This window comes from Pseudomonas sp. DF11 (genome assembly GCF_058148565.1).
The window spans coordinates 740,755-798,425 of the sequence record NZ_JBYVYN010000002.1 but is presented as its reverse complement, the minus strand read 5'-3'; the positions used below and the strand labels follow the sequence as shown (position 1 = coordinate 798,425).

The 57,671-nt window shown below is 60.8% G+C and carries 47 protein-coding genes and 1 tRNA gene (2 of these 48 only partly in view); 29 read left to right on the top strand and 19 right to left on the bottom strand.

Going from position 1 to position 57,671, the window contains the following annotated elements; all coding sequences use genetic code 11:
• The 3 genes in view from trpC to AC30D9_RS10230 are tightly spaced (at most 9 nt apart) and all read right to left on the bottom strand, a layout consistent with a single transcriptional unit that may run on beyond the window.
• Positions 1-195, bottom strand: the 5' portion of a protein-coding gene (gene trpC / locus AC30D9_RS10240) for an indole-3-glycerol phosphate synthase TrpC (RefSeq protein WP_490143982.1). 642 nt of this gene lie to the left of the window's left edge; the window shows 195 of its 837 coding nt (coding positions 1-195); it begins with the start codon at positions 193-195; its stop codon lies off the left edge, out of view.
• Positions 192-1,241: an anthranilate phosphoribosyltransferase gene (gene trpD, locus AC30D9_RS10235; RefSeq protein ID WP_109754959.1), complete on the bottom strand. Its 1,050-nt coding sequence runs from the start codon at positions 1,239-1,241 to the stop codon at positions 192-194. The genes trpC and trpD overlap by 4 nt, the downstream gene beginning before the upstream one ends.
• 9 nt (positions 1,242-1,250) lie before the next feature.
• Positions 1,251-1,844 (bottom strand): aminodeoxychorismate/anthranilate synthase component II, encoded by a 594-nt coding sequence (locus tag AC30D9_RS10230; protein WP_018607190.1) that lies wholly within the window; start codon positions 1,842-1,844, stop codon positions 1,251-1,253.
• A gap of 411 nt (positions 1,845-2,255) precedes the next feature.
• On the opposite strand from AC30D9_RS10230, the gene estP reads away from it, so the two are divergent.
• A complete protein-coding gene (gene estP / locus AC30D9_RS10225) occupies positions 2,256-4,163 on the top strand; it encodes an esterase EstP (RefSeq protein ID WP_490143981.1) in 1,908 nt (635 codons plus the stop codon).
• Between the two features lie 71 nt (positions 4,164-4,234).
• Here estP and trpE read toward each other — a convergent pair whose 3' ends face one another.
• The 10 genes from trpE to AC30D9_RS10175 all read right to left on the bottom strand — a co-directional run bounded on the left by trpE (position 4,235) and on the right by AC30D9_RS10175 (position 16,701).
• The gene (gene trpE / locus AC30D9_RS10220; protein ID WP_134926067.1) at positions 4,235-5,716 is read right to left on the bottom strand and encodes an anthranilate synthase component I; all 1,482 of its coding nucleotides are present in this window, start codon (positions 5,714-5,716) and stop codon (positions 4,235-4,237) included.
• A gap of 70 nt (positions 5,717-5,786) precedes the next feature.
• Positions 5,787-6,605 carry a phosphoglycolate phosphatase gene (locus AC30D9_RS10215; RefSeq protein WP_134926068.1) on the bottom strand — a complete coding sequence of 273 codons (819 nt, stop codon included), beginning with the start codon at positions 6,603-6,605 and terminating at the stop codon, positions 5,787-5,789.
• Entirely contained in the window at positions 6,602-7,276 is a 675-nt protein-coding gene (rpe, locus tag AC30D9_RS10210) for a ribulose-phosphate 3-epimerase (RefSeq protein ID WP_490143980.1), read from the bottom strand. Before rpe ends, AC30D9_RS10215 begins: the two co-directional genes overlap by 4 nt.
• Positions 7,277-7,354: 78 nt before the next feature.
• On the bottom strand, positions 7,355-8,503 hold the full coding sequence (locus tag AC30D9_RS10205) for an iron-containing alcohol dehydrogenase (RefSeq protein WP_490143979.1): 1,149 nt from the start codon (positions 8,501-8,503) through the stop codon (positions 7,355-7,357).
• 203 nt (positions 8,504-8,706) lie between these two features.
• Positions 8,707-9,531, bottom strand: coding sequence for an ABC transporter permease (locus tag AC30D9_RS10200; protein WP_307576223.1), 825 nt, complete (start codon positions 9,529-9,531; stop codon positions 8,707-8,709).
• Between the two features lie 12 nt (positions 9,532-9,543).
• Complete coding sequence (locus tag AC30D9_RS10195) at positions 9,544-10,791, bottom strand: ABC transporter permease (RefSeq protein WP_134926072.1); 1,248 nt, start codon at positions 10,789-10,791, stop codon at positions 9,544-9,546.
• A 199-nt stretch (positions 10,792-10,990) separates the two neighbouring features.
• On the bottom strand, positions 10,991-12,034 hold the full coding sequence (locus tag AC30D9_RS10190) for an ABC transporter substrate-binding protein (protein WP_014340502.1): 1,044 nt from the start codon (positions 12,032-12,034) through the stop codon (positions 10,991-10,993).
• A 49-nt stretch (positions 12,035-12,083) separates the two neighbouring features.
• On the bottom strand, positions 12,084-13,208 hold the full coding sequence (locus AC30D9_RS10185) for an ABC transporter ATP-binding protein (RefSeq protein ID WP_092400941.1): 1,125 nt from the start codon (positions 13,206-13,208) through the stop codon (positions 12,084-12,086).
• 345 nt (positions 13,209-13,553) lie between these two features.
• Positions 13,554-14,183 carry a response regulator gene (locus AC30D9_RS10180; protein WP_109754968.1) on the bottom strand — a complete coding sequence of 210 codons (630 nt, stop codon included), beginning with the start codon at positions 14,181-14,183 and terminating at the stop codon, positions 13,554-13,556.
• 121 nt (positions 14,184-14,304) lie between these two features.
• On the bottom strand, positions 14,305-16,701 hold the full coding sequence (locus AC30D9_RS10175) for a PAS domain-containing sensor histidine kinase (protein WP_307576227.1): 2,397 nt from the start codon (positions 16,699-16,701) through the stop codon (positions 14,305-14,307).
• Between the two features lie 74 nt (positions 16,702-16,775).
• On the opposite strand from AC30D9_RS10175, the gene AC30D9_RS10170 reads away from it, so the two are divergent.
• Complete coding sequence (locus AC30D9_RS10170) at positions 16,776-17,771, top strand: alpha/beta hydrolase family protein (RefSeq protein WP_490143978.1); 996 nt, start codon at positions 16,776-16,778, stop codon at positions 17,769-17,771.
• 75 nt (positions 17,772-17,846) lie between these two features.
• Here the strand turns inward: AC30D9_RS10170 and AC30D9_RS10165 are convergent, their stop codons facing one another.
• From AC30D9_RS10165 to AC30D9_RS10155, 3 genes are read right to left on the bottom strand one after another with little or no spacing between them, the layout of a single operon-like run.
• On the bottom strand, positions 17,847-18,614 hold the full coding sequence (locus AC30D9_RS10165; RefSeq protein WP_134926076.1) for a TerB family tellurite resistance protein: 768 nt from the start codon (positions 18,612-18,614) through the stop codon (positions 17,847-17,849).
• 1 nt (position 18,615) lies between these two features.
• Positions 18,616-19,287: an N-acetylmuramate alpha-1-phosphate uridylyltransferase MurU gene (murU, locus tag AC30D9_RS10160; RefSeq protein WP_134926077.1), complete on the bottom strand. Its 672-nt coding sequence runs from the start codon at positions 19,285-19,287 to the stop codon at positions 18,616-18,618.
• Positions 19,284-20,309: an aminoglycoside phosphotransferase family protein gene (locus AC30D9_RS10155; protein WP_490143977.1), complete on the bottom strand. Its 1,026-nt coding sequence runs from the start codon at positions 20,307-20,309 to the stop codon at positions 19,284-19,286. Before AC30D9_RS10155 ends, murU begins: the two co-directional genes overlap by 4 nt.
• 130 nt (positions 20,310-20,439) lie before the next feature.
• Here AC30D9_RS10155 and AC30D9_RS10150 point away from each other — a divergent pair, with 130 nt between their 5' ends.
• From AC30D9_RS10150 to AC30D9_RS10100, 11 genes are all read left to right on the top strand, one after another.
• Entirely contained in the window at positions 20,440-23,262 is a 2,823-nt protein-coding gene (locus tag AC30D9_RS10150) for an LPS-assembly protein LptD (RefSeq protein ID WP_490143976.1), read from the top strand.
• Complete coding sequence (surA, locus tag AC30D9_RS10145) at positions 23,243-24,559, top strand: peptidylprolyl isomerase SurA (RefSeq protein WP_307576234.1); 1,317 nt, start codon at positions 23,243-23,245, stop codon at positions 24,557-24,559. Before AC30D9_RS10150 ends, surA begins: the two co-directional genes overlap by 20 nt.
• A complete protein-coding gene (gene pdxA, locus AC30D9_RS10140) occupies positions 24,556-25,545 on the top strand; it encodes a 4-hydroxythreonine-4-phosphate dehydrogenase PdxA (protein ID WP_490143975.1) in 990 nt (329 codons plus the stop codon). Before surA ends, pdxA begins: the two co-directional genes overlap by 4 nt.
• Positions 25,542-26,360: a 16S rRNA (adenine(1518)-N(6)/adenine(1519)-N(6))-dimethyltransferase RsmA gene (rsmA, locus tag AC30D9_RS10135; RefSeq protein WP_307576236.1), complete on the top strand. Its 819-nt coding sequence runs from the start codon at positions 25,542-25,544 to the stop codon at positions 26,358-26,360. Before pdxA ends, rsmA begins: the two co-directional genes overlap by 4 nt.
• Before the next feature lie 115 nt (positions 26,361-26,475).
• Positions 26,476-26,856, top strand: coding sequence for a Co2+/Mg2+ efflux protein ApaG (apaG, locus tag AC30D9_RS10130; RefSeq protein ID WP_003206172.1), 381 nt, complete (start codon positions 26,476-26,478; stop codon positions 26,854-26,856).
• Positions 26,856-27,731, top strand: a complete 876-nt coding sequence (locus AC30D9_RS10125; RefSeq protein ID WP_307576239.1) for a symmetrical bis(5'-nucleosyl)-tetraphosphatase — start codon at positions 26,856-26,858, stop codon at positions 27,729-27,731. Before apaG ends, AC30D9_RS10125 begins: the two co-directional genes overlap by 1 nt.
• A 33-nt stretch (positions 27,732-27,764) precedes the next feature.
• Positions 27,765-28,094 carry a thiosulfate sulfurtransferase GlpE gene (glpE, locus tag AC30D9_RS10120; protein ID WP_307576240.1) on the top strand — a complete coding sequence of 110 codons (330 nt, stop codon included), beginning with the start codon at positions 27,765-27,767 and terminating at the stop codon, positions 28,092-28,094.
• Positions 28,095-28,396: 302 nt separating this feature from the next.
• The gene (locus AC30D9_RS10115; protein WP_109754979.1) at positions 28,397-30,319 is read left to right on the top strand and encodes a PrkA family serine protein kinase; all 1,923 of its coding nucleotides are present in this window, start codon (positions 28,397-28,399) and stop codon (positions 30,317-30,319) included.
• 112 nt (positions 30,320-30,431) lie between these two features.
• A complete protein-coding gene (locus tag AC30D9_RS10110) occupies positions 30,432-31,703 on the top strand; it encodes a YeaH/YhbH family protein (RefSeq protein ID WP_025215799.1) in 1,272 nt (423 codons plus the stop codon).
• Positions 31,700-33,265, top strand: a complete 1,566-nt coding sequence (locus tag AC30D9_RS10105; protein ID WP_092255206.1) for a SpoVR family protein — start codon at positions 31,700-31,702, stop codon at positions 33,263-33,265. Before AC30D9_RS10110 ends, AC30D9_RS10105 begins: the two co-directional genes overlap by 4 nt.
• Positions 33,266-33,328: 63 nt before the next feature.
• Positions 33,329-34,555 carry a multifunctional CCA addition/repair protein gene (locus AC30D9_RS10100; RefSeq protein ID WP_134926085.1) on the top strand — a complete coding sequence of 409 codons (1,227 nt, stop codon included), beginning with the start codon at positions 33,329-33,331 and terminating at the stop codon, positions 34,553-34,555.
• Positions 34,556-34,685: 130 nt separating this feature from the next.
• On the opposite strand, the gene folK is transcribed toward AC30D9_RS10100, so the two are convergent.
• Together folK and folB are read right to left on the bottom strand one after the other, a co-directional pair.
• Entirely contained in the window at positions 34,686-35,213 is a 528-nt protein-coding gene (folK, locus tag AC30D9_RS10095; RefSeq protein WP_134926086.1) for a 2-amino-4-hydroxy-6-hydroxymethyldihydropteridine diphosphokinase, read from the bottom strand.
• Positions 35,204-35,557, bottom strand: a complete 354-nt coding sequence (gene folB / locus AC30D9_RS10090; RefSeq protein WP_134926087.1) for a dihydroneopterin aldolase — start codon at positions 35,555-35,557, stop codon at positions 35,204-35,206. The genes folK and folB overlap by 10 nt, the downstream gene beginning before the upstream one ends.
• 74 nt (positions 35,558-35,631) lie before the next feature.
• On the opposite strand from folB, the gene plsY reads away from it, so the two are divergent.
• Positions 35,632-36,201, top strand: a complete 570-nt coding sequence (gene plsY / locus AC30D9_RS10085; RefSeq protein WP_003206189.1) for a glycerol-3-phosphate 1-O-acyltransferase PlsY — start codon at positions 35,632-35,634, stop codon at positions 36,199-36,201.
• Between the two features lie 8 nt (positions 36,202-36,209).
• Here the strand turns inward: plsY and tsaD are convergent, their stop codons facing one another.
• Positions 36,210-37,235, bottom strand: coding sequence for a tRNA (adenosine(37)-N6)-threonylcarbamoyltransferase complex transferase subunit TsaD (tsaD, locus tag AC30D9_RS10080; RefSeq protein ID WP_490143974.1), 1,026 nt, complete (start codon positions 37,233-37,235; stop codon positions 36,210-36,212).
• 199 nt (positions 37,236-37,434) lie between these two features.
• On the opposite strand from tsaD, the gene rpsU reads away from it, so the two are divergent.
• The 15 genes from rpsU to pqqE all read left to right on the top strand — a co-directional run.
• Complete coding sequence (gene rpsU, locus AC30D9_RS10075; protein WP_002551877.1) at positions 37,435-37,650, top strand: 30S ribosomal protein S21; 216 nt, start codon at positions 37,435-37,437, stop codon at positions 37,648-37,650.
• A gap of 479 nt (positions 37,651-38,129) precedes the next feature.
• Complete coding sequence (dnaG, locus tag AC30D9_RS10070) at positions 38,130-40,088, top strand: DNA primase (protein ID WP_109754983.1); 1,959 nt, start codon at positions 38,130-38,132, stop codon at positions 40,086-40,088.
• A 67-nt stretch (positions 40,089-40,155) separates the two neighbouring features.
• On the top strand, positions 40,156-42,003 hold the full coding sequence (rpoD, locus tag AC30D9_RS10065; RefSeq protein WP_116833605.1) for an RNA polymerase sigma factor RpoD: 1,848 nt from the start codon (positions 40,156-40,158) through the stop codon (positions 42,001-42,003).
• A gap of 130 nt (positions 42,004-42,133) precedes the next feature.
• Positions 42,134-45,877: an EAL domain-containing protein gene (locus AC30D9_RS10060; protein WP_490143973.1), complete on the top strand. Its 3,744-nt coding sequence runs from the start codon at positions 42,134-42,136 to the stop codon at positions 45,875-45,877.
• Between the two features lie 15 nt (positions 45,878-45,892).
• Positions 45,893-45,969: transfer RNA gene (locus AC30D9_RS10055), tRNA-Ile, on the top strand.
• A gap of 96 nt (positions 45,970-46,065) precedes the next feature.
• The gene (locus AC30D9_RS10050; RefSeq protein WP_490143972.1) at positions 46,066-48,498 is read left to right on the top strand and encodes a hypothetical protein; all 2,433 of its coding nucleotides are present in this window, start codon (positions 46,066-46,068) and stop codon (positions 48,496-48,498) included.
• Between the two features lie 36 nt (positions 48,499-48,534).
• A complete protein-coding gene (locus AC30D9_RS10045) occupies positions 48,535-48,996 on the top strand; it encodes an Lrp/AsnC family transcriptional regulator (RefSeq protein WP_018607342.1) in 462 nt (153 codons plus the stop codon).
• 271 nt (positions 48,997-49,267) lie between these two features.
• On the top strand, positions 49,268-50,950 hold the full coding sequence (locus AC30D9_RS10040) for a flavin monoamine oxidase family protein (RefSeq protein ID WP_134926089.1): 1,683 nt from the start codon (positions 49,268-49,270) through the stop codon (positions 50,948-50,950).
• Positions 50,951-50,962: 12 nt separating this feature from the next.
• Complete coding sequence (locus AC30D9_RS10035; protein WP_307576260.1) at positions 50,963-51,757, top strand: carbon-nitrogen hydrolase family protein; 795 nt, start codon at positions 50,963-50,965, stop codon at positions 51,755-51,757.
• A 62-nt stretch (positions 51,758-51,819) separates the two neighbouring features.
• Positions 51,820-54,261 (top strand): pyrroloquinoline quinone biosynthesis protein PqqF, encoded by a 2,442-nt coding sequence (gene pqqF / locus AC30D9_RS10030; protein WP_490143971.1) that lies wholly within the window; start codon positions 51,820-51,822, stop codon positions 54,259-54,261.
• A gap of 170 nt (positions 54,262-54,431) precedes the next feature.
• A complete protein-coding gene (gene pqqA / locus AC30D9_RS10025) occupies positions 54,432-54,506 on the top strand; it encodes a pyrroloquinoline quinone precursor peptide PqqA (protein WP_003177660.1) in 75 nt (24 codons plus the stop codon).
• An 80-nt stretch (positions 54,507-54,586) separates the two neighbouring features.
• Positions 54,587-55,498, top strand: coding sequence for a pyrroloquinoline quinone biosynthesis protein PqqB (pqqB, locus tag AC30D9_RS10020; RefSeq protein WP_134926092.1), 912 nt, complete (start codon positions 54,587-54,589; stop codon positions 55,496-55,498).
• 213 nt (positions 55,499-55,711) lie between these two features.
• Positions 55,712-56,464, top strand: a complete 753-nt coding sequence (pqqC, locus tag AC30D9_RS10015; RefSeq protein WP_134926093.1) for a pyrroloquinoline-quinone synthase PqqC — start codon at positions 55,712-55,714, stop codon at positions 56,462-56,464.
• On the top strand, positions 56,461-56,736 hold the full coding sequence (gene pqqD / locus AC30D9_RS10010; protein WP_109754993.1) for a pyrroloquinoline quinone biosynthesis peptide chaperone PqqD: 276 nt from the start codon (positions 56,461-56,463) through the stop codon (positions 56,734-56,736). Before pqqC ends, pqqD begins: the two co-directional genes overlap by 4 nt.
• Positions 56,708-57,671 carry the 5' portion of a pyrroloquinoline quinone biosynthesis protein PqqE gene (gene pqqE / locus AC30D9_RS10005; RefSeq protein WP_134926094.1) on the top strand. It continues 206 nt past the right edge of the window, so 964 of the gene's 1,170 nt are visible here — the first part of the coding sequence; the start codon lies at positions 56,708-56,710; its stop codon lies beyond the right edge, outside the window. Before pqqD ends, pqqE begins: the two co-directional genes overlap by 29 nt.

Below are 57,671 nucleotides of genomic sequence, written 5' to 3'. Positions count from 1 at the left end.
GGCCTTCTTGATTTCGGCAATCACCGCCGGCTGTTTTTTCTTGGCCTGATCGATCAGTGCCTTGGCAAAGCCACGCGGCGCATCCGCCGAACGCGCCAGGTTTTCCAGCTCGGCCAGACTGACGCGAGCGCTGCGCTCAGCCACTTCCTCAGCCTTGCGAACCAGAATTTTTTCCAGAACCGTTGGCACGCTCATCCTTCGTTCTCCACTTTGAATACAGCGGTAAATGCACCCAGCTCTTCGAGTTTTTCCCGGGCCAGGCCAGTGTGCAGTGCATCATGGGCCAGCTCCACGCCTTGCTTGAGGCTGCTGGCATGGTCGGCGGCGTACAACGCAGCGCCGGCATTGAGCACGATCATCTCGGCGGCTTTCTGGCCGTTCTCGGTCTTGCGCCGCCCCAGGGCATCGCGGATCAACTCCAGCGATTGGGCCGGGCCATCGACCGCCAGGCCGTGCAAGCTCTGGCTTTTCATGCCGAGGTCTTCAGGTTCGACCCAATACTCGCTGATCTGATCATTTTTTAGTTCGGCCACGAATGTGGGCGCCGCCAGGCTGAATTCATCCAGGCCATCCTTGGAATGGACCACCAGCACATGCTTGCTGCCCAAGCGTTGCAGGACTTCGGCCAACGGCCGGCACAACGCCTGGCTGAACACCCCAACCACTTGATGCTTCACGCCGGCCGGATTCGTAAGCGGGCCGAGCATGTTGAACAACGTACGCAATCCCAGGTCACGGCGCGGCGCGGCAGCGTGTTTCATGGCGCTGTGATGGGTCTGGGCAAACATGAAACCAATGCCGACATTGTCGATACAACGCGCGACCTGGATCGGCGTCAGGTTCAGGTAGATGCCGGCCGCCTCCAGCAGGTCGGCACTGCCGCTCTTGCCTGAGACTGCGCGGTTGCCGTGCTTGGCAACGGTGCAACCGGCTGCCGCGACCACGAACGCTGACGCGGTGGAAACGTTGAAGATATTGGCGCCGTCACCACCGGTGCCGACCACATCGACCACACCGTCCAGCGTCTTGAGTTCGACCTTGTCCGCCAGCTCGCGCATCACCGACACGGCGCCGACGATTTCATCGATGCTCTCGCTCTTCATGCGCATGGCCATCATGAACGCGCCGATCTGCGCATCCGTGCATTGGCCAGTCATGATTTCTCGCATCACGTCGCGCATCTCGTCGGTGCTCAGATCGAGATGGCCGACGATACGGCTCAGGGCTGTCTTGATATCCATGGAAAGTCCTTAGCGCGTGCCGCCGGTTTGTTTGAGGAAGTTGGCGAACAGTTCGTGCCCCTGTTCGGTGAGAATAGACTCGGGATGAAATTGCACACCCTCGATATTCAATGTCTTGTGGCGCAGCCCCATGATCTCATCGACAGAGCCGTCTTCAAGCTGGGTCCAGGCCGTCAACTCCAGACAGTCAGGCAGCGTTTCGCGCTTGACGATCAGGGAGTGGTAGCGGGTTACGGTAAGCGGATGATTCAACCCCTCGAACACGCCCTTGTCCTCATGGAATACCGGGCTAGTCTTACCGTGCATGACTTGTCGAGCGCGCACGACATCGCCACCGAATGCCTGTCCAATCGACTGATGCCCCAGGCAGACACCCAGGATCGGCAGCTTGCCGGCGAAGTATTTGATGGCGTCGATGGAAATGCCCGCTTCGGTCGGCGTGCACGGGCCGGGGGAAACCACGATGCGCTCGGGCTTGAGGGCTTCGATTTCGGCGATGGTCAGTTCGTCGTTGCGCACGACCTTGACCTCGGAACCCAGCTCGCCGAGGTATTGCACAACGTTGTAGGTAAAAGAGTCGTAGTTATCGATCATCAGCAACATGGCGTAAGCAACCTATTGAATTCACTGACTTTAAATACAGCCTTCAGAGAGTGACCCGCACACTGCTGCGCTTGGCGAGGCGAGTGATGCCCCTGCGAAGCGGCTCTACAAGCGGGTAAAGAAGGCAAATCGGTACAGGTCCGGCGAGGCCGGCGGAGAATATTCAGGCGCGCCAACGCCAGCGGGCGTGTGCCTTGATCATTTGATCCAGAAGTTTGCTGACAATCGACACAGGAAAAGTCTCGTTCATACGTCCCGGCACAGTAGCTTAGCTGGGCGGAGCACGCAATATGACCGATCCCGAAGGGCTTTGAAACAATCGCGATGTTCCGGAGAGATGGCAAAGCGCCGAAAGTTTTTGGTACTGTCGTTTCGTTTTCTAACAAAAATAAGATAAAAACGGATTTTCCCATGATCAAAAAGACGTTGTTCGTACCGATTGCCAGTTGCTTGCTAGCGATGGCCTGCGCCCAGGCAAGCGCCGCTCCCAACCCATATTCCAAGTTCATCGTGTTTGGCGACAGCCTCAACGACGCCGGCCAGTTTGCCGATCCGAATGGTCCGCCCGGCGCGACCGAGCGCTATACCAACCGAACCGGGCCGATCTACACCGACGGCAGCGGTGAAGCCTACTCCGCCAACTCCACCCAGTTGCTTGGTGGGCGCCTGGGTTATTCCGCCGACGAGACCGCCGCCTCCACTTCAGCGGTCCGCGCCAGCGAGGGGCTGGCAGACGGCAACAACTGGGCAGTGGGCGGTTATCGTACCGACCAGATCCTCGAATCGATTACCGGTGTGTCCGACACTGGCGAGCGCAGCCGTCCCGGCTACTTGCAGTCCAATGGCCTGCGCGCCGATCCGAATGCGCTGTACTACCTTTCCGGCGGTGGTAACGATTTCCTTCAAGGCCGGGTGCTGACCCCCGAGCAAGCGAACGCCGCCGCGGACCGCCTGGCCGACAGTGTCCAGGTGCTGCAAACGGCCGGTGCCCGCTATGTGATGGTCTGGCTGTTGCCCGACCTTGGCTTGACCCCGGCCCTCAACGGCGGCCCTTTGCAAGACACCTTTTCGCAATTGGGCAATCAGTTCAACCAACAACTGGTCACGCGCCTGCAAGGCATCGACGCTGAAATCATTCCATTGAACATTCCGCTTCTGCTAAAGGAAAGCTTCGCCGACCCGGCAAGATTCGGCCTCGCCACCGGCGAAAACCTCACCGCAACCTGCTTCACCGGCAATGGCTGCACGGAAAACGCCACCTATGGCATCAACAGCGCCACGCCTGATCCCAGCAAGCTGATCTACAACGACGCAGTCCACCCAACCGAAACCGGGCAAAAACTGATCGCCGACTACGCCTACTCCCTGCTCGCAGCACCATGGGAGCTGACGTTGCTGCCGGAAATGGCCCACTCGACCCTGCGTGCTCACCAGGACGAGTTGCGCAGCCAGTGGCAATCGGACTGGGAGAACTGGCAGGCCGTCGGCCAGTGGCGAGCCATCGTCGCCGGCGGCGGCCAGCATCTGGACATGGACAGCCAGAGCAGCGGCGCCAGCGCCGACGGCAGCGGCTACAGCCTGAACATCGGCGGCAGCTATCGCCTCAGCGACGCCTGGCGCGTGGGTGTCGCCGCCGGTTTCTACCGCCAGGACATGGAGGCAGGCCATAACGATTCGGACTACAAGCTCAACAGTTACCTGGCGACCGCTTTCGCCCAGTTCCAGCAAAACCGCTGGTGGGCCGATGCGGCACTGACCGGCGGCAAGCTCGACTACGACAGCCTGAAGCGCAAGTTCGATCTGGGCGTCAACGAAGCCCAGGAGAAAGGCGACACCGACGGCCATCTATGGGCATTCAGTACTCGTGTGGGCTACGACATCGCGCAGCCGGGCAGCCAATGGCATCTGTCACCGTTTATCAGCGCTGACTATGCGAAGGTGGAAGTCGATGGCTATTCGGAAAGGAGCAACCGCTCCACGGCCCTGACCTTCGATGACCAGACCCGCGACTCCAAACGCCTGGGCATTGGCTTGCAGGGCAAATACAACTTCACCCGCCAGACCCAGGTGTTTGGCGAATATGCCCACGAACGCGAGTACGAAGACGACACGCAGAAGGTCAACATCGCCCTCAACAGCCTGCCAGCCAATGACTTCACGCTGGAAGGCTATACGCCACAGAGCCATCTGAATCGCCTGAGCCTGGGGGTCAGCCACAAGCTGACCAACGACTTGGCGCTGCGGGGCGGTTATACGTTGCGCAAGGACGATGACTCCACCCTGCAGGGGGTGAGTCTGGGAGTCAGCCTGGATTTCTGATCCACAAACTGTGGGAGCGAGTTGCCTGAAACACCTGTGGGGAGCGAACTTGTTCGCTCCCCACAGGTGTTTCAGTCGTTCGAAGTCTGCTCGGCCAGCGCCACGGCGCGGAACATGGCCCGGCGCTTGTTCAGGGTTTCTTCCCACTCCAGCGCCGGCACCGAGTCGGCGACAATGCCACCGCCGGCCTGTACGTGCAGTTCGCCGTTCTTGATGACAGCGGTGCGAATGGCAATGGCGGTGTCCATGTTGCCGTTCCAGGCGAAGTAACCCACGGCCCCGCCGTACACGCCCCGCTTGACCGGCTCCAGTTCGTCGATGATTTCCATCGCGCGGATTTTCGGCGCGCCGGACAAGGTGCCCGCCGGCAGGATCGCCCGCAAGGCGTCCATCGCCGTCAACCCGGCCTTCAATTGGCCGGTGACGTTGGAGACGATGTGCATCACGTTGGAATAGCGCTCGATGACCATCTTCTCGGTGAGTTTCACCGAACCGATTTCCGAGACACGCCCGGTGTCGTTGCGCCCCAGGTCGATCAGCATCAAGTGCTCGGCGATTTCCTTGTCGTCCGACAGCAGGTCCTCTTCCAGCGCCCGGTCGGCCTCTTCGGTGGCGCCACGTGGGCGGGTGCCGGCAATAGGCCGTACCGTGATGAGGTTGTCTTCGACCCGCACCAGCACTTCCGGCGAACTGCCGACGACATGGAAGTCGCCGAAGTTGAAGAAGTACATATAGGGCGTCGGGTTGAAGCAGCGCAGCGCCCGATAGAGATCGATGGGCGCCGCCTTGAAGTCGATGGACATCCGCTGCGATGGCACGACCTGCATGCAGTCACCGGCGAGGATGTACTCCTTGATGGTATCGACGGCCCGCTCGTAATCGTCCTGGGTGAAACTGGAGCGGAACACCGGGTCGGCCGCCGACTGCTTGCTGAAATCCAGGCCGGGACGCGGGGTGATCGGTTGACGAAGCTTTTCCAGCAATGCCTGCAGGCTTTGTTGGCCTTGCTCGTAGGCATCTTCCTGGGACGGATCGGCCAGGACGATGGCGTGCATCTTGCCGGCGAGGTTATCGAAAACCACGACCGCGTCGGACACCATCAGCAAAATATCCGGCACGCCCAACGGATCGGGGTTCGGACAGGTACCCAGGCGCTTTTCCACGTAGCGCACGCAGTCGTAGCCGAAATAACCCACCAGGCCACCATTGAAGCGCGGCAGACCGGGGATGGTCGGCACGTTGTAGCGGGCCTTGAAGGTTTCGACGAACGCCAGTGGGTCTTCGACTTCGAGGCTTTCGATCTCGACGCCGTCGTGGGTCACGCTGATGCGATGGTCATGGACCCGCAGCACGGTGCGGCACGGCAGGCCAATGATGGAGTAACGGCCCCATTTCTCACCGCCCTGCACCGATTCGAGCAGGTAGGAATTGGGCTGGTCGGCCAGCTTGAGATAGATCGACAGCGGCGTGTCGAAGTCGGCCAGGGTTTCGCAGGCAAGGGGGATGCGGTTATAGCCGGCAGCGGCTAGACGCAGGAATTCTTCACGGTTCATGGGGTGCCTCGTGGCAAGAGGAGCTGACAGTCAGGTATGCAAACGCGCCGGATAACCGGCCAGGATCACGTCAGGCGCGCCAACGCCAGCGGGCCAGGGCCTTCATGACTTTCATCCAGAGTTTGCGAGTGACCACCACGATGGCGTTTCCAGAAGAGGATTGAACAGCGTCGGGCAACGTTATCTCAGCGGCAGGGTCCAGGCAACCGGGAATTAACAGGCGCAAATCGTCGATCACCAGCGTCGGAAGCTCTTCGGCGATTGGCCGGCCAGGATTGTAGCCGTAACTCAACCCCACGCATTTTACTCCCGCCGCTTTCGCCGCCTGCACATCAATGACCGAGTCGCCAATGAACAGCGACTGGGAGGCCGGGATATTGGCCATTTTCATCACGAAAAACAGCGCGGCGGGATCAGGTTTTCTTTGCGGTAAGGTGTCACCGCCGATGATCCAGCGGAAATAGCGGCCGATTTTCATGTGATCCAACAACGGCGCGACGAATCGTTCCGGCTTGTTAGTGATCAGCGCCATTTCCACGCCCTGCTTTTGCAGCCATTTGAGGGTGGAACGCACGCCGGGGTAGACCATCGTCAGCTCGTGACTACCCTCGTAGGCTGCGTTGAACAGCTCCAACGCTCGCTCGGCCTCGGTCTCATCAACATCCTTGGCATCAATGTGGTTAGCCAGGGCTCGGCGTACCAGCGTGGGCGTACCATTTCCCACCCACTGGCGTACCGCATCGAGCCCGGCGGGCGGCCGCCCAAGTTCGAGCAACATGTGGTCCACGGCCGCCGCGAGATCGGGAAGCGAATCGATCAGAGTGCCATCGAGGTCGAACATCACCAGACGCGGCAGGCTGCCGGGGAACAGCTGCTCGAAGCCGCTCATGGGCGAGCCAGAGCCAATTCGGCGCGCATCTTTTCAATGACCTCTTTGTAGTCCGGGGCATTGAAGATCGCCGAGCCTGCGACAAAGGTATCAGCACCCGCCACAGCGATCTCGCGGATGTTGTTCACATTCACGCCACCGTCGATTTCCAGGCGGATATCCCGACCCGAGGCATCGATCAGCGCCCGGGCCTTGCGCAGTTTATCGAGGGTGCCGGGGATGAATTTCTGCCCACCGAAGCCCGGGTTGACGCTCATCAGCAGGATCATGTCGACCTTGTCCATCACGTACTCGAGCACGTCCAGCGGTGTCGCCGGGTTGAACACCAGACCCGACTTGCAACCGCCTTCGCGGATCAACTGCAGGGAGCGATCGATATGCAGCGTGGCTTCAGGGTGGAAAGTGATGTAGGTGGCGCCGGCTTCGATGAAGTCCCCGACAATGCGATCCACCGGGCTGACCATCAAGTGCGCGTCGATCGGCGCGGTGATGCCGTACTTGCGCAGCGCCGCGCAGACCATCGGGCCGATGGTCAGGTTGGGTACGTAGTGGTTGTCCATGACATCGAAGTGCACGATGTCGGCCCCGGCGGCCAGAACGTTGTCCACTTCCTCGCCCAGGCGGGCGAAGTCGGCGGAGAGAATCGACGGAGCAATAGCGAAGGGCTGCATGACGCACCTGTTTTGAGCGAAATCACGATGGCGCGCATTGTATACCTCAAGATTTGGCGCGCCCACCGTGACAGACGATCAATACGCCGCGCGGTAGATCTCCTCGATATCGGCGGCGCTCAGTTGGCGCGGATTGTTGCGCATCAAGCGCTCGATCCCAGCGGCTTCCACCGCCATGGCGGGGATGACATCCGCGGTCACACCCAGGCTGCTCAGCCCACTGGGGATTTGCACCGCGGCGCATAGCGCGACCATGGCCTCCACAGCTTCGTCGGCAGCCTCAAGATCGCTCAGGTGTGCGGTCTTGAGCCCCATGGCCTCGGCGATGTCGCGCATACGCTCGACACAGGCCATTTTGTTCCAGGCCATGACATACGGCAGCAACAAGGCGTTGGCGACGCCATGGGAAACGTGGAAGCGCCCACCCAACGGATAGGCCAGCGCATGCACCGCCCCGACCCCGGCATTACCGAATGCCATCCCGGCCATCAGGCTGGCGGTGGCCATATCTTCACGGGCTTGCAGATGAGACGGGTTGGCATAGGCCTTGGGCAGCGCAGGGGTGATCAGTTTGATCGCACCAATGGCCAGGGCATCGGTGATTGGCGAGGCATTGAGCGACAGGTAAGCCTCGATGGCGTGCACCAACGCATCGACGCCGCTGGCAGCCGTGACGCTGCGTGGGCAGGTGAGGGTCATCTGCGGGCTGACCAGCGCCACGTCCGGCAACAGGTAATCGCTGACGATGCCTTTCTTCAGCTGAGCAGCCTTGTCGGAGAGGATCGCCACGTTGGTGACTTCCGAACCGGTCCCGGCCGTGGTGGGGATGGCGATCATGGGCGGGCCTTTGCGCGGCACCTGATCGACACCGAACATGTCCTGCAGCTCGCCGTGGTAACCGGCATAAACCCCGACACACTTGGCGATGTCGATGGCACTGCCGCCGCCCAGGCCGATCAATCCATCGTGGCCGCCGTCACGGTAGGCCTGCATGCAGTCTTCGACAATGGCGATTTCCGGGTCCGGCATGACCCGGTCGAAAATCTCGTAGTCCCGTCCGCCCAGGTGTTGCAGGGCCAGCTCCACGGTGCCGGACTTGACCAGCGCGGCATCGGTCACGATCAGTGGGTTATCGACGTCCAGCCGGGTCAACTCGGCAGCCAGTTGCTCGATGGCAGCGGCACCAGTGATCAGTTTATGGGCGATCTTGAATGAGGAAAGACTCATGTGCGCGGCCTCTTATTCGAGTATGGGCTGGCACAAGGATAGCTCGGTATTGGGGGTTGTCTGCCATTCAGCTCATGAATACATCGCAAATCCCCTGTGGGAGCGGGCTTGCTCGCGAATGCGGCGGCACATTCAATATGTATGTCGACTGATACACCGCTTTCGCGAGCAAGCCCGCTCCCACATTAGTTTTGCGTTGGGCCTCAGACTTGCGCAGTACGCAACTTCTCGCTACGCCCACGCAACCACTCCAGGGTCAGCAGCAGGATCACCGAGAAGGCGATCAACAGCGTCGCGGCGGCGGCGATGGTAGGGCTGAGGTTTTCGCGGATACCGCTGAACATCTGCCGTGGCAGGGTTGCCTGCTCGGGACCGGCCAGGAACAGGGTCACCACCACTTCATCGAACGACGTCGCGAAGGCGAACAGCGCGCCAGAGATCACGCCGGGGGCGATCAACGGCAGGGTCACCCGACGAAACGCGGTCAATGGCGAAGCCCCGAGGCTGGCGGCGGCCCGAACCAGGTTGTGGTTGAACCCCTGCAAGGTCGCCGATACCGTGATAATGACGAACGGCACACCCAGCACGGCGTGGACCACAATCAGCGAGATGAAACTGTTGCCCATCCCCAGTGGCGCGAAAAACAGGTAGCTGGCCACGCCGATGATCACCACCGGCACCACCATCGGCGAGATCACCAGGGCCATCACCAACGCCTTGCCCGGGAAGTCGCCACGGGTCAGGCCGATGGCCGCCAGAGTGCCGAAGATCATCGCCAGCAACGTCGCCGCCGGGGCCACGATGATGCTGTTCTTCAGCGCCCGCATCCATTCGGCCGAAGCGAAGAAATCGTGGTACCACTGCAGCGAAAAGCCCTGCAGCGGATACACCAGGAAGCTGCCGGAGTTGAACGACAGCGGAATGATCACCAGCACCGGCAGGATCAGGAACAACAGGATCAGCCCGCAGAGGATGCGCAAGGTGTAGAACCACACCCGTTCGACGGGAGACATGTAAGGACTCAGCATTTCGATCTCCCCTTAGCTCAGGCGCAGGCGACTGGCGCCCACCAGCCGGTTGTAAATCAGGTAAAGCACGACGGTCGCCAGCAACAGCAGCCCGCCGAGCGCCGTGGCCATGCCCCAGTTGATGCTGGTGTTGGTGTAGAACGCGACGAAGTAGCTGACCATCTGATCGTTCGGGCTACCCAGCAACGCCGGCGTGATGTAGTAGCCGATGGCAAGGATGAACACCAACAGGCAACCGGCGCCGACACCGGCATAGGTCTGCGGGAAGTACACCCGCCAGAAACTGGCGAACGGATGGCAGCCCAGGGAAATCGCCGCCCGCATATAAGTAGGCGAGATACCTTTCATCACGCTGTAGATCGGCAGGATCATGAATGGCAACAGAATGTGGACCATGGAGATGTAGACACCGGTGCGGTTGAACACCAACTCCAGGGGCTTATCGATGACGCCCATGGCCATCAGGGCGCTATTGATCAAGCCGCCCGATTGCAGCAGCACGATCCACGCCGCCACCCGCACCAGGATCGAGGTCCAGAACGGCAGCAGCACCAGGATCATCAACAGGTTGCTTTGGCGCGATGGCAGATTCGCCAGCAAGTAGGCCAACGGGTAGGCCAGTACCAGGCAGATCGCGGTGATCACCAGGCCCATCCAGAACGTGCGGGTGAAGATATCCAGGTAAATCGCCTGGTCGGGAGTGGCCGGTGCCAGTTCGCCGAGGTCATCGATACGATGATCGACCGCCGCCAGCAGGTAATACGGAGTGACGTTGCTGGTGTTACGGCGGATCACCTGCCAGTACGCCGGGTCGCCCCAACGCTCGTCGAGGTTTTCCAAGGCTTCTTTATAAGAGGTCGGCTCGGTGGCAAACGGCAACGCCCGAGCGGTCTTGGTCAGCAGGCTGCGATAGCCGGCCAGTTCCATGTTCAGGCGCTTGGACAAGTCGCCCAGGGTCTGATTCTTGCGGGCTTCGGCCAGGTCTTCACTGGCTGCCTTGTACACCGGCTCGCCCGGCAAACCGCGTCCGTCCCATGCAGCGACGGCAGCGACGGTACGTGGCATGGCGCCCACCACTTCCGGGTTGCTGACGCTCTTGAACAGCAGCGCCACGATCGGCACCAGGAACACCAGCAACAGAAACAGCACCAGCGGTGCGATCAAGGCCTGGGCCTTCCAGCGGTTGACCCGCTCGGCGTGCTTGAGCCGCTGCTTGAGGGTGGGGCTGGTGCCCGCGTTCATTGGAACGGCGATGGCCATGGCGAACTCCGCAAATCTCTTTGATCGTTACAGGGGCGGCGGGCCGCCTCTGTTCTTTTGAAACATCCAACTGAGGCAAGAACCTGCGGGAGCGGGCTTGCTCGCGAAAGCGGTATGTCAGCCAACATTCATGTTGAAAGTGATGACGCCTTCGCGAGTAAGCCCGCTCCCACACAAGCTCCTCTACAACCGTCAGCGGTTACTTCGCCGCCCAGGAATTGAAGCGCTGCTCCAGTTGCTCACCGTTGTCAGCCCAGAAGCTGACGTCGATCTGCACCTGGTTGGCGATGTTTTCCGGGGTAGTCGGCATGTTGGTCAGGACGTCCTTGGCCAGCAACGGCACTGCCTGGGTATTGGCCGGGCCGTAGGCGATGTTTTCCGAGTAGGTCTTCTGCTGCTGCGGCGCCACCGAGAAAGCGATGAATTTCTTCGCCGCTTCCGCGCGAGTCTTGTCCAGGCCGCGCGGGATAGCCCAGGCGTCGAAGTCGTAGATACCGCCGTTCCACACCACTTTCAGGTTGCTTTCTTTCTGGACCGCGGCGATCCGGCCGTTATAGGCCGAGCTCATGACCACGTCACCGGACGCCAGGTACTGCGGCGGCTGGGCGCCAGCTTCCCACCACTGGATGTTCGGCTTGAGTTCGTCGAGTTTCTTGAACGCACGGTCCTGGCCATCTTTGCCGGCCAGCACTTTGTAGACGTCTTTCGGCGCGACGCCGTCGGCCATCAGGGCGAATTCCAGGGTGTACTTGGCGCCTTTGCGCAGGCCGCGCTTGCCCGGGAATTGCTTGGTGTCCCAGAAGTCAGCCCAACTGGTCGGTGCGGTTTTCAGTTTGTCGGCGTTGTAGGCCAGTACGGTCGACCACACGAAGAAGCCTACGCCGCAAGGCTGGATGGCACCCTTGACGTAGTCTTCGGCCTTGCCGAACAAGGCTGGGTCCAGTTGCTCGAACATATCTTCGTCGCAACCACGGGACAATTCCGGGGACTCGACTTCCACCAAGTCCCAGGAAACGCTCTTGGTGTCGACCATCGCCTTGACCTTGGCCATTTCACCGTTGTACTCGCCAGCTACGATCTTGCCGTTACCGGCCGCTTCCCACGGTGCGTAGAAGGCTTTGACCTGAGCCGCCTTGTTCGCCCCGCCGAAAGACACCACGGTCAGGTCCGGGCCCGCCGCCATCGCGCTTGCCGCACCCATCATGCCCAGGGTCAGGGCTGTGAACTTCAGGGATCTCAACATTTATTGTTCTCTCCACGTGCAGGGTTGGTGTTGGTACAGCAGGGGGCGATCAATTCGCCTCTAGAAGGGGATCGAGCGCACGCACGTGCTCGACTTGCCAGCCAAGCGGAACCACGTCCCCGACGGCGAGCCCGGGATCGAGCTCGGCAATCGGTTGTTTCACGAAGAAGTCGTTCTTGCCGCAGACTTCCAGGCGAACCCGGACGTGGTCGCCCAGATAGATGAATTCCGCCACCCTCCCTGAGAAGCGGTTGACACATTGTTCGCTTGCGCCGTTGAGGCTCACCCGTTCCGGACGGATCGACAGGGTCACTGGCTCGCCTGGCTTGCCGACATTCACCGCCAACGCCTCGACCTTCTCGCCACGCCCCAGCTCAACCAGGCAACGGTCACCGGTGTGGCTGTGCAGGCGGCCGTTGAGGCGGTTGTTTTCGCCAATGAAATTGGCGACGAAGGTATTTTTCGGCTCTTCATACAGCGTGCGTGGGGGGGCAATCTGCTGGATCTCGCCCTGGTGGAACACGGCCACGCGGTCGGACATGGTCAAGGCTTCGCCCTGGTCATGCGTCACATAGACCACGGTCACGCCCAGGCGCTGGTGCAGGTGCTTGATTTCCATCTGCATGTGTTCACGCAGTTGCTTGTCCAACGCACCGAGGGGTTCGTCCATCAGCACCAGTTGCGGTTCGAAAACCAGGGCCCGGGCCAGGGCCACCCGTTGCTGCTGGCCACCGGACAGTTGCGCCGGATAGCGTTGGGCGAAGGTGTCCAGCTGGACCATGCTCAGGACGCGCTTGACCCGATCGCTCACGTCACTCTTGTTCAGTCCACGCACGGTGAGTGGGAAAGCGAGGTTCTCGGCGACGGTCATGTGTGGGAACAAGGCGTAGTTCTGGAACACCATGCCGATGTCGCGCTTGTGCGGTGGCACATTGTTGATCGAGCGCCCGGCCAGCTGGATCTCACCGGCGGTTGGCGTTTCGAACCCGGCGAGCATCATCAGGCTGGTGGTCTTGCCGGAGCCGGACGGCCCGAGCAGGGTCAGGAATTCGCCTTTGCGAATATCCAGGTTGAGGTCTTTGACGATCAGGTTCTCGCCGTCGTAGCTCTTTTGCACACCACGAAAGCTGACCAGCACATCACTGGCCCCCGCGCTTGAATCGACCTGGCTCATACCCGCACCTTTTGTATTGATGACTGCTTGTGAATCAAGCCTAGTGGAGCCTGGGGCCCGCGCAAATCGGGGCGCAGGAGAGAATCGCCTCAGCCGGATGGAAGAGTCGGGGTAGGGATTGCCCTACAGGGATGGCGGGATTGGGTAAGGACGGCGGCGGGTTTGAAGCGGCGAGCTGCAAGCAGGGGTGAAAAGCGGTGTTGGGGCGTGTCGCAAATAGGTATGTCAGTGCATTCCCCTGTGGGAGCGAGCCTGCTCGCGATAGCGGCGTGTCAGCCAACATCGATACTGAATGGTCCGACGCCATCGCGAGCAGGCTCGCTCCCACAGGAGATTGCAGCGAGTTTAGAGCAGCTTGTGCTCCATCGCGTATTTCACCAGCTCCGCCAATGACGTGATGTTGAGCTTCTGCATCAGCCGCGCCTTGTGGGTGCTGATGGTCTTGCTGCTCAGGGCCAATTGCTGGGCGATGTCGTTGACGTTGGCGCCCTGGGCCAGGCGTTCGAAGACCGAGAACTCACGTTCGGACAATAGCGAGTGCAACGGGCGGGTGTCGGTCAGGCCGACCTCGAAGACCATTCGGTCGGCCAGGTCCGGGTCGATGTAACGCCCGCCGGCCGCGACCTTGCGAATCGCCATGAGCAGCAGGGCCGGGTCGCTGTCCTTGGTCGCGTAGCCGGCGGCACCGACCTTCAGCGCACGGGCGGCCATTTGCGCCTCGTCATGCATCGACAACACCAGGATCGCGGGCGGATTATTCAGCGCCCGGATCCGTGGGATCGCCTCCAGGCCGTTGACACCCGGCATGGAAATGTCCAGCAGCACCACTTCGCAGGGCACCTGGCGCAAGGTCTCGAGCAACTGTTCGCCATTGCTCGCCTCCCCGACCACCACCAGATCCTTGGCCAGGCCGATCAACTGCTTGATGCCTTCGCGGACGATGGTGTGGTCTTCGGCTACCAGTACACGGATCACATTGTTCTCCAGATTCAGAATCTCATCGCGAGCGGGCTCGCTCCCACAGGGTTATATGTACATCTCAATCAATGTGGGAGCGAACCTGCTCGCGATAGGGCCCGCCCAGGCGGCTCACCGATCAGGACTCATGCAACGGCACCCGCACCGACAGGGTCGTCCCCTCCCCTGGCTCACTGTCCAGGGTCAACTGCCCACCCATGATCAACACCCGTTCACGCATGCCGACCAGGCCAAAGGAGGTTGACCGACCTGTATTGGCAATAAAGCCTACACCGTCATCGCTGACCGTCAGACACAATTCGTCGCCATCCTGAACCAGCGTCAGCTCCACAGTATGCGCCTGGGCATGGCGCATCACATTGGTCAACGCCTCCTGGAGAATCCGAAACAGGCCGATGGCCTTGGCGTCGCTCAGGGCTGGCAAGTTGTCCGGCACCTGCACCAGGCACGGGATCTGCGTACGCGCCTCGAAGCGCCGGGCCTGCCATTCGATGGCCGAGGCAATACCCGCATCCAGGATCGGCGGGCGCAACGCCGTCGCCACGTCCCGCACCAGTTGGAACAACTGGGCAATCAGGCGCTTCATGCTGTTAAGCCGCTCATGCAGGCCCGGGTCGAGTTGTGCGTAGGCTAATTCACACATGGATGTTTCAAGTTTCAACACCGTCAGCATCTGGCCCAGCTCGTCATGGACTTCCCGGGCAATGCGCGCCTTTTCCTCCTCCCGCACGCTTTCCAGGTGCGCCGACAACTCGCGCAACTGCTCCCGGGAGCTGGCCAGTTCCAGTTCGATACGTTTGCTTGCGGTGATGTCCCAGACGATACCGTCCCAGACGTAGGCGCCATCTTCGAGACGACGGGTGATCGCCTTGATCTCGGCCCAGCGCTCCTGGCCTTCACGGGTCAGGATGCGGCCCTGCCATGACCAGTCGCTGTCGGTGTCCAGCGCCTGATCCTGGGTGCGGTGATAATCGGCCTTGTCCTGCGGATGCACCAGGCTGCGCAAGCCGGTATCGCTGCGGGCCAGGGTCGCGGGGGAATAGCCCACCAGGCTTTCGCTGCCTTCGCTGATGTAGGCAAAGTCGATCTGGCCGGTCACCGGCGCCCGCTCCAGGCGAAAGACCAGGCCTGGCACGTTGGCAGCGATACCTTGCAAGCGCGCCTCGCTTTCACGCAGCGCCGCCAATGCACGCCGGCGCTCGGTCACGTCGTTGAGGTAAACCACCAGGTATTCGGCGTCGCGAAAACGCAGAAAACTCAAGGACACATCCGCCGGCAGGATGCTGCCGTCGGCGCGCACGCATTCGGTCTCGAAACTTTGCGGCCCTTCGTCACTGGCTCGGGCGCGCTTCCACAAGTTGAGCCAGCGATCCATGTGCAGGCCGGGCTCGAAGTCGATCAGGGGCCGATCGATGATGGCACCCGGCGCATAACCCAGCATGGTTTCCGCCGCTCGGTTGGCATAACGCACGTGGCTGTCCCAATTGACCCAAAGGATACCGACCGTGCTTTGATCGATGGAAAACTGCGTCAGGCGCAAGGCTTCCTCGCTGGCCGTCCGCTGGACGATGTCCTCCCGCGCGGCACGCAGGCGGCGCTCCAGTGCGCGTTGCTGGCGGCGCTGCCAGAACACGATGGCAACGCTGCTGAGCAACAGGGCCAGCATCAACAGGGTGAGGTTCTGCCAGAAACCCGGGGTTTCGGTCAGGCGCGGGTATTTTGGCTTGAGCCAACGGCTGTGCAGTTGCTCCAGTTCCTTGGCCGGGATCGCCTGCAAACCGCTGTCAATGATCTCGGCCAGCTCCGGCCAGTCCCGGCGCGAGGCCACCCGTAGCAACTGCGGCAGGCCGATGTCGCCCACCACCGCCAGCTCGGCGAATTCGGGCTCGACCATCAACCGCCCGAGCTGTGCCTCATCGACCACCGCATAGCGCGCCTGCTGGGTCAGCAACAATTGCAGGGCCTCGCGTTCCATCGGCACACCTTGCAGATTCAGCGTCGGGTAGTTGCTGCGCAGGTAATCGGCCGTGGCGCTGGGCATGCGTACGGCGACTCGGGCCTGGGTGTCGAGTTTTTCCAGCTCCACCCCCTCGGCGCCTTTCTGCCCGCCGACGATCAATTGCGGTACGCGCATGTAGGGATCGGAAAACTGCCAGAGCTTGAGCCCACTCGGGGACTGGGTCAGGCCCGGAGCGACGTCCACCTCGCCGGCGCGCACTGCCGCTTCCAGTTGTGCCACGTCCTGGAAATTGCGCCAGGTCAGCTCGACATTCAACGCCTTGCCCAGCCATTGCATCAACTCGACATTGGTACCGGACAAACGCTGCAAGCGCCGGTCGTATTGCGCATAGGGTGCCTGCAATACCAGGCCGACCCGCCATTGCGGATGTTGCACCAGCCATTGGCGCTGCCCGGCATTCAATTGCACCCCGTGCGCCTGCGGCGCGGGCGCGGCCCACGCCATCAAGGGAAGCCATAAACAGCCGATAACCCACAGGCAGCAAAAACGCATCATCGAAGTCTCATGCACTGACAAATACTGACCAACCCATTAGGCTGCCGGAAATACTTCTGGTCATGGAATATCCGATGCCCTCTGTTTATCGCCTGGCGTTGCCAGCATTGTGCCTGTCGCTGATCCTGCCAAGTGCCTTTTCTGTACAGGCCAGCGAACCGGCACCCGCCACCGCGGAACAACCTGCCGAGGAAAAGCCCGTCGAGCGCCAGCCTTTGCTCGAGCGTAGCCAGGAAGAAGCGACCGCACTTGAACGAAAAGTCCCGGCCCAGGAACAGCAACAATTACAGACTGGCAGCGATGCCTTCCTGGCGCTGTGGAAGCCGGCCAATACCAGCGACCCCAAGGGCGCAGTCATCATAATCCCCGGTGCCGGGGAAACAGCTGACTGGCCTCAAGTTATCGGCCCTTTGCGTAAAAAGTTGCCCGACGTTGAGTGGAGCAGCCTGAGTATCACCCTGCCAGACCTGCAAAGCGACGTCATTGCACCGCGCGTGGTGGAAACACCACCGGAGACCAAACCGGCCGACACCGCAGCCGCTGCACCGGACGCCACCACCGCAGCACCGATCGAACAGGTGGCGGGAGGAGAAGCCGACGCGACCGATCCGGCCGTTGCCGAAACCGATGAGGAACACGCCAAGGCCGATGCCGAGCGTATTTTCGCCCGCATCGACGCGGCACTGGCCTACGCCGAACAGCAAAGTGCCCGCCGCATCGTGCTGCTGGGCCATGGCACCGGCGCCTATTGGGCAGCGCGCTACTTGAGCGAAAAGCAGCCCTCGCAGGTCGAGCGCTTCGTGATGGTGGCCGCCCAGACTCCGGTCACCGCCAAGCCTGCCCTGGCCGAACTGACCCCGACCTTGAAACTGGCGACCGCCGACATTTTCTACATGGACAAGCCGCTGGATCGCAACGCGGCACTGGAGCGCTTGCAGGCAAGCAAACGCTTGAAGGGGTCGACTTTCAGCCAGGTGTCCCTCAAGGCCTTGCCGAACCCGTCGGCAGAGCAGGAGCAGCTGTTTCGTCGGGTTCGGGGTTGGTTGAATCCGCAGAAACCGGGAGAGTAAAGCTGGTTCACCTTCAAGTGAAGCACCGCTGTGGCGAGGGGAGTTATCCCCTTGCCACAATTGTTTCCTGCGCGGCTAGCGAAAATCCCGCCGCTCGCGAATCAAGCGATAGGCGTTATGCAGTTCCCGAGTCTTGTCGGTGGCCTCGCGCACCTGCAATGGCGTCGCGCCGCTGCCAGCAATCTTGTCCGGGTGGTGACGACTGAGCAGGCGGCGGTAGGCCCGCTTGATCTGCGACGGCTCACTGGTGGCAGAAACCCCCAGCAAACGCATCGCCTCCTGATACGTGATGCCACTGCTGGGCGGTGCCAGTTTCTGCGGTTCGTATTCGCTCGCCAATGCCTGGACCTGTTGCTGCGTCCAGCCCAGCCACTTGCCCCACCGGGCAATCAATTCACGCTCGCCTGGCCCCGCCCGCCCATCGGCCCAAATCATCCGCCAGCAGGCCCGCAGCACACCTTCCGCCGCATGCGGCTGAGTGCTGAGGCGACGCAGATAACCGCGCAAGTGATCGTTCCCGGATTTGCCTCGGTTGAACGCCGCGATCGCCCGGCGTTGCGCCGACTCGCTCAAGTCCAGGGCTCGCATTTCCTGGCGAGCCTGCTGAATGTGACCGTCGACCACGCGCCCATCGCATTTGGCCAGGCGCCCCAGTAATACAAACAACAACTCATCGTTGCGCAGTGCCGGGCGTCCACCCAGACGCTCACGCACCTGCGCCCAGCCCTGCAGGTTCAGACGCCGATCCAGCGCCTGTCCCAGCAACGCCCCAAGCATGGCCCCCGGGATGCTGGCTATGGCAAAGCCCGCCCCGGCTCCAATCAGAGTCCCTGGCCACCACATATCAACCGCTCGCTTCTATCAAGGTTTCGACCTGCGCCAAACGTTCGTGGGTGCCGACATCGACCCAATGCCCTTTCAGGTGCTCGCCACTGACGCGCCCCTCGGCCATGGCCGCGCGCAACAGCGGTGCGAGCTTGAACGCACCGCCCGTGCAGCCGTCGAACAAACGCGGGTGCAGGACGGCAATGCCGCTATAGGTCAGGTTGTCGGCAGGCGTTTGCCCAACGTGAACCGTTCCATCGGCCAGGATGAAATCGCCGTCCGGGTGATGCTCCGGATTATCGACCAATACCAGATGCGCCAGCCCTTTTAGCGGCCTGCGCAAAGCACTGAAATCGTAGTCGGTCCAGATATCGCCGTTTACCACCACGAACGCTTCATCGCCCAGCAGCGGCAAGGCCCGGAAGATTCCACCGCCGGTCTCCAGTGGCTCGCCTTCGGGCGAAAAGCGAATACTCACGCCAAACCGTGAACCGTCTCCCAAGTGATCTTCGATCTGCTGGCCGAGCCAGGCATGATTGATCACGATCTCGGTGAAGCCGGCCCTGGCGAGGGCCCGCAGGTGGTATTCGATCAAGGGAATGCCACCCACACGAATCAACGGCTTTGGCGTGGTCAGGGTCAGGGGGCGCATGCGCTCGCCCTTGCCTGCCGCCAGGATCATCGCCTTCATGCCGTTGCTCCGGCCGATTGCCGCAGGCTGCCAAGCAGCTCATCGAGCGGTGCCAGTTCAGGACGACGGGCAATGACCGCTTCTATATAAGCAAAGAACCGCGGCACATCACCGAGGTAACGTGGCTTACCATCACGATGGCAAATGCGCGCGAAGATCCCGATGACCTTGAGGTGACGCTGCACCCCCATCAAATCGCTGGCCCGCAGGAAATCCTCGAAATCCGGCTGGACTGGAATGCCAAGGGCGCCGGCCTGTTGCCAGTAATTCTCCAGCCAGCCCCGCACGCGGGCCTCGGGCCAACTGAGGAAAGCATCCTTGAACAGGCAGGTCACGTCGTAGGTAACCGGGCCATAGACCGCATCCTGAAAGTCCAGTACGCCAGGATTCGGTGCGCTGAGCATCAGGTTGCGCGGCATGTAGTCGCGGTGCACCAGCACTTTGGGCTGGGCCAGGGCGCTGTCGATCAATAGCTCAGAGGCCTGTTGCCAGAGTTGCTGCTGGGCCGAATCGAACTCGATGCCCAACTCACGCTTGACGTACCACTCGGGGAACAATTCCAGCTCCCGGCGCAGCAACGCGACATCGTAGCTCGGCAACGGCGCGACCATCGGCAATTGCTGGAAAGCCAGCAAGGCTTGCAGGGCGTCGTCGAATAAATCGTCGGCATTTTCGCCGTTGATCACGTCCAGATAGGTCTGATTGCCCAGGTCATTGAGCAAAAGAAAGCCGCGTTCGAGGTCTTCGGCATAAATTTTCGGCACGTTAATGCCGGATTTCGCCAGCAAAAAAGCAATATCCACGAAGGGTTTGCAGTTTTCCTGGGGCGGTGGCGCATCCATTACGATCAAACTACGACCCTCGCCTTCCCAGCGGAAATAACGCCGAAAACTCGCGTCACTGCTGGCGGCGGTCAACGTGGCCGGGGGTACGGCTCCCCAGCCCTGTTGAGTGAAAAGGATCGGCAGTTGTTCATCGAGCCAAACTTTCAGGTGTTGCAAGCGTACATCTTGGTCGGGCATTGCAAGGGTCTCCGACGGCGCTAGCCGTCAAGCGGGTCATGCTTTATTATCCAGCATCTTTTTCAGACCATCGAGAGGCGTGCGGCCCACACCGCGGGCAGATGGCACGCAGGAAGCCCGGACTAATAAGATGGCATTGAAATCCCCCGCGTTTCGTAAAAAATTTCCGTTGCTGGTCACCGGCAGTCTGCTGGCCCTGCAACCCCTGGCCTCTTCATTCGTCGTCGCGGCGCAGCAGTATGACTGCTCCGTCTCCGCTTCGGGTGCCTGGGACTGTGCGCCCAAGACACCGGCCGCTGCGTTGCCGCCGCGTCCCGTGCATGACGGCAGTGCGGTTTCCGACAGCGGCGCGGCTCCTGCCGACAGCGGCTCGGGCGAGGAAGTCGGCGAAAAACCGATGCTCGTTACCGAAGCCAAGGGCCGCGGCCTGAAGTCGCGCAGTGCAGACTACAGTCACCTGGACTGGGTTCCGCGCGAGAACCTAACGCCTGCGCAATTGGCCGAGACCGGCCCTTACTGCTCGGGTGCCTACATCGAACCGTCCCGTCCTGGCATGAACGACAAGACGGCCAAGAGCGACGCCCCCACCTTCCTCGGCGCCAAGGCGTCACGCTATCAACAGGAAGAACAGGTGGCGACCCTGGCCGGTGACGTGGTCATGCGCCAGGGCAGCATGCAGGTCGAAGCCGACGAGGCCAGCCTGTACCAGGCCGAAAACCGTGGCGAGCTGAGCGGCAACGTACGGGTTCGCGACAACGGTGCACTGATCGTCGGCGACCATGCCGATGTACAGCTGGACACCGGTGAAGCCAAGGTCGACAACGCCGAATACGTGATGCACAAATCGCGCATCCGCGGTAACGCCCTGTACGCCAAGCGCGCCGAGAACGCGATCATCCGTCTCAAGGACGGTACGTACACCACGTGCGAACCGAACAGCAACGCCTGGACGCTCAAGGGCAACAACATCACCCTGAACCCGGCCACCGGCTTCGGTACCGCGACCAACGTGACGCTGCGGGTCAAGGACATTCCAGTCCTGTACACGCCTTATATTTATTTCCCGATCGACGACCGTCGCCAGTCCGGCTTCCTGCCGCCGACCATCGGCAGCGGCAGCGATACCGGCTTCCTGCTGGTCACTCCGTACTACTTCAACCTGGCACCGAACTACGACGCCACGTTGTACCCACGCTACATGGCCAAGCGCGGCCTGTTGATGGAAGGCGAGTTCCGCTACCTGACCAAGTCCAGCGAAGGTCAGTTCGGTGCTGCGTACCTCAACGACGAAGAAGACGAGCGCGCCCAGCAGACCGACTACAGCAAGACCCGCTACATGTACAACTGGCAGCACAAGGGTGGCCTGGACTCCCGCGTGTCGACTGAAGTCGACTACACCAAGATCAGCGACCCTTACTACTTCCAGGATCTGCAGACCGACCAGATCGGTGTCGAGTCCAGGGACTTCGTGAACCAGCAGGGTGCGGTCAGCTATCGCGGCGATTCCTATACGGCGCGCTTGAACGTCCAGGCCTATCAGATGGCCACGATTTCGAACATCACGCCTTATGACCGCTTGCCACAGATCACCTTCAATGGTGCGCTGCCGCAGCATCCGGGTGGTTTGGATTTCGCCTACAACACCGAGTTCGTGCGGTTTGATCGTGATTTGAGGACGGGGCGCTACAAGGACGAAACCGGTGGTCCTTTTAATAGCGATGGGACCATTGGGACCCCTTTCCTAGACACGAACGTCGCGGGCCTAGCCCGAGCCACTGGTGACCGGATGAATCTGGCCCCGGTGGTCAGCCTGCCAATGAATGCAAGCTATGGCTACATCAAGCCGTCGCTCAAGTACCAATACACCCAATACGACCTGGATCTGGATAGCCAAGGCAAACGAGACATCGCCAACCAGGGCGCTGAAGGCGACCGCCTGAACGGCACCTACAGCAGGAACCAGAGCCGCGGCGTCCCAATTGCCAGCATCGACAGCGGCCTGTACTTCGACCGCGATACCCAGTGGTTCGGTAAGAACTATCGCCAAACCCTGGAGCCGCGCCTGTTCTACCTCTATGTGCCAGAGAAAGACCAGAGCGACATTCCTGTCTTCGATACCAGCGAAAGCACGTTCAACTACTCTTCGCTGTTCCGGGACAACCGTTTCTCCGGCTCCGACCGTATCGGCGACGAAAACAAACTGTCCCTGGGCGTGACCAACCGCTGGATCCAGGAAGACGGCTTCGAACGCCAGCGCATCAGCGTCGGCCAGGCCTTCTACTTCAAGGACCGCGAAGTCCAACTGCCTGGTATCGACTTCAAGACTCGCGAAGACGCACATTCCAGCGTCTCGCCTTACGCGCTGGAATACGAATACCGCTGGAACCGCGATTGGCGCACCACGGCCGACTACAACTGGGATCCGGACTCTCACAGCCCCCGCTCGGGCAGTGCGATGTTCCACTACCAGCCGGAAGACAATCCGAACAAGGTCATCAACGCCGGCTACCGCTATCGCAACGACCAGGTCCGTTACGACCAGACCACTGGCCGCTGGCAAGTGGGCGGTGGCGATTACGGCGCCCCGGGCGATCCGAACTACGTGAAGGACTACTACAAGATCAAGCAGCACGACTTCTCGGTCATCTGGCCGATCGTGCCGCAGTGGAACGCAATCAGCCGGTGGCAGTATGACTACAACCGCAACCGTACCCTGGAAGCCTTTGGTGGTTTCGAATACGACAACTGCTGCTGGAAACTGCGCCTGATCAACCGTTATTGGGTCGCCTATGACGAGACCAGTCAAGACGCTCCGCAAAACGAAAAAGGCGACCACGGCGTCTTCCTCCAAATTGTCCTGAAGGGACTCGGCGGCCTCACCGGCGCCAAGGTAGAGAGCTTCCTCGACAAAGGCATCCAAGGTTATCGTGAACGTGAAGATCAAGCTTTCTGATTGTCTGCGCCCGCTGATGCTGGGCGCGCTGTTCCTGGGTACCGCGGCCAACGCCGCGGTGCAGTCCATCGATAAAGTGGTGGCCATTGTCGACAACGACGTGGTCATGCAGAGCCAGTTGGACCAGCGCGTCCATGAAGTCCAGCAAACCATCGCCAAGCGCGGCGGTGGCCTGCCACCTCCAGGCGTGCTGGACCAGCAAGTGCTCGAACGCCTGATCGTCGAAAACCTGCAGTTGCAGATCGGCGAACGCTCCGGCATTCGCATCACCGATGAAGAGCTGAACCAGGCCGTGGGCACCATTGCCCAGCGCAACAACATGACCCTCGACCAGTTCCGCGCCGCCCTGGCTCGCGACGGCCTCTCCTACGAGGACGCCCGCGACCAGATCCGCCGCGAGATGGTCATCAGCCGTGTGCGCCAGCGCCGTGTCGCCGAACGCATCCAGGTGTCCGAGCAGGAAGTGAAGAACTTCCTCGCGTCCGACCTGGGCAAAATGCAGCTTTCCGAAGAACTGCACCTGGCGAACATCCTGATTCCCACCCCGGAAAGCGCCAACTCCGAAGCGATCCAGAGCGCTTATCGCCAGGCGATGGATGTCTACCAGCAACTCAAGCAAGGCGCCGATTTCAGCCAGATGGCCATTGCCAAATCGGGCAGCGATAACGCCCTGGAAGGCGGCGACATGGGCTGGCGTAAACCGGCTCAACTGCCGCCTCCATTCGACCGCGAACTGAGCGCCATGGCGGTAGGTGACATCACCCAGCCGGCGCGCACGCCAGGCGGCTTCATCATTCTGAAAGTGCTGGAAAAGCGCGGTGGCGGAACCCAGGTCCGTGACGAAGTCCATGTTCGCCACATCCTGATCAAGCCAAGTGAAATCCGCAGCGAAGCCGAGACCAAGCGCCTGGCGGAAAAACTCTACGACCGCATCGAAGCGGGCGAAGATTTCGCCGAACTGGCCAAGAGCTACTCGGAAGATCCGGGCTCGGCACTCAACGGTGGCGACCTGAACTGGGTCGATCCGAATGCACTGGTTCCCGAATTCCGCCAGGTCATGGCCAACACCCCGCAAGGCCAGTTGTCCAAACCGTTCAAGAGCCCTTATGGCTGGCACGTGCTGGAAGTCCTTGGCCGCCGCGCCACCGACAGCACCACCCAGGCTCGCGAGCAACAGGCGATGACCGTATTGCGCAACCGCAAATACGACGAAGAGCTGCAAACCTGGCTGCGTCAGATTCGCGACGAAGCCTACGTTGAAATCAAACTTCCTGGTGCAGACCAGGCAGCGCAGTGAAACCCAAGCGTTTCGCGCTGACACCCGGCGAACCAGCCGGCATCGGTCCCGACCTGTGCCTGCTGCTCGCCTCGCAACCCCAGCCGCATCCCCTGATTGCCATTACCAGTCGCGACCTGCTCCTTGAGCGGGCCGCGCAACTGGGGGTGGTCGTCGACCTGCTGCCGGTAACACCGCAGGCCTGGCCGGATGTCCCGGCGCCCGCCAACAGCCTGTATGTCTGGGATACGCCCTTGGGCACTCCGGTCGTCACCGGGCAATTGGACAAGGCCAATGCCGCGTTCGTCCTGCAAACCCTCACTCGCGCAGGCGAAGGCTGCCTGGACGGGACTTTCGCAGGCATGATCACCGCTCCGGTACACAAGGGCGTGATCAACGAATCCGGGATTGCCTTTTCCGGACACACCGAATTCCTGGCGGACCTGACCCACACCGCGCAGGTGGTGATGATGCTCGCCACCCGTGGCCTGCGTGTGGCCCTGGTGACCACTCACCTGCCCTTGCGGGACATCGCCGACGCCATCACCCCGGAACGCCTGGAGCGCGTCACGCGCATCCTGCACGCCGACCTCCAGGAAAAATTCGGCATCACCCGGCCACGCATCCTGGTCTGCGGGCTCAATCCCCATGCCGGTGAAGGCGGACATCTGGGCCGTGAAGAAATCGACATCATCGAACCGACCTTGGAGCGCTTGCGCAGCGAGGGCATGGACCTGCGTGGCCCGCTGCCTGCCGACACTCTGTTTACCCCAAAATATCTGGAGCACTGCGACGCGGTGCTGGCGATGTACCACGACCAGGGCCTGCCCGTGCTGAAGTACAAAGGCTTCGGCGCAGCGGTCAACGTAACGTTGGGCCTGCCGATCATCCGCACCTCCGTGGACCACGGCACCGCCCTGGACCTGGCCGGCAGCGGCAAGATCGATACCGGCAGCCTGCAAGTCGCGCTGGAAACCGCCTACCAGATGGCCGAGACCCATTTATGACCGAGCAATACCAACACCGCGCGCGCAAGCGCTTCGGCCAGAACTTCCTGCATGACGCCGGCGTGATCGATCGCATCTTGCGTTCCATCCGGGCCAAACCCGACGATCGCCTGCTGGAAATCGGACCGGGCCAGGGCGCCCTCACCGAAGGCCTGCTCGACAGCGGCGCACAACTGGACGTGGTGGAACTGGACAAGGACCTGGTCCCGATTCTCAACCAGCAGTTCGCCGGCAGGAGCAATTTCAACCTGCACCAGGGCGACGCACTGAAGTTCGACTTCAATAGCCTGGACGCCGCGCCGAACAGCCTGCGGGTGGTGGGAAACCTGCCGTACAACATCTCCACGCCGCTGATCTTCCACCTGCTGAGCAACGCCGGCCTGATCCGCGACATGCACTTCATGCTGCAGAAAGAAGTGGTCGAGCGCCTCGCCGCCGGCCCAGGTGGTGGTGATTGGGGTCGGCTGTCGATCATGGTCCAGTACCATTGCCGGGTCGAACACCTGTTCAACGTCGGCCCGGGCGCATTCAACCCGCCGCCGAAGGTCGATTCAGCCATCGTCCGCCTGGTGCCCCATGCCGTCCTGCCGCACCCGGCCAAGGATCATCGCCTGCTGGAGCGGGTGGTGCGCGAAGCGTTCAACCAGCGTCGCAAAACCCTGCGCAACACCTTGAAACTGTTGCTCAGCAGCGCTGAAATCGAAGCCGCCGGCGTCGATGGCAGCCTGCGCCCCGAGCAACTGGACCTGGCAGCTTTCGTGCGCCTGGCCGACAAGCTCAGTGAACAGGTCGCCCCGCAGGTCGGCGCCAACTGAGCGGACGACGATCGCTATCGGGCAGTACGCCAGTCTGGCCTACTACCCGATACTTGGCCTAGACTGATCGTCTGAGTCGCGCCCGCGTCCCGCTTCGCTTTTAAGGCCTTTTTGCATGTCCGATCCTCGTTACCAGGTCGACGTCAGCGTCACCACACGTTTTCTGGCAGAACAGTCGCAACCCGAGCATGACCGCTTCGCCTTCGCCTACAGCATTACCGTGCGCAATAACGGCTCCTTGCCGGCCAGGCTGCTGTCGCGGCATTGGATCATCACCGACGGCGATGGCCATGTCGAAGAAGTGCGTGGCGAAGGCGTGGTCGGCCAACAGCCGTTGATCGACGCCGGCAAAAGCCACAGCTACAGCAGCGGAACGGTGATGACGACCAAGGTCGGAACCATGCAAGGCACCTACCAGATGCTGGCCGAGGACGGCAAACGCTTCGACGCCGTCATCAAGCCCTTTCGCCTGGCCGTGCCCGGAGCCCTGCACTAATGGCCACGTACGCGGTCGGTGACCTGCAAGGCTGCCTCGACCCGCTCAAATGCCTGCTGGAGCGCGTCGCCTTCGATCCTCAAAAAGATACGCTGTGGCTGGTGGGAGACCTGGTCAACCGTGGCCCGCAGTCCCTTGAGACGTTGCGCTTTCTCTACAGCATCCGCCAGTCGCTGGTGTGCGTGCTCGGTAACCACGACCTGCATCTCCTGGCCGCCTGGCAGAACATCGAGCGCCTGAAAAAATCCGATACCCTGAGCGAAATACTCGCGGCCCCCGATTGCGTCGAACTGCTGGAGTGGCTACGCCAGCAAAAGCTCATGCATTACGACGAAGCGCGCAACCTGGCGCTGGTCCATGCCGGCATCCCGCCCCAATGGTCCTTGCGCAAGGCACTCAAGTGCGCGGGCGAGGTCGAGCAGGCATTGCGCGACGACAACCTGTTCGCCCCCTACCTGGATGGCATGTACGGTAACGAGCCGGTCAAATGGGACAACGACCTCACCGGTAGCGCCCGTCTTCGTGTCATCACCAATTACTTTACGCGCATGCGCTTCTGCACCCGCGACGGCAAGCTCGATCTCAAGGGCAAGGAAGGCATCGAGACCGCACCGCCCGGCTATGCCCCCTGGTTCAAGCACAGCGAGCGCAAGACCCGTCACCTGAAGATCATTTTCGGGCACTGGGCGGCACTGGAAGGCCAGTCCGACGAGCCCGGCGTCTTCGCTCTCGATACCGGCTGCGTGTGGGGCAGCGCCATGACGCTGATGAACGTCGATACTTTCGAGCGACTGCGTTGCGATTGCGACGAACAGGGCCACGCTAAAATCCATCACCCGACCACTGCACCATTGCCGGCCGGCACTGCCGTTTGACCGGCGTTGCGTTTCAGCGCTACAGGAGTCCTCATGACCGAATTCAAACGCATCCCCCCGGAACAGGCCCAGACCTTGCGCGAGCAAGGCGCGGTCATCGTCGACGTCCGCGACCCAGCCACTTTTGCAGCTGCGCATATCAGTGGTTCCAGGCATCTGGATAACCACTCCATCGCCGACTTCATCCGGGCCGCCGACCTCGACGCACCTACCGTGGTGGTCTGCTATCACGGCAACTCCAGCCAGAGCGCAGCCGCCTACCTGGTCAGCCAGGGCTTCAGTGATGTCTACAGCATGGACGGCGGTTTTGAGTTGTGGCGTACGACTTATCCTTCAGAAATAGCGCAAGGCACTCACGAATAATTTTTTATGCCGTCCCAAGCCCGCGAGAACCGTGGGCTTGAGCACTGGCAGACGAACGGTCTGCCACAACTAATTACGTATTCCACCTTTACCTCTCCGATTCCGAACTATCCTTAACCTCAGGCCATCCAAAACAGGGGAGAGCCGGTACACCGGCGCACGGGTCATCGGGAGTAAGCTTTCAAGAGCCTGCATTCTTGAAAGCATTCTGGGGGGTAAACAGCAACTGGGTTCCACCAGCGGCTGACCAGCATCGACTGATTGATCCGCCACCGGCTCCACGTATCGAGCGAGGTGACGTCATGAGTATTTTTAGCCACTTCCAGCAACGTTTCGAGTCCACGCGGCAGGAGGAATACTCGCTGCAGGAATACCTCGAACTCTGCAAGCAGGACCGCAGCGCCTACGCATCGGCTGCGGAGCGTCTGTTGCTGGCAATCGGAGAACCGGAACTGCTGGATACCTCGACCAACTCGAGGCTCTCGCGAATCTTTTCCAACAAGGTGATTCGCCGCTATCCGGCCTTTGCAGACTTCCACGGAATGGAAGAATGCATCGAACAGATCGTGTCCTATTTCCGCCATGCCGCCCAAGGCCTGGAAGAGAAGAAGCAAATCCTTTATCTGCTCGGCCCCGTGGGTGGCGGTAAATCGTCCCTGGCCGAAAAACTCAAGCAATTGATCGAAAAAGTGCCCTTCTACGCCATCAAGGGCTCGCCGGTGTTCGAATCGCCCCTGGGGCTGTTCAACGCCACCGAGGACGGCGCGATCCTCGAGGAAGACTTCGGCATTCCGCGCCGCTACCTCAATACCATCATGTCGCCATGGGCCACCAAGCGCCTGGCCGAGTTCGGTGGTGACATCAGTCAGTTCCGCGTGGTCAAGCTCTACCCTTCGATCCTTAACCAGATCGCGGTAGCCAAGACCGAGCCGGGGGATGAAAACAACCAGGATATTTCAGCCCTGGTGGGTAAGGTCGATATCCGCAAACTGGAAGAATTCCCACAGAACGACGCCGATGCCTACAGCTACTCGGGGGCGCTGTGCCGGGCCAACCAGGGCCTGATGGAGTTCGTCGAAATGTTCAAGGCGCCTATCAAGGTGCTGCACCCGCTGCTGACCGCCACCCAGGAAGGTAACTACAACAGCACCGAGGGCCTGGGGGCCATCCCGTTCACCGGCATCCTGCTGGCCCACTCCAACGAGTCGGAATGGCATACCTTCCGCAACAACAAGAACAACGAGGCCTTCATCGACCGGATCTACATCGTCAAGGTGCCGTACTGCCTGCGAGTGACCGACGAAGTGAAGATCTACGACAAGCTGCTGTTCAACAGTTCGCTGTCCAAGGCCCATTGCGCTCCCGACACCCTGAAGATGCTTGCCCAGTTCACGGTGCTGTCGCGCCTCAAGGAGCCGGAAAACTCCAACATCTATTCGAAGATGCGCGTGTACGACGGTGAAAACCTCAAGGACACCGATCCAAAGGCCAAATCGATCCAGGAATACCGCGACAACGCGGGGGTCGATGAAGGCATGAACGGCCTGTCCACACGTTTCGCGTTCAAGATCCTGTCCAAGGTCTTCAACTTCGACCCTCACGAGATCGCGGCCAACCCGGTTCATCTGCTGTACGTGCTGGAACAGCAGATCGAGCAGGAACAATTCCAGGCCGAAACCCGCGAACGCTACCTGCGCTTCCTCAAGGAGTACCTGGCTCCGCGCTACATCGAGTTCATCGGCAAGGAAATCCAGACGGCGTACCTGGAATCCTACAGCGAGTACGGCCAGAACATCTTCGATCGCTACGTGCTGTACGCAGACTTCTGGATCCAGGACCAGGAATACCGGGACCCGGAGACGGGCGAAATACTCAATCGCGTGGCCCTCAACGAGGAGCTGGAAAAAATCGAAAAACCGGCGGGCATCAGCAATCCGAAGGACTTCCGCAACGAGATCGTCAACTTCGTACTGCGCGCCCGGGCCAACAACAACGGCAAGAACCCAACCTGGCTCAGCTATGAAAAGCTGCGGGTGGTCATCGAGAAGAAAATGTTCTCCAACACCGAAGACCTGCTGCCCGTCATCAGCTTCAACGCCAAGGCCAGCAAGGAGGACCAGCAAAAACACAACGACTTCGTTACACGCATGGTCGAACGTGGCTACACCGACAAACAGGTACGACTGCTCTCCGAGTGGTACCTGCGGGTCCGGAAATCGCAGTAAGCAGCGGCAAGCTTCTAGCTACAAGCTGCAAGGAACGGCGTTGAGCCCAAGGCTCGACGCCATTCCTCTTGCAGCCTGAGGCTTACGACTTGAAGCTCCCCCGGAGGGGCCTATGAGCTATGTGATCGACCGACGCCTTAATGGCAAGAACAAGAGCACGGTGAACCGCCAGCGGTTTCTGCGGCGTTATCGTGACCACATCAAGAAGGCCGTCGAAGAGGCGGTCAGCCGGCGTTCCATTACCGACATGGAACACGGCGAACAGATCAGCATCCCCGGCCGCGACATCGACGAGCCGGTGCTTCATCATGGCCGCGGAGGCAAACAGACCGTCGTTCACCCAGGCAACAAGGAATTCACCAGTGGCGAGCACATCCCCCGTCCCCAGGGTGGTGGCGGCGGCAAAGGGCCCGGTAAAGCCGGCAACTCCGGCGAGGGCATGGATGAGTTCGTGTTCCAGATCACCCAGGAGGAATTCCTGGAGTTCATGTTCGAGGACCTGGAGCTGCCGAACCTGGTCAAGCGCAACCTGACCGGCACCGACACCTTCAAGACCGTGCGGGCCGGTATCAGCAATGAAGGCAATCCGTCACGCATCAATATCATCCGCACCCTTCGCTCAGCCCACGCACGGCGCATCGCGCTGTCGGGCAGCAGCCGGGCAAAACTGCGCGAGGTCAAGGAAGAACTGGCCCGCCTGAAACGCGAAGAACCCGACAATTTTGGCGATATTCAGGACCTGGAAGCGGAAATCGAGAAACTCAGCGCACGCATCCATCGCGTACCGTTCCTCGACACTTTCGATCTCAAGTACAACCTGCTGGTGAAACAGCCAAACCCCAGCTCCAAGGCGGTGATGTTCTGCCTGATGGACGTATCCGGCTCCATGACCCAGGCCACCAAGGATATCGCCAAACGCTTCTTCATCCTGTTGTACCTGTTCCTGAAGCGGAACTACGACAAGATCGACGTAGTGTTCATCCGCCACCACACCAGCGCCAGGGAAGTGGACGAAGAGGAGTTCTTCTACTCCAGGGAGACCGGCGGCACCATTGTCTCCAGCGCCCTGAAGCTGATGCAGGAGATCATGGCCGAACGCTACCCCGCCAACGAATGGAACATCTATGCGGCCCAGGCGTCGGACGGCGACAACTGGAATGATGATTCACCGATCTGCCGTGACATCCTGATCAACCAGATCATGCCGTTCGTCCAGTACTACACCTATGTGGAAATTACTCCACGCGAACACCAGGCCTTGTGGTACGAATATGAACGGATTGCCGAAGCTTTTTCCGACACATTTGCCCAACAGCAACTGGTCTCGGCCGGGGATATCTACCCGGTCTTCCGTGAACTCTTCCAGCGCAGGTTAGTGACATGACCGCCAAAAAAGAGCAGAAGCGCCAGCCCATTTCCACCGGATCCGAATGGACGTTCGAGCTGATCAAGGCCTACGACCGCGAAATCAGCCGTATCGCGGACCGCTACGCCCTCGACACCTACCCGAACCAGATCGAGGTGATCACGGCCGAGCAAATGATGGACGCCTACGCGTCAGTCGGCATGCCGCTGGGCTATCACCACTGGTCCTACGGCAAGCACTTCCTCAGTACCGAGAAATCCTACAGTCGAGGCCAAATGGGACTGGCCTATGAGATCGTCATCAACTCCGACCCCTGCATCGCCTACCTGATGGAGGAAAATACAATCTGCATGCAGGCCCTGGTGGTGGCGCATGCCTGCTATGGGCACAACAGCTTCTTCAAGGGCAACTACCTGTTCCGCACCTGGACCGATGCCAGCTCGATCATCGATTACCTGGTGTTTGCCAAGCAGTACATCATGCAGTGCGAGGAGCGCCATGGCATCGACGCGGTGGAGGACCTCCTGGACTCCTGCCACGCCCTGATGAACTACGGCGTGGACCGCTACAAACGGCCGTATCCGATTTCCGCCGAAGAAGAACGCCGGCGCCAAAAGGACCGCGAAGAGCACCTGCAAAAACAGATCAACGATCTGTGGCGCACCATTCCCAAAGGTGCAGACAAGTACAACGAAAAAGACAATGCCCGCTTCCCTGCCGAGCCTCAGGAGAACATTCTCTATTTCATTGAAAAACATGCGCCTCTGCTGGAGCCGTGGCAGCGGGAAATCGTGCGCATCGTGCGCAAGATCGCCCAGTATTTCTATCCACAACGCCAAACCCAGGTCATGAACGAGGGCTGGGCCACGTTCTGGCACTACACGCTGATGAACGATCTATACGACGAGGGCCTGGTTACCGACGGCTTCATGATGGAGTTCCTGACGTCCCACACCAGCGTGGTGTTCCAACCTGGCTTCGACAGCCCGTACTACAGCGGCATCAACCCTTACGCACTGGGTTTCGCCATGTACCGCGACATCCGCCGCATGTGCGAGAACCCCACCGAGGAAGATCGTCGCTGGTTCCCGGAAATCGCCGGCTCGGACTGGTTGTCCGCCATTAAATTCGCCATGAGCAGTTTCAAGGACGAAAGCTTCATCTTGCAGTACCTCTCGCCCAAGGTGATCCGCGACCTGAAATTGTTCAGCATTCTGGATGATGACCAGAAAGATGACCTGGTGGTGCCCGCCATTCACGATGAGAGCGGCTACCGCATCATCCGCGAAACCCTGGCGGCGCAGTACAACCTGGGTAATCGCGAGCCCAACGTGCAGATCTATAGCATCGACCGCCGCGGCGACCGCTCGCTGACGCTGCGGCACCAGGCGCACAACCGCAAACCACTGGGTGACTCCACCGATGAAGTGCTCAAGCACCTGCACCGACTCTGGGGTTTCGACATCCACCTGGAAACCCTGCAAGGCGACCAAGTGATGAAAACCCATCATGTACCGCCCAAAGGCGAACAAGCCGAAGGAGACTATGGCCGCCTGGACTTGGCTGTCATTCATCTTTGATCCCGTTTTCGCCTCCGGAGGTCCGACGCAAAGGTTATCCTGTCGGATCAACGGAGGTTTTTTATGCAGATCTATAAAGTTGGCGGCGCCGTTCGCGATCGCCTGCTGGGCATTCCCGTCACCGACGTCGATCGGGTTGTCGTGGGGGCCACCGCCGAGGAAATGCTCGCCAAAGGTTTTCGCCCCGTGGGGGCTGACTTTCCGGTATTCCTCGACCCGAAGACCGGCGAGGAATACGCCCTCGCCCGTACCGAACGCAAGAGCGGTCGAGGCTATGGCGGCTTCGTGTTCCATGCCAGCCCTGAAGTGACCTTGGAGGAAGACCTGGTTCGCCGGGACTTGACCATCAACGCCATGGCTGAAGATGACCATGGCAACCTGACCGATCCGTATCACGGCCAACGTGATCTGGAGTCCCGAATTCTACGCCACGTTTCCCCCGCTTTCGCCGAAGATCCACTCCGAGTCTTGCGAGTTGCCCGCTTTGCCGCGCGCTATGCCCCGCTGGGTTTCAAGGTGGCGGACGAAACCCTTGAACTGATGCGCCAACTCAGCGAGTCCGGTGAGCTGGAAGCGTTGACGGCCGAGCGCAGTTGGAAAGAAATTTCCCGCGCCCTCATGGAAAAACAGCCACAGGTATTTATCCAGGTCCTACGCGACTGCACGGCCCTCAAAGTCCTGATGCCCGAGGTCGACGCACTGTTTGGCGTGCCTCAGCCTGAGGCCCACCACCCGGAAATCGACACGGGCTTGCACACCCTGAGCGTGCTGGAGCAGGCGGCATTGCACCAGCAACCTCTGACTGTCCGCTGGGCTTGCCTGCTGCATGACTTGGGCAAAGGCGTGACCCCCGAACACGAATGGCCGCGACACATCGCCCACGAGCACAGGGGATTGAAGCTGATCAAAGCGGTCAATGAGCGCTTCAAGGCGCCGCGCGACTGTCAGGAACTGGCGCTATTGGTCGGCCAATATCACACCCACGGTCATCGTGCGCTTGAGCTGAAGGCGTCCACTTTGCTTGAGCTGTTGCAGAGTTTTGACGTGTACCGCCGGCCTCAGCGCTTCGAGGAGTTCATCGCGGCGTGCGAGATGGATGCCCGTGGTCGCAAAGGCCTGGAAAATCGAAGTTATCCACAGGCTGATTATCTTCGCGGCGCAGCGGCGGCCGCCCGCGCAGTGGCGGTGCAACCGTTGCTGGAAAAAGGTTTCAAGGGGCCGGAGCTGGGCGAGGCGATCAAGCGGGAGCGACTCAGGGTATTGAAAGCGTATAAGGAATCAGCGGGCTGACACCCCGTTTGCAGCTCAGGTGGGTGCGCCGATCTGATCGCGAGCAGGCTCGCTCCCACAGGGCTCGTGGCAGACATGGCATCTGCATTCGCATAGATCAAATGTGGGAGCGAGCCTGCTCGCGATGACGTTATGAGAGTCGCAGCAGGTCCAAAGGCGTAAGTTGCTCCCCCCGCCATTCGAAAGCCACCGGCGCCAGTACCTGATCAATCTGCGCTTCTTCCCACAACGCGGCAAAGCTCTTGCCCACACCAGGATGAATCCGATCCGGCGCGATCAACGACAACGGCCACAAAACGAAGGCGTTCTTGAGGATCTCCGCGCGAGGCAGGATCAGCCCATCGAAGTTGCCAACCTGTTCGCCATATAACAACACGTCAATATCCAGCGGCAGCCCCTTGCGGTCCGGCGCATAGCGACCGTTGTCCGCCTCGATGAACTTGAGGCGACGATCCAGCTCCATCAGTGGCAGATCCGTGAAGGCCGAGACGACAAAATTGAAGAACGGCCCGCTTTTGATACCCACCGGCTGGCTCTCGAACACGGCCGAACAACGCATATCCACCAGGAAACCGGCCAAGGCCTCCAGACCGGCGCACAGATGGGTTTCGCGCTCGATATTGCTGCCGAGCCCGAGAAAAACCTGAGTCAGCGACATCCGCGCTCGATCTCCACGCCAACGCCGCTGGCCGCTGGTACGGCGCCGGGCTTGGTCACTTTCAGACGTAGCCAGGTGATTTTGAACTCGTCCATGAGTTCCTGGGCCAGACGCTCGGCAAAGGTCTCGACCAACTGGAACTGCGCTTGCTCGGCAAACACCTGGATGCGCGAGGAGACGCTGGCGTAGTCGAGCGCCAGGGTCAGGTCATCACCCGCGGCGGCCGGGCGGTTGTCCCAGGCGAAGCTCAGGTCAAGCCGCAGGCACTGGCGGATGCCTCGCTCCCAGTCGTAGGCACCGATTACCGTGTCGACTTCCAGGCCCTCGATAAACACTCTGTCCAAGCACTCTTCTCCGCAGCACGACAAGGGCGCAATGCGCCGTTAGAATCAGGGCGTCCTCGCCCGGAATAGTTAGCATGTTTTGGTTACTGGCGATTCTCGCCTACCTGCTCGGCTCGCTGTCCTTCGCCATTTTGCTCAGCCGCCTGACCGGTCGCCCGGATCCGCGAATGAGTGGCTCAGGCAATGCCGGCGCCACCAACATGCTGCGCCTGGCCGGACGCAAACTCGCCATCCTGACCCTGCTGGGCGACCTCTGCAAAGGCCTTGTCCCGGTATTGATCGCCAGCCTTGCAGGGCTCTCGTTGCAGCAACAGGCCTGGATCGGCGTCTGCGCCGTCATCGGCCATCTATTCCCGCTGTACTTTCGCTTTCGTGGCGGCAAGGGTGTCGCCACCGCCGCCGGCATGCTGCTGGGCCTGTACCCGCCCGCCGCCCTGCTGGCTGTCTGTGCCTGGCTGCTGACGTTCTACCTGACCCGCACCAGTTCCCTGGCCGCGCTGATCGCCACACCGCTGACCTTGCCGTTGCTGGCCTGGCAGGAACCAGCGGCCTTGCTGCCAATGACCGCCCTGGTTGCACTGATCGTCTGGCGCCACCGGGGCAATCTACGCGACCTGTTCGCCGGGCGCGAACGGCATTTTTAAATGACGCCTCACAGCGGCGCCAACTGCTCCATCGGCCAGCGCGCCTGCACACTTATCGCCAGGCTTTCCTGCTGGCCGGCCTGCAAACGCTGGCAGCCGGCAAAGGCGATCATCGCGCCGTTATCTGTGCAGAACTCCGGCCGAGCGTAGTAAACGTCGCCCTTCATGTCGCCGAGCATTTTTTCCAGCGATGTGCGCAAGGCCTTGTTCGCGCTCACACCACCGGCGATCACCAGGCGCTTGAGCCCGGCCTGCTTGAGGGCACGCTTGCACTTGATGGTCAAAGTCTCCACCACGGCCTGCTGGAACGCCAGCGAGATGTCGCAACGGGCTTGTTCACTGTCGTCCCCGGCGCTGACGCACTGCTGCCAGGTGTTCAGGGCGAAGGTCTTCAATCCGCTGAAACTGAAATCCAGGCCGGGACGGTCGCACATCGGTCGCGGGAACACGAAGCGCCCATCGACCCCTTGCGTCGCAAGCCGGGAGATTTCCGGTCCACCTGGATAATTGAGGCCCATCATTTTTGCTGTTTTGTCGAACGCTTCGCCGGCCGCATCGTCGAGAGTTTCGCCGAGCAACTCGTATTGGCCGATGCCATCGACCCGGATGAGCTGCGTATGGCCGCCCGATACCAACAAAGCGACGAACGGAAACTGTGGCGGTTGCGACTCCAGCATCGGTGCCAGCAAGTGACCTTCCATGTGATGCACGCCCAGGGTCGGGATACCCCAGGCAAAGGCCAGCGCCTGGGCACAGGAAGCGCCCACCAGCAACGCGCCCACCAGGCCCGGACCGGCGGTGTAGGCGATACCGTCGATCTCGGTCGGCACGCAGCCGGCTTCGGCCAGGACCTGGCGGATCAAGGGCAGCATGCGCTTGACGTGATCACGGGAAGCCAGCTCGGGCACCACCCCGCCATAGGCGCGATGCAGGTCGATCTGGCTGAACAGCGCATCGGCCAGCAGGCCGCGCTCACTGTCGTAAAGTGCGACACCGGTTTCGTCGCAGGAAGTTTCTAATCCCAGTACTAGCATGGGTTTGCGCCTTGTAGAGGCTGAATTCGAAGGCGCGCATAATAGTCGCCGCGTTGTGCCCCGACCAGCGGTTTTCGATCAGAGGCTTTGCATTCCGAGCGTTGAGGGGTTAACATCCGCAACCCTTAAAAACCGACGTCTTCAAGTGCTCTTTTGCCGCGAGGATGTTGACCCCGGTAATGAATGAAGGTAGCTCTGGATGCCAGCCGTCAAAGTAAAAGAGAACGAACCCTTCGACGTAGCTCTGCGTCGTTTCAAGCGCTCCTGCGAAAAAGCCGGTGTTCTGGCTGAAGTTCGTAGCCGCGAATTCTACGAGAAGCCGACTTCTGAGCGTAAGCGCAAGGCAGCAGCCGCTGTTAAGCGTCACGCCAAGAAAGTTCAGCGCGAACAGCGCCGCGCCGTACGTCTGTACTAATACACAGACGTCCGTAGCAAGCTTCTGCCAAGCCCGGCCCTCAAGCCGGGCTTATGGCATTTGCGGAATAACGCTTGATGCTTCACTGTCAAAGCCGCAGACGCGACCAAGACAACCTGCTTCACCGCGTCAGACCTGGCTCTTTTGCCAGCGGTGCACGTCTTTCCTGACGAGCCTTCCAAGGCTACCGACGAGCACACCCTGATTCCTCTAACGACGATCAGCCCAAGGCACCTGCCTGCGTGCCCGCTTCATGAGCTATCCGAGGCCTGAACAGCCGTTACCGGACTCAGCGCAACACATTCAAACAGTCGAATACTGATAGTTATTAACGTCAGTGGATTATCGGCAGATACACTTCCCGACAGCGATGATGCAGACGACCCGGTCGAGCCACCGATTTAGCGTGCCTCAAACCCAGACCCGGTTACGCCTGCCGATTTCGGGTCCATATTTCGCGCAGTGATGATGAGAACGCCATGGCCGGGCTGATTCCCCAGAGCTTTATTGACGACCTCCTGAACCGCACCGACATCGTCGACGTGGTCAGCTCTCGCCTGCAAATGAAGAAAGCGGGCAAGAACTACACGGCCTGCTGCCCGTTCCACAAAGAGAAAACGCCTTCTTTCAGCGTCAGCCCCGACAAGCAGTTCTACTACTGCTTCGGCTGCGGTGCGGGCGGCAACGCCCTCGGCTTCATCATGGACCACGACAACCTGGACTTCCCCCAGGCGGTCGAAGAACTGGCCAAAGCCGCCGGCATGGAAGTACCCCGCGAGGAAAGCGGTCGACAGCACAAGCCACGCCAACCGACCGATTCTCCGCTTTATCCGCTATTGACCGCAGCGGCGGATTTTTATCGCCAGGCCCTCAAAAGCCATCCGGCACGCAAGGCCGCGGTGGATTATCTCAAGGGTCGCGGCCTGACCGGCGAAATCGCCCGGGACTTCGGCCTCGGCTTCGCACCGCCCGGCTGGGACAACCTGTACAAGCACCTGAGCAGCGATACGTTGCAGCAGCGCGCCATGATCGACGCCGGCCTGCTGATTGAAAATGCCGAAACCGGCAAGCGCTACGACCGCTTTCGCGACCGGGTCATGTTTCCGATCCGCGACACACGCGGGCGGATCATCGCCTTTGGTGGCCGGGTACTGGGTGACGACAAGCCGAAATACCTGAACTCCCCGGAAACCCCGGTATTCCATAAAGGGCAAGAACTCTACGGCCTGTACGAAGCGCGCAAGAACAACCGCAACCTCGATGAAATCATTGTCGTCGAAGGCTACATGGACGTTATTGCCCTGGCCCAGCAAGGCCTGCGCAACGCCGTCGCCACCCTGGGTACGGCCACCAGCGAAGAGCACATGAAGCGCCTGTTTCGCGTGGTGCCCAACGTGTTGTTTTGCTTCGACGGCGACCAGGCCGGCCGCAATGCCGCCTGGCGCGCCCTGGAAGCCACCTTGCCGTGCCTGCAGGACGGGCGGCGTGCACGCTTCCTGTTCCTGCCAGAAGGCGAGGACCCCGATACGCTGGTACGTTCCGAGGGCACCGACGCGTTCCGTGCGCGGATCAACCAACATGCGCAACCGTTGGCCGACTATTTTTTCCAGCAGTTGACCGAAGAAGCCGATCCGCGCTCGCTCGAAGGCAAGGCTCACATGGCCACCCTCGCGGCACCGCTGATCGACAAGGTGCCTGGCGCCAACCTGCGCACACTCATGCGCCAGCGCCTGACCGAGATCACCGGCCTGAACAGCGAAGCGGTCAATCAATTGGTACACAGCGCGCCCCAGGAGGCGCCGCCGGCTTATGATCCAGGCATCGATTACGACGCGATGCCGGATTTCGCCGACTATCATCAACCTCAGCAGGATTACGCCCCCCAGCAGGAATGGACGCCGAAAAAACCCGGCAGCGGCGGCAAGAAATGGGACAAGAAGCCCTGGGACAAGAACGGCAAGCGTGGCGATCGCGACCAACCACGTGCCCCGCGCGTGCCGGCCGCCGTCGAACCACCAACACTGGCCGCCTTGCGCACCTTGCTGCATCACCCGCAACTGGCGGAAAAAGTCGAGGACGCAGGGCACTTCGCCGCCGAGGACCACAGCAATACGCAATTGCTGGTGGCACTCCTTGAAGCCGTGCAGAAGAACCCCAAGCTAAACTCTTTCCAGTTGATCGCGCGGTGGCACGGTACCGAGCAGGGGCGCCTTTTGAAGGCCCTGGCCGAGAAGGAATGGCTGATTGATGGAGACAACCTTGAACAACAGTTTTTCGACACCATTACTAGCTTGTCCGCCCGCCAACGCGAGCGAAATCTGGAACAACTTCTGCGAAAAGCTCGCCAGAGCGAGTTGACCAGCGAAGAGAAAAACCAATTGCGCGACTTACTTAGCCGCAATGTTTGCGCATCAAACCCGACCTCAACTGGCGCGTGAGGTCACAGCTCAGGTATAATCCTCGGCTTGTTTTTTGCCCGCCAAGACCTTCAGTGGATAGGGTGTTATGTCCGGAAAAGCGCAACAGCAGTCTCGTATCAAAGAGTTGATCCTATTGGGTCGTGAGCAGGGCTACCTGACTTACGCGGAGGTCAACGACCACCTGCCGGAGGATATTTCAGATCCGGAACAGGTGGAAGACATCATCCGCATGATCAACGACATGGGGATCAACGTATTCGAGGTTGCTCCAGATAAGGATGCCCTTATGCTGGCCGACGCCGATACCGACGAGGCGGCCGCTGAAGAAGCGGCCGCAGCGTTGGCAGCGGTCGAGACCGACATTGGTCGCACCACCGACCCCGTGCGCATGTACATGCGTGAAATGGGCACGGTAGAGCTCCTCACACGCGAAGGCGAAATCGAAATCGCCAAGCGTATTGAAGAAGGCATCCGTGAAGTGATGGGCGCAATCGCGCACTTCCCTGGCACGGTTGACCATATTCTCTCCGAGTACACCCGCGTCACCACCGAAGGTGGCCGCCTGTCCGACGTCTTGAGCGGTTATATCGACCCGGACGACGGCATTGCGCCGCCTGCCGCCGAAGTGCCGCCGCCAATCGACGCGAAAGCCGTCAAGGCCGACGACGACACCGATGACGAAGACGCCGAAGCGAGCGACGACGAGGAAGAAGCCGAAAGCGGTCCGGATCCGATCATCGCAGCGCAGCGTTTCGGCGCTGTGGCCGACCAGATGGAAATCACCCGCAAGGCGCTGAAAAAGCACGGTCGCAACAACAAGCAGGCGATTGCCGAGCTGTTGGCACTGGCCGAGCTGTTCATGCCGATCAAGCTGGTACCGAAGCAATTCGAAGGCCTGGTCGAGCGTGTGCGCAGCGCCCTGGATCGCTTGCGCCAGCAAGAGCGCGCGATCATGCAGCTTTGCGTGCGTGACGCCCGCATGCCGCGTGCCGACTTCCTGCGTCAGTTCCCTGGTAACGAAGTCGACGAAAGCTGGACCGATGCACTGGCCAAGGGCAAGAGCAAATACGCTGAAGCCATTGCCCGCCTGCAACCGGACATCATTCGTTGCCAGCAGAAGCTGAGCGCGCTGGAAGCCGAGACCGGCCTGAGCATCGCCGAGATCAAGGACATCAACCGTCGCATGTCGATCGGCGAGGCCAAGGCCCGTCGCGCGAAGAAAGAGATGGTCGAAGCGAACTTGCGTCTGGTGATCTCCATCGCCAAGAAGTACACCAACCGCGGCCTGCAATTCCTCGATCTGATCCAGGAAGGCAACATCGGCCTGATGAAGGCGGTGGACAAGTTCGAATACCGTCGCGGCTACAAGTTCTCGACTTATGCCACCTGGTGGATCCGTCAGGCGATCACTCGCTCGATCGCCGACCAGGCCCGCACCATCCGTATCCCGGTGCACATGATCGAGACGATCAACAAGCTCAACCGTATTTCCCGGCAGATGCTGCAGGAAATGGGTCGCGAACCGACGCCGGAAGAGCTGGGCGAACGCATGGAAATGCCTGAGGACAAGATCCGCAAGGTATTGAAGATCGCCAAGGAACCGATCTCCATGGAAACCCCGATCGGCGATGACGAAGACTCCCATCTGGGTGACTTCATCGAAGACTCCACCATGCAGTCTCCGATCGATGTCGCCACTGTCGAGAGTCTCAAGGAAGCGACTCGAGAAGTACTGTCCGGCCTCACTGCCCGTGAAGCCAAGGTACTGCGCATGCGCTTCGGCATCGACATGAACACCGACCACACCCTCGAGGAAGTCGGCAAGCAGTTCGATGTCACCCGTGAGCGCATTCGTCAGATCGAAGCCAAGGCGTTGCGCAAACTGCGCCACCCGACGCGAAGCGAGCATCTGCGCTCCTTCCTCGACGAGTGACCTTCAAAACCCCCGGCCCTGCCGGGGGTTTTGTTATGTGCAACAGATAAAATCCCCCTCGTTACGCTCCTCACCACCCTGTGGCCCGTCTACACTCGAATCATCCTCCCCAAGCCATGACGAGACAGTGATGCCCAGACTGACGGCCGCGCTTTTGCTGTCATTGATGACCTGGACCGCAACAGCTGGCGCGTTGACGCTCACCGACGAGGAGCTCCGCTGGCTCAAGGACCACCCCGACCTGCGCCTGGGCGTCGATGCCTCATGGCCGCCGTTCGAGTTTCGCGATGAGCAAGGCCGCTATCAGGGCCTGGCCGCCGACTACGTCGATATCATTCGGGAACGACTGGCCATCAAGCTCACCCCCATCGAGCCAGCCAGCTGGACCGCCGTGCTGGAGCAGGTCGCACAGGGCAAGATAGACCTTCTGCCGGGCATCATGTCCACGCCGGAACGCCAGAATTACCTGGCGTTCACCCGGCCTTACCTCGATTTTCCCATTGTCATCCTGGCCCATCGCGGTGGCGCCCAGCCCCACAACCTCAAGGAGTTGTACGGGCTGAAAATCGCCGTGATAGAGAACTATGCCCCCCATGAATTGCTGCGCAACCACCATCCCGACCTGAATCTCGTGGCGCTGCCCAACGTCAGTTCAGCCCTGCAGGCACTGGCAACCGACGAAGTGGACGCAGTAGTCGGCGACCTGGCTTCCAGTGTCTGGAGCCTGCGCCAACTCAAGCTCGAAGGCCTTTATGTCAGCGGGGAAACGCCTTATCGCTATCAATTGGCAATGGCCGTCCCTCGAGACAACAAGATATTGGTGGGTATCCTGGACAAGGTCATGGCCGACATGAGCCCAGCCGAAGTTGCCGAGATCCAGCAGAAGTGGGTCGGCAACGTGCATGACTATCGTCAGCTCTGGTCAGATTTGCTGGTCTACGGCCTGCCTGCACTATTGCTCCTGGTCGGCATACTGGCAGTGGTGATTCGCATCAACCGCAGACTCAGTTCGGAAATCGCCCGACGGGTCGAACTGGAACAGGAACTGCGCAGCAGCGAATACCATTACCGAGGGCTGGTGGAGAGCCTGTCGGCCATTGCCTGGGAGGCAAGGGTCAGCGATTTCACCTACAGCTACGTGTCGCCCCACGCCGAAGACCTGCTGGGCTATCCCCTTTCCCATTGGCTGATCCCAGGCTTCTGGCGCAACATCATTCATCCGGCGGACCTGATCCGCGCCCAGACCTACTGTGATCATGAAGTGCTGGCCGGGCGCGATCACTGCATCGATTATCGGGTGATCACCGCCGATGGCCGCTGCCTGTGGGTGCGCGACATTGTCAGCCTGATCGAGCACGGCCACGAACCAGTGATGCGCGGGCTGATGATCGATATCAGTGAAGCCAAGCGCACCGAGGAAGCGCTGCGTCTTTCGGAACAGAAGTTTGCCTCCGTGTTCCGCCAATGCCCGGACATCCTGGTGATCGCACGGCTGATGGACGGTTGCCTGCTGGAGGTCAACAAGGCCTTCGAGGAGCAGATCGGCCTGAGTGCCGCCGAGGCGGTGGGACGCAACGCAACCGAACTGAATATCTGGGGCATCCAAGGCGTGGGGCCGGGGCTGTTGCAGCGCTTGCAGGCCGGCAGCATTCGCAACCTGGAAATGCCCTTTCGCCGCAGCAACGGCCAGGTGTTCACCGGACTGATCTCCGCCGAACCCTTCGACCTCGATACGACGCCAGCCCTGGTCGTGGTCGTGCGGGACATCAGCCAGCTCAAGGAAACCCAGCAGCAATTGCAGACCTCAGAAGAGAAGTTTGCCAAGGCATTCCACGCCTCACCCGATGGCTTGCTACTGTCCCGACAAAGCGATGGTTTGCTGATCGAAGTCAACGAAGGTTTCAGCCGCATTACCGGTTTCAACAGCGCCCTGTCGGTGGACCGCTCGACCCTGGACCTGGGCATCTGGGTCAACCTCAACGAGCGCAAGCAGATGCTCAGCCTGTTGAAACGGGACGGTTTCGTAAAAGACTTCAGCTGCCATATCCGTCGCAACGACGGGCAGGTACGGCTCTGCGAAGTCTCCAGTCGCCCGCTGCCCATCGGCAACGAAGACTGCATGCTGACCATCGCCCGGGACATCACCGAACGCCACCTCATGCAGGAGAAACTGCAACAAGCCGCCACCGTGTTCGAAAGCACAGCCGAAGGCGTGCTGATCACCGATACGCAACAGCACATCAGCGCGGTGAACCGAGCCTTCACCGAAATCACCGGCTACAGCGAAACCGAGGCCTTGGGCCATACGCCCCGGTTACTGGCTTCCGGCCTGCATGACAGCGCGTTCTACGCCGCGATGTGGCACCAGTTGACGGCGGAAGGCCACTGGCAGGGCGAGATCTCCAATCGGCGCAAGAACGGCGAGCTGTACCCCAGTTGGCTGACCATCAGCGCGGTGCGCAATCGGGATCAACAGATCACCCATTTCGTTGCGGTCTTCGCCGATATCTCCAGCCTCAAACATGCCCAGGCCCGGCTCGATTACCAGGCTCACCACGATCCACTGACCGGCCTGCCGAATCGCACGCTGTTCGAAAGCCGCCTGCTGACGGCTCTCAACAGCCAGCAGGAAAACGGCGGCCAGGGTGCGGTGCTGTTCCTGGACCTGGACCGCTTCAAGCACATCAACGACAGCCTCGGACACCCGGTCGGCGACCTGCTGCTCAAAGGCATTGCCGTGCGCTTGCGCGAGCAACTGCGCGACATCGACACCGTGGCGCGCCTGGGCGGCGACGAGTTCATCATCCTGCTGCCCGGCTTGCAGCAGCCCAGTGACGCCGAACACATCGCCCAGAAACTGTTGAACTGCTTTGCCGCGCCATTCCAGGCCGGCGAGCACGAGTTCTTCATCAGCGCCAGCATTGGCACCAGCCTCTACCCACAGGATGGCAGCGACGTCGCCACGCTGGTCAAGAATGCCGACGCTGCGATGTACCGCTCCAAGGCCAAGGGGCGCAACCGGGTGGAAAGTTATACTCGCGACCTCACCGCCCAGGCCAGCGAGCGCGTAGCCCTGGAACACGAGCTGCGACGGGCGATCGAGCGCAACGAACTGTCATTATCCTTCCAACCGAAAATCAGCCTCGTCGACAACCGTCTGGTGGGTGCCGAGGCGCTGATTCGCTGGACCCACCCGACATTTGGCGACGTACCGCCGGAACATTTCATCCCCCTGGCGGAAGAAAACGGCATGATCCTGCAGATTGGCGACTGGGTACTGGAGCATGCCTGCCAGCAGTTGAGTGAATGGAACAGTACCTATGACAGCCTGGGCCCTCTGTCGGTCAACCTCGCCGGCGCCCAATTGCGCCAGCCCAACCTGTTGGGACGTATCGAACAACTGCTGCGCGAACACCATCTCAGGCCAGGCTTGTTGCAACTGGAAATTACCGAGAACTTCATCATGAGCCAGGCCGAAGAGGCCCTGATGGTGCTGCACCAGTTGAAAAAGCTCGGTGTGCAATTGGCCATCGACGACTTCGGTACGGGTTACTCATCCCTCAGCTACCTCAAGCGCCTGCCGCTGGACATCCTCAAGATCGACCAATCCTTCGTCCGAGGCCTGCCCGACGACCCCCACGACGCGGCCATCGTGCGGGCAATCATCGCCCTGGGTCGCAGCATGCAATTCACCGTCATCGCCGAGGGCGTCGAAACCCTGGCCCAACAGCAATTCCTGACCGAAGAGGGTTGCGAACAGATCCAGGGCTACATCGTCAGCCTGCCCCTGGGCGCCGACGAGTTTGCCGCCACGTTTCTTCGTGTGAGCGTATCGGATTTTTCGGATAGCACAGCCGAGAAACCGTCGCTATAATCCGCGACCTACTGAGGGCCTATAGCTCAGTTGGTTAGAGCAGAGGACTCATAATCCTTTGGTCCACGGTTCGAGTCCGTGTGGGCCCACCATCTTGAAAGCCGCGCATTGCGCGGCTTTTGCGTATCTAGCGTCCTCCCGCTAGCATCCTTCGCTCCGATACAATAAAAATCCCATCCCTCACCGAGATGCCCATCATCGCCAGCCCCAGCCTCCCGCGACTGATTCTTGAACTGTTCTGGCAACTCGGCATCCTGCTGGTGCCGGCCTTTTTCGTCACCGTGCTGCCGCCGCCACTGGCTTTGCTGGCGGTGGTGTTCCTCGGCCTGCTGATGGGCCTTGCCGCTCGCCTGGGCTTTTTGGCGACGGGCCGGGGCATTGCCCGGTTGACGGTCGGCGCCGTGTTTGGCCTGGGCTTCAGCCTGGGACGGGCGTTGCCCGAGTGGTGGGGCATCTTGGTGGCGATCGTCGCCATCATCGTTGGGCTCGCCTGCGTCAGTAGCTGGGAACGGCGCCTTGGGTTGGCGCTCGTCTCCAGTAAAGGGCCGAGTGCCTGGGGTGGAAACGAGCCGCTGCTGACCCCTGAAGGCGAGCCAATCCGGGTCTTCAACCACGGCGAAATCGCCATGGGCGGCCCGACTTATTGCGACTATCTGTTCCCCGACGGCGTGCTTCTGCAAGGCATTGGCTCCTCGGCAGTGTTCTCCAGCGATGGGCGCTATTTCGCCGCACCGGTACCGTCCCGGCAGGCATGGGGACTGGTGGTCCTCGACCGCCAGCAACGCCAGCTGTACCGCTGCGCCGACAGCGAACTCTGGGAGCTGGACGCTTTTGATCTCGACCTCTTGAGCGGACGCCATAGCCCACTGGTGGATAACAGCGTTCGCGAAACCCGGCTCGATGAGCTGTTGCAAACCGCCAGCGTCACCCACCTGGTGCCTGTCGCCGATCTGTGGCTGGAAGCCGACTGGCATCCTGAGCCGACCTTTGAACGGCGCTCCGCCGATGGCCAGCAGTGCCTTCAGGGCAATATTTCTTTGCCTTCGACTTTTCGCGACTTGCCCCAGCCCCTGGATCCCTTGCTTTCACCGCGCTATACCATCAGCGTCAATGGACAATCGTCCGGCCTGTCGATGGCGGCAGACGCGCCGTTGATATGGAGCACCGATCAACGCGCGCTGGTGTGCCTGGCTCACGAGCAAAGCGGTGACGCGCAGGGCGACCAATATTGGTTGTGGCAGCTCGATACCGGCTGGCGCGCCTTGCCCTCGCCCTGGGTGAGGGGCGCCGCAGAACCGTCCTTCTACTGGCATGAATTACTGAGCCTCGACGCGAACCATGTGCGTATCGGCGCCTACCTCGACTATCCGCGCCCAGGTTCCGGCCGTTACGGCTATCGCCTGGACAGTATCCACAGCGATACCGAAATCCAGGCCGGCCATGACGTCCAAGGCCGCGTACAGGTCGCGGAATTCAAACTGACCCGCATGGCCATTGTGTTGCCGTTGGACAGTCGGGGAGCGCGCGGTGATGCGTTTATCGAGACGCAGCCGATGCTGGACGGTACCCGTGCTCAGTTGAGCTGGCTTGGTGACAATCGCGAAGGGCTTGGGGGCTACCGCTGTCAGATCGGTGACTGGCACTTGCCCGGAAGTTGGTTGTTGGACCACCGCGTCTCAGACTGCGGTCGTTACCTCGCACTACTGCCCTTTGAAAACGCAACGACCGTGACCACCCATGGCGTGATCGCGGACGTGAAGGATCGACGCCTGCTGGAAGGGCCGGCGATGTGGGTGGAACGCATCCTCGATTTTCGTAATGGCCGGCTGAGCCTGGCAGTGGTCGCCGGTCGACTTGACCAGGACCTGGAGAGCAGCGCGCTGCAACGTTTCAGTGTCCAGGCGCCGCAGATCGGTAGCGCCAACGCCACTTCGTTCTTTCAACCCAACGAGCGATCCCGCTTGTTCTACGACACCGTGGAACTGCAGGTAGTCGATTCACAGCTGCAGAGATTGCCCTCCTGGCGCCTGGTGGATCGTCCGCAAGCCGCCAACGCCGAAGGGGATTTCATCCAGCCTGCACCCGACCACCGGGACGCTGCCTGGTTGTTCGGCAGCGAGACGGAATATGCAGACAGTTGGGTACGTGCACAGACGCCCCGGCTCGGGGGACATCTGCTGACAGCTTCAGGCTGCGCGCTGGTCGACCTGGCACCGTCGATGATCTGGTCGACGGACAGCCGCTATCTGGCCCTGACCTGCATGGCGACCGATGTGACAGAACTGTGTGGAAGTTATCGAGGCTGGCAATTGCTGGTCCTGGATGTCCAGGAACACACGTTGCGGGTGCATCCGCAGTGGCTGGGCAAACGGCCGCTGTTTGAGAGTTTCGACGACGAACAGCTGCATGTGCGCTGCTTTGAGCGCGATTGGGAAGCGCAAGACGATGACGACCCAGGTTCTGTGCAGTCGTTCCCGCTGGCTCTACTGTTGCAGTTGCCCACCGAACAGTTGGTTTGCCAGGACGGTTTCTGGCTCAGGCCGTCACAGATGCACCTGGCCCCTGCCTGGCGAGCGCAGGCTTTACCTGCCATTGGCTATTTCGCACGTGAGAGTCTGTAACATGTTCGCCATCGACTGCCCGCGCCGGAGCCCACTTTGACTGACACCCGCCCTCCCGTCCTCGACGAAATCGACCGACAACTGATCGCGGCACTGCAAATCAATGCACGGGAAAGCGTCGCCATGCTCGCCCGGCAGCTAGGCATCGCCCGCACGACCGTGACCTCACGGTTGGCGCGGCTGGAAAAAACCAAGGTGATCACTGGATACGGCGTGCGCCTGGGGCAGCGGGTGATAGACGGCGGCTTGCAGGCCTATGTCGGTATCAAGGTTCAACCGCGCTCCGGCAAGGACGTGCTGCGGCGCTTGAGCGCCATGGCCCAGGTCCAGCAGTTGTGCGCGGTCAGCGGTGAGTTCGACTATGTCGCCTGGCTGCGCACGGACTCGCCGGAGCAACTGGACCAGTTGCTGGACCAGATCGGCAGCGTGGACGGTGTGGAGAAGACCACTACGTCGATCATCCTCAGCAGCAAGATCGATCGGGGCCAGCCGGTCTAAGCCCTGCGTCACTTAACCTGTGGGAGCTTGCTCGCGATGGCGTTGGTTCAGCCACATCTTCATGACTGACAGGCCGCTATCGCGAGCAAGCTCGCTCTCACAGGGAACCTGTTTCGTCATTACGACTTATCAATACATCAAAGTGACTTAAAACCGATCAAAACGACGACATATTGTGTCTTATTAACGTATTCCACCCTCCCTAGAATGGCTGGCATCTTTCCTATACTCAGACGCGAAGGCCGCGTCGAGTCGCCCATCAAGGTCAGCCATGAACAAGCACAATCGCCACCCAGCAGACGGTAAGAAACCCATCACCATTTTCGGCCCGGACTTTCCTTTCGCCTTTGACGACTGGATCGAGCATCCGGCTGGCCTGGGCAGTATTCCCGCCCACAACCACGGTACGGAAGTGGCGATTGTCGGTGCCGGGATCGCCGGTCTGGTGGCGGCTTACGAGCTGATGAAGCTCGGTCTCAAGCCCGTGGTCTACGAGGCGTCGAAGATGGGTGGACGCCTGCGCTCACAGGCGTTCAACGGCGCCGAAGGGGTGATTGCCGAGCTGGGCGGCATGCGTTTTCCGGTGTCATCCACTGCGTTCTACCATTACGTCGACAAATTGGGCCTGGAGACCAAACCGTTTCCCAACCCGCTGACCCCGGCGTCCGGCAGCACGGTCATCGACCTGGAAGGCCAGACCTATTACGCACAGAAGCTGGCGGATCTTCCGGCACTGTTCCAGGAAGTTGCCGATGCCTGGGCCGATGCCCTGGAAGATGGTGCGCGCTTCGGCGATATACAGCAGGCGATCCGCGACCGCGACGTGCCGCGCCTGAAAGAACTGTGGAACACCTTGGTACCCTTGTGGGATGACCGCACGTTCTACGACTTCGTCGCCACATCCAAGGCATTCGCCAAGCTCTCGTTCCAGCACCGCGAAGTGTTCGGCCAGGTCGGTTTCGGCACGGGCGGCTGGGATTCGGACTTCCCCAATTCGATGCTGGAAATCTTCCGCGTCGTGATGACCAACTGCGACGACCACCAGCATCTGGTGGTCGGTGGCGTCGAACAGGTGCCCCACGGCATCTGGAAGCACGTACCGGAACGCTGTGCACACTGGCCGGAAGGTACCAGCCTGAATTCGCTGCACCTGGGTGCCCCGCGCAGCGGCGTGAAGCGTATCGCCCGCGCCGCCGATGGACGTTTCAGCGTGACCGACGTCTGGGAAAACACCCGCGAATACGCCGCCGTGCTGGTCACCTGCCAGAGCTGGCTGCTGACCACCCAGATCGAATGCGAAGAGGCGCTGTTCTCGCAAAAAATGTGGATGGCCCTGGACCGCACCCGCTATATGCAATCGTCGAAGACGTTCGTGATGGTCGACCGGCCGTTCTGGAAGGACAAGGACCCGGAAACCGGCCGCGACCTGATGAGCATGACCCTGACCGACCGCCTGACCCGTGGCACCTATCTTTTCGACAACGGGGACGACAAGCCGGGGGTGATTTGCCTGTCATATTCCTGGATGAGCGATGCGCTGAAAATGCTCCCCCATCCGGTGGAAAAACGCGTGAAGCTGGCCCTCGATGCCCTGAAAAAGATCTACCCCAAGGTGGACATCGCTGCCCGGATCATCGGCGACCCGATCACCGTGTCGTGGGAAGCCGACCCGCACTTTCTCGGTGCATTCAAAGGCGCCCTGCCCGGCCACTATCGCTACAACCAGCGCATGTACGCGCATTTCATGCAGGACGACATGCCAGCCGAACAACGCGGGATCTTTATTGCCGGCGATGACGTCTCATGGACACCGGCCTGGGTCGAAGGCGCGGTACAGACCTCACTCAATGCCGTGTGGGGAATCATGAAGCACTTCGGTGGTGAAACTCACGCCGAGAACCCGGGTCCAGGCGATGTGTTCCATGAGATCGGTCCGATCGCCCTGCCCGAATAAAAGGAGTTGTCGATGCGTGTAGCCCTCTATCAATGCCCACCGCTGCCACTGGATCCGGCCGGCAACCTGCAACGCCTGCATCAGGTGGCGCTGGAAGCCAGGGGCGCCGATGTACTGGTGCTGCCGGAGATGTTCATGACTGGCTACAACATCGGCGTCGACGCGGTGAATGTATTGGCCGAGGTCTATAACGGCGAGTGGGCGCAACAGATCGCCCGCATTGCCAAGGCCGCCAGCCTGGCGATCGTCTATGGCTACCCTGAACGCGGCGAAGACGGGCAGATCTACAACGCGGTGCAACTGATCGACGCCCAGGGCGAGCGTCTGGCCAACTACCGCAAGAGCCACCTGTTCGGTGACCTCGATCACGCGATGTTCAGTGCTGGCGACGCCGCATTGCCCATCGTCGAGCTCAATGGCTGGAAACTCGGTTTCCTGATCTGCTACGACCTGGAGTTCCCGGAAAACGCCCGGCGCCTCGCCCTGGCCGGTGCCGAGCTGATCCTGGTGCCCACCGCCAATATGCAACCCTACGAGTTCATCGCCGACGTCACCGTGCGTGCCCGGGCCATCGAGAACCAGTGCTTCGTGGCGTACGCCAACTACTGCGGCCACGAAGGTGAATTGCAGTATTGCGGCCAAAGCAGCATCGCCGCACCGAATGGCAGCCGCCCGGCGCTTGCCGGGCTGGATGAGGCCTTGATCGTCGCTGAACTGGACCGCCAACTGATGGAAGACTCCCGGGCAGCCTACAGCTACCTGCACGATCGCCGCCCCGAGCTTTACGACGAGTTGCACAAACACTGATAGAGGATTGAGAAAGAGCCCTGATCCGCTAGCATGAGCGCATCTTTGTCCTGGAAGCGCTCATGCCGGCCCCCGACTCCCTCCGCCCCCACACTGAAACCCTGGCCAATGGCTTGCGGGTGACGCTGCGTCATGACCCCGCCCTCAAGCGCAGCGCTGCGGTACTGCGAGTCGCGGCTGGCAGCCATGATGCGCCCCTGGCCTGGCCAGGATTAGCGCATTTGCTCGAGCATCTGTTCTTCCTCGGCACCGAGCGGTTTCCCGCCGGGGAGAACCTGATGGCCTACGTGCAGCGCCAGGGCGGCCAGCTCAATGCGCGCACCAGCGAACGCACCACGGATTTTTTCTTCGAATTGCCACCCGCCGCCTTCGCCGACGGACTGGAACGACTGGTGGACATGCTCGCCCAGCCGCGCCTGGACGAAGCCGATCAGTTGCGAGAGCGGGAAGTACTGCACGCAGAGTTCATCGCCTGGTCCCAGGATACGGCAGCCCAGCGACAGCTTGCCTTGCATGACGGTTTGTCGGCGACCCATCCGTTGCGAGGTTTTCATGCTGGCAATCGCGACAGCCTCGCAGTGGCGCAAGCCGAATTTCAAACGGCGTTGCATGATTTCTACCGCAGCTTTTACCGGAGCGGCCAGATGACCCTGAGCCTGGCCGGCCCGCAAAGCATCGACGCCTTGAAAACCCTGGCCGAACAGTTCGACAGCCACATACCTGCCGGCGAAGCGCTTGCCAGGCCAGCACCGCCAAAGCTTATGGCGGCGTCCCAGACGAGTTATCAACAGGCCCGCGAAGGTTGTCTCGACCTGCTGTTCGCTTTCGAAGATTTGCCCGTCGCCTCGCCTCAAGCCTTGGATTTTCTCTGTACGTCACTGAACTCCAGCAAACCGGGAGGCCTGCTCGACACGTTGCGTCAGCGCGGCCTGGCTGACAGTCTCAAGGCCAACGCGTTGTATGAATTTGCCGGGCAAGCGTTGCTGCACATTGAAATCAAGCACGACAACGCTCAGGCAGCGGCGCAAATCCAGCCATTGCTGCACGACTGGCTGGGGTTCTTTGCCGCCCAGGACGACTGGGCGCCGTTGCGCCAGGAGTTCACTGCACTGCTACAGCGTCGCCAGGAAACAGGATCAGCCCTGCAGTTGGCCCGCAGGGACTGTGAAGGGCGTGACGGGCCGCTGCTGGCAAACGACCTCGCAAGACTCAGGGAAATCCTCAAGCAACTGCACCCGGCCAATAACATCGCGCAGCAATGGCAACTGCCCGCGCCCAACCCGTTCCTGCACACCCCAAGCGAAGCACCTCGCGCCGGGCTGATACGCGGCCAGACCAGCGCCCATCGCGGCTTGCGAACTTTTGCCCAGGACCGCTCCCGAGGCCGACGGGAACGCTCGCCCATGCAGTTCAGCGAGGCGCTGCCGGATAATGGTCGTGAAGGCGCGGTGTACCTGCGCTGGCAACTGACGACCCAGGCACCGCTCGACTTTCAAGCCAGGCTCGACCGACACCTGCAGGATATGCGTGAGGATGCTGGCCAGGCCGGTGTGGACGTCAGTTTCGAGTCCTGCGCCAATCAATGGCTACTGAAGCTGGTCGGCTTGCAGACTCCGATACCGTTGGTGCTTGAACACGTTCTGACCAAGCTCGCGCAACCGCTGCCAATGGCTTTGGCCGCTCATGAGCCCCCGCCGATACCGATTCGACACCTGTTGAAGGCCTTGCCGAATCACCGCCGGCACAACTGGCAGTCGTCAGCGCTACCATCGCCCGACAGCGACCAAAGTGTGTGGACGACGGCCCGATGGGACGGGCTGTCCATTGGTCTGTCGGCGGCCATTCAAGGGGCGTTGGGCCCTGCCTTGGCCCGTGTGCCGGGCATCGCGGGCGTGGAAATCAGCCGCGCGACGGCACCTCGCGGGCAACGCATCTGGAATACGCTCAAGACTCACGGGGAAGAACCGGCCGTGCTGCTGTTTTGCCCGACGCCCACCCCGGCGCTGGCCGACGAAGCCGCCTGGCGGTGGCTGGCACAGCTATGTCAGACGCTGTTCTACCAGCGCCTGCGAGTGGAGTTGCAGTTGGGCTATGCGGTGTTCAGTGGGTTGAAGCAGATCGACGGGCAAACCGGGATGTTGTTCGGCGTCCAATCGCCCAACCTCTCGGCGACGCAACTGAGTGCCCACATCGAGCAATTCCTGGCCGGGTTACCGGCGCTGGTCCAGCAGCTCGATGATTCATCCCTGACCCGCCAGCGACAAGCGCTCGCCGCCCAACTCCAGAGGACCGGCCTGCCCTTCGCCCAGGCCGCCGAACTGCTCTGGCAAGGTAAGCTGGCTGGCCGCCCGTCGGATTATTTCGAGCAGTTGTCCGATGCCATCGTGGACCTGGATCGCGCCCAGCTAAAGGCAGCCGCCCAGTATCTGATCGATGCAGAAGGAGGATGGTGCTGCCTGAGCAACGGAGCCTGCCCGGGGGAAGGTTGGCAAGCGGCACAGTGATCATTGCAGCCGCTGTAATGAGCTTTCTTCGAGAATCTCGGCGAACGAATATGTCAGATTTAGTAACATAGGCGCCTAAGCATCTGAACATCTCCGAACGGAGGTGGACTATATGTATAGGTCTCACCTGTTCCATCTAACGAAAGCAGCCCAACCAAAGGAGTATTTCCATGTCCTGGTCCAAACCCGCATATATCGACCTGCGTATCGGTTTCGAAGTCACCATGTACTTCGCTAGCCGTTGATTGCTGCAGGCGGTTAAGCACGCAGCACTACGCCTCGGTCAGCCGAGGCGTTTTTATTTCGGTTTGCAGATGGAGCAGCCATGTTCGTCCAGATTCTAGGTTCCGCCGCCGGTGGCGGTTTCCCCCAGTGGAACTGCAACTGCGCCAATTGCGCAGGTTTTCGCAACGGCAGCCTGCGGGCCGAGGCGCGCACCCAATCGTCCATCGCCCTTTCCGATGACGGCGTGAACTGGGTGCTGTGCAACGCCTCTCCGGACATTCGCGCCCAGCTCCAGGGCTTCGCCCCGATGCAGCCTGGCCGGGCGCTGCGGGACACCGGCATTGGCGCCATCATCCTGATGGACAGCCAGATCGACCACACCACCGGCCTGCTCAGCCTGCGTGAAGGTTGCCCGCATCAAGTCTGGTGCACCGACATGGTCCATGAAGACCTGAGCACCGGCTTCCCGCTGTTCAACATGCTGACCCACTGGAACGGTGGGTTGAGCTGGAACCGCATCGAGCTCGACCAGAGCTTCACCATCCCAGCCTGTCCAAACCTGCGTTTCACGCCGCTGCCATTGCGCAGCGCCGCCCCACCCTATTCACCGCACCGCTTCGATCCGCACCCGGGCGACAACATCGGCCTGATCGTCGAAGACCTGCGCACCGGCGGCAAGCTGTTCTACGCACCGGGCCTGGGCAAGGTCGACGGACCGTTGCTGGAAATCATGGCCGACAGCGATTGCCTGTTGGTGGACGGCACGATGTGGGACGACGATGAAATGCAGCGCCGTGGCGTCGGCACGCGCACCGGTCGGGAAATGGGCCACCTGGCACAAAACGGTCCCGGCGGGATGATCGAAGTGCTGGAGCAGTTGCCCTTGCCGCGCAAGATCCTTATTCATATCAACAACACCAACCCGATCCTGGACGAAGACTCGCCCGAGCGGGCTGAACTGGTACGCCGAAAGATTGAAGTGGCTTACGACGGAATGAGTATTGAGTTGTAGGGAGGGCGGGACGATTGTGAGAGCGGGGTTGTGGAGTGTCAGCCAACATTGATGCGGACTGACCGGACGCCTTCGCGAGCAAGCCCGCTCCCACAGGGGCCAAGTAACACTTGATATTTCATACACCGCAAAACCAGTGTGGGAGCGGGCTTGCTCGCGAAGAGGCCAGACCAGGCACCACAACCGCCAGCGGTTATTCCCCCGGAGACCGAAATGACTGACACCCCCCTGTCCCCCACCGAGTTCGAAGCGGCCCTGCGTGCCAAGGGTGCGTATTACCACATCCATCACCCGTATCACGTGGCGATGTATGAAGGCCGTGCCACTCGCGAGCAGATCCAGGGTTGGGTCGCGAACCGGTTTTACTATCAGGTGAATATCCCGCTCAAGGACGCCGCGATCCTGGCCAACTGCCCGGATCGGGAGATCCGCCGCGAGTGGATCCAGCGCCTGCTCGACCATGACGGCGCGCCCGGCGAGGACGGTGGCATCGAAGCTTGGCTGCGGCTGGGCCAGGCGGTAGGCCTGGACCCCGATCAACTGCGTTCCCAGGAACTGGTGCTCCCGGGTGTGCGTTTCGCGGTGGATGCTTATGTCAACTTTGCCCGCCGGGCCTGCTGGCAGGAAGCCGCCAGCAGCTCGCTGACCGAACTGTTCGCCCCACAGATCCACCAGTCGCGCCTCGACACTTGGCCGCAGCACTACCCGTGGATCGACCCGACCGGCTACCAATACTTTCGCACTCGTCTGAGCCAGGCCCGGCGTGATGTGGAGCACGGCCTGGCGATCACCTTGCAGCACTACACCACCCGTGCAGGGCAGGAGCGCATGCTGGAGATTCTCCAGTTCAAACTGGACATCCTTTGGAGCATGCTCGACGCCATGAGCATGGCCTACGAATTGAACCGCCCGCCCTACCACAGCGTGACCGCGCAACGGGTGTGGCACAAAGGGATCACCTTATGAGTTTCGACCGCAGCAAAACCCCGCGCTGGCGCCCCGGCTATCGCTTCCAGTACGAACCGGCACAGAAGGGCCACGTGCTGCTCTATCCTGAAGGCATGATCAAGCTGAACGACAGCGCGTCGCTGATCGGCGGTCTGATCGACGGCGAACGGGATGTCGCGGCCATCATCGACGAGTTGGCCAAGCAGTTCCCGGACGTGCCAGAACTCGGTGACGACATCGAGCAATTCATGGAGGTCGCCCGTGCACAGCATTGGATCGAACTTGCCTGAAACCGCCGGGCTGCCACCCAAGCCTGAAGTCGGCTTGCCACTGTGGTTGCTGGCGGAGCTGACCTATCGGTGCCCGTTGCAATGCCCGTACTGCTCCAATCCGTTGGATTTTGCCGAACAGGGCAAGGAGCTGAGCACCGAGCAGTGGTTCAAGGTCTTTCGCGAGGCCCGGGAGATGGGCGCCGCGCAACTGGGTTTTTCCGGTGGCGAGCCGTTGGTGCGCCAGGACCTGGCCGAGCTGATCGGCGAAGCGCGTAAGTTGGGCTTCTATACCAACCTGATCACCTCTGGTATTGGCTTGACCGAGCAGAAAATCAGCGATTTCAAGAAGGCCGGCCTGGACCATATCCAGATCAGCTTCCAGGCCAGCGACGAGCAGGTGAACAACCTCTTGGCCGGTTCGAAGAAAGCCTTCGCGCAAAAACTGGAAATGGCCCGAGCAGTGAAGGCTCACGGCTATCCGATGGTGCTGAACTTCGTGACCCATCGGCACAACATCGACAAGATCGACCGCATCATCGAGTTGTGCATCGCCCTTGAGGCGGATTTCGTCGAACTTGCCACCTGCCAGTTCTACGGCTGGGCGCAACTCAACCGCGTGGGTCTGCTGCCGACCAAGGAACAACTGGTCCGCGCCGAGCGTGTCACCAACGAATACCGCGCCAAACTGGAAGCCGAAGGGCACCCGTGCAAGCTGATTTTCGTGACCCCGGACTATTACGAAGAACGCCCGAAAGCCTGCATGAACGGCTGGGGCAGCATATTCCTGACCGTAACGCCGGATGGCACTGCCCTGCCCTGCCATGGTGCCCGACAAATGCCCGTGCAGTTTCCAAATGTGCGCGACCACAGCATGCAGCACATCTGGTACGACTCGTTCGGCTTCAACCGCTTCCGCGGCTATGACTGGATGCCCGAGCCCTGCCGCTCCTGCG

What these genes read in the sequence shown, in the direction of transcription:
- trpD (WP_109754959.1), bottom strand. Translation starts at nt 1,241, where the DNA reads ATGGATATCAAGACAGCCCTGAGCCGTATCGTCGGCCATCTCGATCTG.
- AC30D9_RS10230 (WP_018607190.1), bottom strand. Translation starts at nt 1,844, where the DNA reads ATGTTGCTGATGATCGATAACTACGACTCTTTTACCTACAACGTTGTG.
- estP (WP_490143981.1), top strand. Translation starts at nt 2,256, where the DNA reads ATGATCAAAAAGACGTTGTTCGTACCGATTGCCAGTTGCTTGCTAGCG.
- trpE (WP_134926067.1), bottom strand. Translation starts at nt 5,716, where the DNA reads ATGAACCGTGAAGAATTCCTGCGTCTAGCCGCTGCCGGCTATAACCGC.
- AC30D9_RS10215 (WP_134926068.1), bottom strand. Translation starts at nt 6,605, where the DNA reads ATGAGCGGCTTCGAGCAGCTGTTCCCCGGCAGCCTGCCGCGTCTGGTG.
- rpe (WP_490143980.1), bottom strand. Translation starts at nt 7,276, where the DNA reads ATGCAGCCCTTCGCTATTGCTCCGTCGATTCTCTCCGCCGACTTCGCC.
- AC30D9_RS10205 (WP_490143979.1), bottom strand. Translation starts at nt 8,503, where the DNA reads ATGAGTCTTTCCTCATTCAAGATCGCCCATAAACTGATCACTGGTGCC.
- AC30D9_RS10200 (WP_307576223.1), bottom strand. Translation starts at nt 9,531, where the DNA reads ATGCTGAGTCCTTACATGTCTCCCGTCGAACGGGTGTGGTTCTACACC.
- AC30D9_RS10195 (WP_134926072.1), bottom strand. Translation starts at nt 10,791, where the DNA reads ATGGCCATCGCCGTTCCAATGAACGCGGGCACCAGCCCCACCCTCAAG.
- AC30D9_RS10190 (WP_014340502.1), bottom strand. Translation starts at nt 12,034, where the DNA reads ATGTTGAGATCCCTGAAGTTCACAGCCCTGACCCTGGGCATGATGGGT.
- AC30D9_RS10185 (WP_092400941.1), bottom strand. Translation starts at nt 13,208, where the DNA reads ATGAGCCAGGTCGATTCAAGCGCGGGGGCCAGTGATGTGCTGGTCAGC.
- AC30D9_RS10175 (WP_307576227.1), bottom strand. Translation starts at nt 16,701, where the DNA reads ATGATGCGTTTTTGCTGCCTGTGGGTTATCGGCTGTTTATGGCTTCCC.
- AC30D9_RS10170 (WP_490143978.1), top strand. Translation starts at nt 16,776, where the DNA reads ATGCCCTCTGTTTATCGCCTGGCGTTGCCAGCATTGTGCCTGTCGCTG.
- AC30D9_RS10165 (WP_134926076.1), bottom strand. Translation starts at nt 18,614, where the DNA reads ATGTGGTGGCCAGGGACTCTGATTGGAGCCGGGGCGGGCTTTGCCATA.
- murU (WP_134926077.1), bottom strand. Translation starts at nt 19,287, where the DNA reads ATGAAGGCGATGATCCTGGCGGCAGGCAAGGGCGAGCGCATGCGCCCC.
- AC30D9_RS10155 (WP_490143977.1), bottom strand. Translation starts at nt 20,309, where the DNA reads ATGCCCGACCAAGATGTACGCTTGCAACACCTGAAAGTTTGGCTCGAT.
- AC30D9_RS10150 (WP_490143976.1), top strand. Translation starts at nt 20,440, where the DNA reads ATGGCATTGAAATCCCCCGCGTTTCGTAAAAAATTTCCGTTGCTGGTC.
- rsmA (WP_307576236.1), top strand. Translation starts at nt 25,542, where the DNA reads ATGACCGAGCAATACCAACACCGCGCGCGCAAGCGCTTCGGCCAGAAC.
- apaG (WP_003206172.1), top strand. Translation starts at nt 26,476, where the DNA reads ATGTCCGATCCTCGTTACCAGGTCGACGTCAGCGTCACCACACGTTTT.
- AC30D9_RS10125 (WP_307576239.1), top strand. Translation starts at nt 26,856, where the DNA reads ATGGCCACGTACGCGGTCGGTGACCTGCAAGGCTGCCTCGACCCGCTC.
- glpE (WP_307576240.1), top strand. Translation starts at nt 27,765, where the DNA reads ATGACCGAATTCAAACGCATCCCCCCGGAACAGGCCCAGACCTTGCGC.
- AC30D9_RS10115 (WP_109754979.1), top strand. Translation starts at nt 28,397, where the DNA reads ATGAGTATTTTTAGCCACTTCCAGCAACGTTTCGAGTCCACGCGGCAG.
- AC30D9_RS10110 (WP_025215799.1), top strand. Translation starts at nt 30,432, where the DNA reads ATGAGCTATGTGATCGACCGACGCCTTAATGGCAAGAACAAGAGCACG.
- AC30D9_RS10105 (WP_092255206.1), top strand. Translation starts at nt 31,700, where the DNA reads ATGACCGCCAAAAAAGAGCAGAAGCGCCAGCCCATTTCCACCGGATCC.
- AC30D9_RS10100 (WP_134926085.1), top strand. Translation starts at nt 33,329, where the DNA reads ATGCAGATCTATAAAGTTGGCGGCGCCGTTCGCGATCGCCTGCTGGGC.
- folK (WP_134926086.1), bottom strand. Translation starts at nt 35,213, where the DNA reads ATGTCGCTGACTCAGGTTTTTCTCGGGCTCGGCAGCAATATCGAGCGC.
- plsY (WP_003206189.1), top strand. Translation starts at nt 35,632, where the DNA reads ATGTTTTGGTTACTGGCGATTCTCGCCTACCTGCTCGGCTCGCTGTCC.
- tsaD (WP_490143974.1), bottom strand. Translation starts at nt 37,235, where the DNA reads ATGCTAGTACTGGGATTAGAAACTTCCTGCGACGAAACCGGTGTCGCA.
- rpsU (WP_002551877.1), top strand. Translation starts at nt 37,435, where the DNA reads ATGCCAGCCGTCAAAGTAAAAGAGAACGAACCCTTCGACGTAGCTCTG.
- dnaG (WP_109754983.1), top strand. Translation starts at nt 38,130, where the DNA reads ATGGCCGGGCTGATTCCCCAGAGCTTTATTGACGACCTCCTGAACCGC.
- rpoD (WP_116833605.1), top strand. Translation starts at nt 40,156, where the DNA reads ATGTCCGGAAAAGCGCAACAGCAGTCTCGTATCAAAGAGTTGATCCTA.
- AC30D9_RS10060 (WP_490143973.1), top strand. Translation starts at nt 42,134, where the DNA reads ATGCCCAGACTGACGGCCGCGCTTTTGCTGTCATTGATGACCTGGACC.
- AC30D9_RS10050 (WP_490143972.1), top strand. Translation starts at nt 46,066, where the DNA reads ATGCCCATCATCGCCAGCCCCAGCCTCCCGCGACTGATTCTTGAACTG.
- AC30D9_RS10040 (WP_134926089.1), top strand. Translation starts at nt 49,268, where the DNA reads ATGAACAAGCACAATCGCCACCCAGCAGACGGTAAGAAACCCATCACC.
- AC30D9_RS10035 (WP_307576260.1), top strand. Translation starts at nt 50,963, where the DNA reads ATGCGTGTAGCCCTCTATCAATGCCCACCGCTGCCACTGGATCCGGCC.
- pqqF (WP_490143971.1), top strand. Translation starts at nt 51,820, where the DNA reads ATGCCGGCCCCCGACTCCCTCCGCCCCCACACTGAAACCCTGGCCAAT.
- pqqB (WP_134926092.1), top strand. Translation starts at nt 54,587, where the DNA reads ATGTTCGTCCAGATTCTAGGTTCCGCCGCCGGTGGCGGTTTCCCCCAG.
- pqqC (WP_134926093.1), top strand. Translation starts at nt 55,712, where the DNA reads ATGACTGACACCCCCCTGTCCCCCACCGAGTTCGAAGCGGCCCTGCGT.
- pqqD (WP_109754993.1), top strand. Translation starts at nt 56,461, where the DNA reads ATGAGTTTCGACCGCAGCAAAACCCCGCGCTGGCGCCCCGGCTATCGC.